General features: G+C 33.4%; 50 protein-coding genes (1 of these 50 only partly in view). 22 read left to right on the top strand and 28 right to left on the bottom strand.

Annotated elements, in window-relative coordinates; genetic code table 11:
* Window positions 1-325 carry the 3' portion of a cation:proton antiporter gene (locus ASD98_RS21160; RefSeq protein WP_056208481.1) on the top strand. The gene continues 1,946 nt to the left of window position 1, outside the view, so the window shows 325 of its 2,271 coding nt (coding positions 1,947-2,271); its start codon lies beyond the left edge, outside the window; its stop codon occupies window positions 323-325.
* A 254-nt stretch (window positions 326-579) separates the two neighbouring features.
* On the opposite strand, the gene ASD98_RS21155 is transcribed toward ASD98_RS21160, so the two are convergent.
* The 3 genes from ASD98_RS21155 to pyrH all read right to left on the bottom strand — a co-directional run bounded on the left by ASD98_RS21155 (window position 580) and on the right by pyrH (window position 4,618).
* A complete protein-coding gene (locus ASD98_RS21155) occupies window positions 580-3,075 on the bottom strand; it encodes a DUF5686 family protein (RefSeq protein ID WP_056208479.1) in 2,496 nt (831 codons plus the stop codon).
* A 118-nt stretch (window positions 3,076-3,193) separates the two neighbouring features.
* Window positions 3,194-3,757 carry a ribosome recycling factor gene (gene frr, locus ASD98_RS21150; RefSeq protein ID WP_056208476.1) on the bottom strand — a complete coding sequence of 188 codons (564 nt, stop codon included), beginning with the start codon at window positions 3,755-3,757 and terminating at the stop codon, window positions 3,194-3,196.
* 153 nt (window positions 3,758-3,910) lie between these two features.
* Complete coding sequence (gene pyrH / locus ASD98_RS21145; protein WP_053472459.1) at window positions 3,911-4,618, bottom strand: UMP kinase; 708 nt, start codon at window positions 4,616-4,618, stop codon at window positions 3,911-3,913.
* A gap of 190 nt (window positions 4,619-4,808) precedes the next feature.
* Between pyrH and ASD98_RS21140 the strand changes: the two genes are divergently transcribed.
* Entirely contained in the window at window positions 4,809-5,426 is a 618-nt protein-coding gene (locus tag ASD98_RS21140) for a thioredoxin family protein (protein WP_056208474.1), read from the top strand.
* A gap of 367 nt (window positions 5,427-5,793) precedes the next feature.
* Here ASD98_RS21140 and truB read toward each other — a convergent pair whose 3' ends face one another.
* The 6 genes from truB to ASD98_RS21110 form a co-directional block, all read right to left on the bottom strand.
* Entirely contained in the window at window positions 5,794-6,486 is a 693-nt protein-coding gene (truB, locus tag ASD98_RS21135) for a tRNA pseudouridine(55) synthase TruB (RefSeq protein ID WP_056208471.1), read from the bottom strand.
* Window positions 6,486-7,283 (bottom strand): undecaprenyl-diphosphate phosphatase, encoded by a 798-nt coding sequence (locus tag ASD98_RS21130; RefSeq protein WP_056208468.1) that lies wholly within the window; start codon window positions 7,281-7,283, stop codon window positions 6,486-6,488. The genes truB and ASD98_RS21130 overlap by 1 nt, the downstream gene beginning before the upstream one ends.
* Window positions 7,284-7,380: 97 nt before the next feature.
* The gene (locus ASD98_RS21125; RefSeq protein WP_056208464.1) at window positions 7,381-7,638 is read right to left on the bottom strand and encodes a DUF3098 domain-containing protein; all 258 of its coding nucleotides are present in this window, start codon (window positions 7,636-7,638) and stop codon (window positions 7,381-7,383) included.
* A gap of 86 nt (window positions 7,639-7,724) precedes the next feature.
* Window positions 7,725-8,600, bottom strand: a complete 876-nt coding sequence (locus ASD98_RS21120; protein WP_056208462.1) for an ABC transporter permease — start codon at window positions 8,598-8,600, stop codon at window positions 7,725-7,727.
* A 263-nt stretch (window positions 8,601-8,863) separates the two neighbouring features.
* Window positions 8,864-11,425 (bottom strand): TonB-dependent receptor, encoded by a 2,562-nt coding sequence (locus tag ASD98_RS21115; RefSeq protein WP_056208460.1) that lies wholly within the window; start codon window positions 11,423-11,425, stop codon window positions 8,864-8,866.
* Window positions 11,426-11,639: 214 nt separating this feature from the next.
* On the bottom strand, window positions 11,640-11,987 hold the full coding sequence (locus tag ASD98_RS21110) for a winged helix-turn-helix domain-containing protein (RefSeq protein ID WP_056208455.1): 348 nt from the start codon (window positions 11,985-11,987) through the stop codon (window positions 11,640-11,642).
* 328 nt (window positions 11,988-12,315) lie between these two features.
* Here ASD98_RS21110 and ASD98_RS21105 point away from each other — a divergent pair, with 328 nt between their 5' ends.
* Window positions 12,316-15,507, top strand: coding sequence for a leucine--tRNA ligase (locus ASD98_RS21105; protein WP_056208453.1), 3,192 nt, complete (start codon window positions 12,316-12,318; stop codon window positions 15,505-15,507).
* Window positions 15,508-15,894: 387 nt separating this feature from the next.
* Entirely contained in the window at window positions 15,895-16,581 is a 687-nt protein-coding gene (locus tag ASD98_RS21100) for a zinc metallopeptidase (protein WP_056208450.1), read from the top strand.
* Between the two features lie 398 nt (window positions 16,582-16,979).
* Here ASD98_RS21100 and ASD98_RS21095 read toward each other — a convergent pair whose 3' ends face one another.
* The 3 genes from ASD98_RS21095 to ASD98_RS21085 form a co-directional block, all read right to left on the bottom strand.
* Entirely contained in the window at window positions 16,980-17,450 is a 471-nt protein-coding gene (locus tag ASD98_RS21095; protein WP_035681816.1) for an Lrp/AsnC family transcriptional regulator, read from the bottom strand.
* Window positions 17,451-17,698: 248 nt separating this feature from the next.
* Window positions 17,699-18,448, bottom strand: a complete 750-nt coding sequence (locus tag ASD98_RS21090) for a uroporphyrinogen-III synthase (RefSeq protein ID WP_053472472.1) — start codon at window positions 18,446-18,448, stop codon at window positions 17,699-17,701.
* Between the two features lie 14 nt (window positions 18,449-18,462).
* Window positions 18,463-19,131, bottom strand: a complete 669-nt coding sequence (locus ASD98_RS21085) for a DUF4271 domain-containing protein (RefSeq protein WP_056208448.1) — start codon at window positions 19,129-19,131, stop codon at window positions 18,463-18,465.
* Window positions 19,132-19,238: 107 nt separating this feature from the next.
* On the opposite strand from ASD98_RS21085, the gene ASD98_RS21080 reads away from it, so the two are divergent.
* Genes ASD98_RS21080 through ASD98_RS21070 form a run of 3 tightly spaced genes read left to right on the top strand, consistent with a single transcriptional unit; the run spans window position 19,239 to window position 21,809 of the window.
* Window positions 19,239-19,964 (top strand): polyprenol monophosphomannose synthase, encoded by a 726-nt coding sequence (locus tag ASD98_RS21080; protein ID WP_056208445.1) that lies wholly within the window; start codon window positions 19,239-19,241, stop codon window positions 19,962-19,964.
* Window positions 19,965-19,973: 9 nt separating this feature from the next.
* The gene (locus ASD98_RS21075) at window positions 19,974-21,314 is read left to right on the top strand and encodes a dihydroorotase (RefSeq protein ID WP_056208441.1); all 1,341 of its coding nucleotides are present in this window, start codon (window positions 19,974-19,976) and stop codon (window positions 21,312-21,314) included.
* A 9-nt stretch (window positions 21,315-21,323) separates the two neighbouring features.
* Window positions 21,324-21,809 (top strand): DUF4296 domain-containing protein, encoded by a 486-nt coding sequence (locus tag ASD98_RS21070; protein WP_056208438.1) that lies wholly within the window; start codon window positions 21,324-21,326, stop codon window positions 21,807-21,809.
* Window positions 21,810-21,811: 2 nt separating this feature from the next.
* Here ASD98_RS21070 and ASD98_RS21065 read toward each other — a convergent pair whose 3' ends face one another.
* Window positions 21,812-22,813 carry an NAD-dependent epimerase/dehydratase family protein gene (locus ASD98_RS21065; protein ID WP_056208435.1) on the bottom strand — a complete coding sequence of 334 codons (1,002 nt, stop codon included), beginning with the start codon at window positions 22,811-22,813 and terminating at the stop codon, window positions 21,812-21,814.
* Between the two features lie 225 nt (window positions 22,814-23,038).
* Between ASD98_RS21065 and tyrS the strand changes: the two genes are divergently transcribed.
* Together tyrS and ASD98_RS21055 are read left to right on the top strand one after the other, a co-directional pair.
* Window positions 23,039-24,334 (top strand): tyrosine--tRNA ligase, encoded by a 1,296-nt coding sequence (tyrS, locus tag ASD98_RS21060; protein ID WP_056208966.1) that lies wholly within the window; start codon window positions 23,039-23,041, stop codon window positions 24,332-24,334.
* A gap of 160 nt (window positions 24,335-24,494) precedes the next feature.
* Entirely contained in the window at window positions 24,495-24,839 is a 345-nt protein-coding gene (locus tag ASD98_RS21055; protein ID WP_056208433.1) for a hypothetical protein, read from the top strand.
* 49 nt (window positions 24,840-24,888) lie between these two features.
* Here ASD98_RS21055 and ASD98_RS21050 read toward each other — a convergent pair whose 3' ends face one another.
* The 6 genes from ASD98_RS21050 to ASD98_RS21025 all read right to left on the bottom strand — a co-directional run bounded on the left by ASD98_RS21050 (window position 24,889) and on the right by ASD98_RS21025 (window position 33,618).
* Window positions 24,889-25,887, bottom strand: coding sequence for an acyl transferase (locus ASD98_RS21050; RefSeq protein WP_369814798.1), 999 nt, complete (start codon window positions 25,885-25,887; stop codon window positions 24,889-24,891).
* A 134-nt stretch (window positions 25,888-26,021) separates the two neighbouring features.
* A complete protein-coding gene (locus tag ASD98_RS21045) occupies window positions 26,022-27,098 on the bottom strand; it encodes a M57 family metalloprotease (RefSeq protein WP_056208431.1) in 1,077 nt (358 codons plus the stop codon).
* A gap of 181 nt (window positions 27,099-27,279) precedes the next feature.
* Window positions 27,280-27,618 (bottom strand): T9SS type A sorting domain-containing protein, encoded by a 339-nt coding sequence (locus tag ASD98_RS21040; protein WP_056208428.1) that lies wholly within the window; start codon window positions 27,616-27,618, stop codon window positions 27,280-27,282.
* A gap of 110 nt (window positions 27,619-27,728) precedes the next feature.
* The gene (locus ASD98_RS21035; protein ID WP_056208425.1) at window positions 27,729-28,922 is read right to left on the bottom strand and encodes a hypothetical protein; all 1,194 of its coding nucleotides are present in this window, start codon (window positions 28,920-28,922) and stop codon (window positions 27,729-27,731) included.
* A gap of 175 nt (window positions 28,923-29,097) precedes the next feature.
* Window positions 29,098-30,588 (bottom strand): T9SS type A sorting domain-containing protein, encoded by a 1,491-nt coding sequence (locus tag ASD98_RS21030; RefSeq protein WP_157849162.1) that lies wholly within the window; start codon window positions 30,586-30,588, stop codon window positions 29,098-29,100.
* Window positions 30,589-30,804: 216 nt separating this feature from the next.
* A complete protein-coding gene (locus tag ASD98_RS21025; protein ID WP_056208419.1) occupies window positions 30,805-33,618 on the bottom strand; it encodes a TonB-dependent receptor in 2,814 nt (937 codons plus the stop codon).
* 233 nt (window positions 33,619-33,851) lie between these two features.
* Here ASD98_RS21025 and ASD98_RS21020 point away from each other — a divergent pair, with 233 nt between their 5' ends.
* The 3 genes from ASD98_RS21020 to ASD98_RS21010 all read left to right on the top strand — a co-directional run bounded on the left by ASD98_RS21020 (window position 33,852) and on the right by ASD98_RS21010 (window position 37,332).
* Window positions 33,852-34,535 carry a response regulator transcription factor gene (locus tag ASD98_RS21020; protein ID WP_008465097.1) on the top strand — a complete coding sequence of 228 codons (684 nt, stop codon included), beginning with the start codon at window positions 33,852-33,854 and terminating at the stop codon, window positions 34,533-34,535.
* Between the two features lie 252 nt (window positions 34,536-34,787).
* Window positions 34,788-35,873: a cell wall metabolism sensor histidine kinase WalK gene (locus ASD98_RS21015; RefSeq protein ID WP_056208416.1), complete on the top strand. Its 1,086-nt coding sequence runs from the start codon at window positions 34,788-34,790 to the stop codon at window positions 35,871-35,873.
* Between the two features lie 163 nt (window positions 35,874-36,036).
* Window positions 36,037-37,332: a porin gene (locus tag ASD98_RS21010; protein ID WP_056208413.1), complete on the top strand. Its 1,296-nt coding sequence runs from the start codon at window positions 36,037-36,039 to the stop codon at window positions 37,330-37,332.
* Here ASD98_RS21010 and ASD98_RS21005 read toward each other — a convergent pair.
* From ASD98_RS21005 to ASD98_RS20995, 3 genes are all read right to left on the bottom strand, one after another.
* Window positions 37,329-38,405 carry a glycosyltransferase gene (locus ASD98_RS21005; protein ID WP_056208409.1) on the bottom strand — a complete coding sequence of 359 codons (1,077 nt, stop codon included), beginning with the start codon at window positions 38,403-38,405 and terminating at the stop codon, window positions 37,329-37,331. The two genes, ASD98_RS21010 and ASD98_RS21005, sit on opposite strands and share 4 nt — an antisense overlap.
* Window positions 38,406-38,730: 325 nt before the next feature.
* Entirely contained in the window at window positions 38,731-39,321 is a 591-nt protein-coding gene (locus tag ASD98_RS21000) for a hypothetical protein (protein WP_056208406.1), read from the bottom strand.
* Window positions 39,322-39,385: 64 nt separating this feature from the next.
* Window positions 39,386-42,817 carry a hypothetical protein gene (locus ASD98_RS20995; protein ID WP_056208404.1) on the bottom strand — a complete coding sequence of 1,144 codons (3,432 nt, stop codon included), beginning with the start codon at window positions 42,815-42,817 and terminating at the stop codon, window positions 39,386-39,388.
* Window positions 42,818-43,013: 196 nt separating this feature from the next.
* Here ASD98_RS20995 and ASD98_RS20990 point away from each other — a divergent pair, with 196 nt between their 5' ends.
* The 3 genes from ASD98_RS20990 to ASD98_RS20980 all read left to right on the top strand — a co-directional run bounded on the left by ASD98_RS20990 (window position 43,014) and on the right by ASD98_RS20980 (window position 47,642).
* Complete coding sequence (locus ASD98_RS20990; protein WP_056208402.1) at window positions 43,014-44,075, top strand: AraC family transcriptional regulator; 1,062 nt, start codon at window positions 43,014-43,016, stop codon at window positions 44,073-44,075.
* 2 nt (window positions 44,076-44,077) lie between these two features.
* Entirely contained in the window at window positions 44,078-45,127 is a 1,050-nt protein-coding gene (locus ASD98_RS20985) for an AraC family transcriptional regulator (protein ID WP_056208399.1), read from the top strand.
* Between the two features lie 115 nt (window positions 45,128-45,242).
* On the top strand, window positions 45,243-47,642 hold the full coding sequence (locus ASD98_RS20980; protein ID WP_056208397.1) for a TonB-dependent receptor domain-containing protein: 2,400 nt from the start codon (window positions 45,243-45,245) through the stop codon (window positions 47,640-47,642).
* A gap of 250 nt (window positions 47,643-47,892) precedes the next feature.
* Here the strand turns inward: ASD98_RS20980 and ASD98_RS20975 are convergent, their stop codons facing one another.
* A complete protein-coding gene (locus ASD98_RS20975; RefSeq protein ID WP_056208961.1) occupies window positions 47,893-49,152 on the bottom strand; it encodes an aspartate kinase in 1,260 nt (419 codons plus the stop codon).
* Window positions 49,153-49,331: 179 nt separating this feature from the next.
* A complete protein-coding gene (locus ASD98_RS20970; protein WP_056208394.1) occupies window positions 49,332-49,826 on the bottom strand; it encodes a GNAT family N-acetyltransferase in 495 nt (164 codons plus the stop codon).
* Window positions 49,827-50,086: 260 nt separating this feature from the next.
* Between ASD98_RS20970 and fbp the strand changes: the two genes are divergently transcribed.
* The gene (gene fbp, locus ASD98_RS20965) at window positions 50,087-51,094 is read left to right on the top strand and encodes a class 1 fructose-bisphosphatase (protein WP_056208391.1); all 1,008 of its coding nucleotides are present in this window, start codon (window positions 50,087-50,089) and stop codon (window positions 51,092-51,094) included.
* 262 nt (window positions 51,095-51,356) lie between these two features.
* Window positions 51,357-51,770 carry a hypothetical protein gene (locus tag ASD98_RS20960; protein WP_128414866.1) on the top strand — a complete coding sequence of 138 codons (414 nt, stop codon included), beginning with the start codon at window positions 51,357-51,359 and terminating at the stop codon, window positions 51,768-51,770.
* A 128-nt stretch (window positions 51,771-51,898) separates the two neighbouring features.
* Here the strand turns inward: ASD98_RS20960 and ASD98_RS20955 are convergent, their stop codons facing one another.
* Window positions 51,899-52,330: a TerB family tellurite resistance protein gene (locus ASD98_RS20955; RefSeq protein WP_056208387.1), complete on the bottom strand. Its 432-nt coding sequence runs from the start codon at window positions 52,328-52,330 to the stop codon at window positions 51,899-51,901.
* A gap of 170 nt (window positions 52,331-52,500) precedes the next feature.
* Here ASD98_RS20955 and ASD98_RS20950 point away from each other — a divergent pair, with 170 nt between their 5' ends.
* The 5 genes from ASD98_RS20950 to ASD98_RS20930 all read left to right on the top strand — a co-directional run bounded on the left by ASD98_RS20950 (window position 52,501) and on the right by ASD98_RS20930 (window position 55,899).
* Complete coding sequence (locus tag ASD98_RS20950; protein WP_056208384.1) at window positions 52,501-53,094, top strand: HupE/UreJ family protein; 594 nt, start codon at window positions 52,501-52,503, stop codon at window positions 53,092-53,094.
* Window positions 53,095-53,099: 5 nt separating this feature from the next.
* Window positions 53,100-53,531 (top strand): dCMP deaminase family protein, encoded by a 432-nt coding sequence (locus ASD98_RS20945; protein ID WP_056208382.1) that lies wholly within the window; start codon window positions 53,100-53,102, stop codon window positions 53,529-53,531.
* Window positions 53,531-55,108, top strand: coding sequence for a S41 family peptidase (locus ASD98_RS20940; protein WP_056208379.1), 1,578 nt, complete (start codon window positions 53,531-53,533; stop codon window positions 55,106-55,108). Before ASD98_RS20945 ends, ASD98_RS20940 begins: the two co-directional genes overlap by 1 nt.
* Before the next feature lie 18 nt (window positions 55,109-55,126).
* Window positions 55,127-55,492: a nuclear transport factor 2 family protein gene (locus tag ASD98_RS20935; RefSeq protein ID WP_056208376.1), complete on the top strand. Its 366-nt coding sequence runs from the start codon at window positions 55,127-55,129 to the stop codon at window positions 55,490-55,492.
* An 89-nt stretch (window positions 55,493-55,581) separates the two neighbouring features.
* Window positions 55,582-55,899 (top strand): hypothetical protein, encoded by a 318-nt coding sequence (locus tag ASD98_RS20930; RefSeq protein ID WP_056208374.1) that lies wholly within the window; start codon window positions 55,582-55,584, stop codon window positions 55,897-55,899.
* Window positions 55,900-56,003: 104 nt separating this feature from the next.
* On the opposite strand, the gene ASD98_RS20925 is transcribed toward ASD98_RS20930, so the two are convergent.
* The 3 genes from ASD98_RS20925 to ASD98_RS20915 all read right to left on the bottom strand — a co-directional run bounded on the left by ASD98_RS20925 (window position 56,004) and on the right by ASD98_RS20915 (window position 57,498).
* Window positions 56,004-56,609, bottom strand: coding sequence for an FAD-dependent oxidoreductase (locus tag ASD98_RS20925; RefSeq protein WP_056208371.1), 606 nt, complete (start codon window positions 56,607-56,609; stop codon window positions 56,004-56,006).
* Window positions 56,610-56,612: 3 nt separating this feature from the next.
* Entirely contained in the window at window positions 56,613-56,813 is a 201-nt protein-coding gene (locus ASD98_RS20920) for a hypothetical protein (protein WP_053472508.1), read from the bottom strand.
* Between the two features lie 106 nt (window positions 56,814-56,919).
* Entirely contained in the window at window positions 56,920-57,498 is a 579-nt protein-coding gene (locus ASD98_RS20915) for a MarC family protein (RefSeq protein WP_056208369.1), read from the bottom strand.
* Window positions 57,499-57,671: the final 173 nt, after the last annotated feature.

Raw genomic sequence — 57,671 nt, 5'->3', positions numbered from 1 at the left:
TCAGGTATTCATGCCGATTTTTAGCCGTGAAGATGCTTTTTTAATTGATTTTGCTAAAAAATTAATCAATAATAACGGTTCTCAGATTACAGTTCTGGATGCGAGCGGTGAAGTGAAAAATACAAGAGATATTCAGGAAACTATTCGTTCGATTGAACAAATTGCACCAAATCATATTATGATTATGCATGACAGGACAATTAAAAAAGATTTTCTGGATGGTCAGGACTTAATGATTATAAGTTTAGACAGTTGGAAAAAATTAATTGAATCTCAAAGTACATGGCTCAATAATACGCCTTCAGTGTTGATTTTGAAGCCTTAAATAGTTTTAAAGTTTCAATATTAAAATTCCAAATTCCAATTTTATGATTGGGGTTTGGGATTTTTTTGTCGTTTCGCATTTTTGTCTATAATTTGAATTTGAGATTTACCTCTTGGAGTGATGATCCTTCGACTTGGCTGAAGAGAAAAATGCCGAGAAGTTCTTTGCGCTCTCATCAAAATTTATTTCGTTTAAAATAAACTTTAGCGACTTTCGCGAAAAAACTTTGCGGACTTTGCGGTTAAATTTAAAACCTAAAGCCCTAAATCTAAAACATAAGAAATCTTAACTGCAATATTATCGTCAAATTCAGATAATTGATTTGGGCCGTAACGATAGAATCCGCCAAGACCAAAGCCTTTGTAGATTTTATTTAATTCGATTCCCGATTCGAAGAAGCCTTTGTCCAGCGTTTTATAAGCCGGACCAACGTGCTGCTCAGGTTTTTCCATATTTCCCCACGCCATTCTTGTAACCAAAACCAATGAAGGACGTACTTTTTTCATGATTTTAATTCTTTCAAAACCATGCTTAATCTGGAAAAATATATATTGGCTTGAGAAAAATTCATTAAAAAACATGGTTTCAAAACTGTTTCTTCCGGCAAAAGTAATACGCTGGATAATAGTTTCTTTGGTAAGGTTATTCGGCATAGTGTTATACAAATGTGTAAGCGGAACATCACCTATTGCATAACCTCCCTGCAAAAGCAGACTTGTTTTCTGACCGTTTAGGTATTTCTTTTCGTACTCCGTTTTAAAATCTATTTTTCCGAAACTAAAATCATTATCTAAAACATTTGGTAACGATTGTGTGTACTGAAAGGTAAATCTAGGAAATCTTTTATCAGACTCAGTTCTTCCCGTTGGAGTCTGCATGAAATCACTAAAAGGCGCCCAAACAATAGAAACCATTGCAGTTGTCATAATAAAACTTGAATACAACTGACCGTTGTAATTAAAAAGATAATCGAACTTAGGTTCAACATACGTTCTGGCTAGTTCAACAACAGCTTCTGTTTTGGGAATAATTTTCGTTTGAACATTTGCTTTCCAGCTAGTGTATTTGTAGAAAGTACTAATGTTGATTGGCCTCGGATCATAGATTTTAAAAACACGTTTATCAACAGCAAAAACGGTACTCGCAATTTCCCGAACATCATCTGTATAAGATCCGTTTAACCAGGTGTTTGTATTTTGATCTAACAATACACCAGCGCCTAAATTGTATTTAAGAACACCATCTTTTGTACCGTACGCTGTATATCCTTCAATTCTAAAATCTTTAGAAAATTTATCATTTGTTATACCCCCAAGGCCTAAACGAAAACCTTCGTAATTATTGTAACTAATGATTTTCTTTAAATCTAAATCTACAGGACCAATTGGAATGTAACCATTAATGATTTTTCGGCCCAATCCTAAACGTTTTTCAATTCTTTTATTGATGGATAAGCTGTCCAGTAATTGATACGTTTTCTGACTTTTTTGGTCTAAAGCTTCTTTGCGGTACTGATTCCAGAATTCTTCCGGTTTTTTGCTTGCATCGTCTTTAATTTCAATATAAAGAGATGGATTTTTTATCGGGGTTTCGGTATTATAATAAATGTCGAAATTATTACTTTCAGAAAGTAAATACGTGAAATCTGAAGCTGCTTTTTTTCTCGGTTCAAAATTATCTTCAACATCTCCGTCAAACTGAATCGTTCCTCCTAAGATTTTAATGTCATCGTCATTTTTACCTTTTACAATTTTAAAAGTGGTATTACTTTGAAACCAGACCTTTTCATTCGGTACATAATCAAATTCATGAATTCCACTGATGTCCAAAACGCCTTTTATCCGCATTACGGCTTTTGCAATAGCGAAATTTTGCGAATCGATATACAAAACCCCTTCTAAACCAGATGTTTTTCTTTTGTGCTTGTTTTTAAAATAAATCATAAAAGTTTCGCGGCCTTTTATGTTTACAGTATCCAGTAATTTATAATTGTATGTTGCCGGAGCTGTATTCGAAATAGGGTTCTCGTATTTAGTTTCAAAAAGCTCATATTTATTATCATAAATAGATATCGACTGTAAATTGAAAGCGATAACCTCGTAAATAGGATTTTTAAAACCGGCTATTTTTGTGCCCAGAACAGTTTCTTTAAGCTTGTTGTTGCCAAACTGATATTGCGAAACTTTTTCGGTTTGAAACAAGTGCTGTTTGGTTATAATTTCTTTGAATTTATAATCAGATGAATCGATGTTGATTTTCTTTTTATTAAAATCCTTGTAAACGGCAGATGAATCTATTCTTCCGTCAATTGAATCAGGATTGGCGGTAACAATAAGTTTATTATAGGTTTTATATTCAAAACTGCTTAATTTTTTCTGCGGATTATTATTGTTTTTATTAGCAATAACTTTTTTGATAATCGTTAAAGCCGGATTTTCATTAGAAACAACAACTTCTTTTAAATCATCTGTTTTTTGAGATAAGGAAACAGAGTAAAACTTTTTGTTTTCTAGTATAGCAATAGTTTTAGTTTGGAAACCAATATAGGAAACAATAAAATTTCCCGATTTTGTAAAAGTTTTAAAAATAAATTTCCCGTCAACATCCGTTATTGTGTTGCTATTGTCTGAAGTTGTAATGGTAGCAAAAGGAAGCGGCTTGTTGTTTGAATCCGTTACAATTCCGCTTATTTGAAATTGCGCCTGAATACTAAGCGTAAAAAATAAAGTCAAAAAACAAAATAGCCTCATAGAGAATTATATAGATTCAAAAACGGAAAGAATTCAATTTTGGTATGCAAAAATAAGAATAAAAAAAATCCGTCTGATAGTTTTATCAGACGGATTTTTTAATTTCAGTATCAAATACTTAAACCTTCATGATTTCAGCTTCTTTTGCAGCCAGTAATTCATCAATTTTTTTGATAAAAGTGTTTGTTAGGTTTTGAACTTCTTCTTCTGCAGATTTACAGATATCTTCTGAAGTTCCTTCTTTTTCTAATTTTTTAATATCAGTATTTGCATCTTTACGAACGTTACGAATACCAATTTTTGCATCCTCAGCCTCGGATTTTGCCTGTTTTGCCAAATCACGACGACGCTCTTCTGTTAAAGGTGGAACGCTGATGATAATAACATCTCCGTTATTCATTGGGTTAAAACCAATATTGGCGATTAAAATTGCTTTTTCTATGGTTTGCAACATGTTTTTTTCGAAAGGCTGCAAAGTAATTGTTCTTGCATCAGGAACACTGATTTTTGACACTTGCGAAAGCGGAGTCGCCGCACCGTAATAATCAACAAAAACACCTCCAAGCATAGCCGGAGAAGCTTTCCCTGCACGAATGTTTAGAAATTCTTTCTCTAAGTGTGCAATAGAACCGTTCATAGATTCTTCAGTACTTTCTAATATAAAATCGATTTCTTCAGTCATTTTTTTTTAGATTTTTAGATTTTTAGAAGGTTAGATTTTTAGACTTAAAAATGTATTCTTCTAATTTGCTAACGATGATGTTTTATTTTTTGAAATTGCTTTTGAAAATTATAAAGATTGTTATTAATCTAATCTTCTAATAATCTAAGCAGTCTAAATATTTACTACAGTTCCGATGTTTTCTCCTTCGCAGATTTTCAAAAGGTTTCCAATTTTATTCATATCAAAAACAACAATTGGTAATTTATTTTCCTGGCTTAAAGTAAAAGCTGTTGTATCCATTACATTAAGTCCTTTTTTAAGAACATCATCAAATGAGATAAAATCAAATTTTACAGCCGAAGCATTTTTTTCAGGATCAGAATCGTAAACACCATCTACACGGGTTCCTTTTAAGATCACATCAGCATTGATTTCGATTCCTCTTAAAACCGCTGCAGTATCAGTTGTAAAATATGGGTTTCCGGTTCCGGCACCAAAAATTACAATTCTTCCTTTTTCTAAGTGACGATCTGCTCTTCTTTTGATATAAGGTTCTGCAATAGATTCCATTTTTAAAGCAGTCTGCAAACGCGTTTTCATTCCCTTGTCTTCAAGTGCGCCCTGCAAAGCCATTCCGTTAATAACAGTAGCAAGCATTCCCATATAATCACCTTGTACTCGGTCCATTCCTGCGCTTGCACCGGCAACGCCTCTAAAAATATTTCCTCCTCCAATAACGATTGCAATTTCTACTCCCTTTGCGTGAATCTGCTTAATTTCATCTGCATATTCGGCTAATCTTTTAGGGTCAATTCCGTATTGTAAATCACCCATTAAGGCCTCACCGCTTAGTTTTAGAAGAATTCTTTTATATTTCATATTTCGTGTTGCGTTAATTTGTGCAAATATAGACATATTCTGATTTTTAAAAATAATGTTTATAAAAAATTAATTGTACTTGAGATTTAATTTTATAACGTCTTTTTTGATTTTTTCTTTCGAATGTGACAAAAGTCATTCGAGGTTCTTTTTAAAATCCGTAATTTTATAGTAAGCAAAATAAACCTCTATGAAAAGTACTGTAGCCAAAGCATTATTCAACAGTCATTCTTATGCTGAATATCGAAAATTAGTTACTGATTTATTATCTGAAGGAAAATCAACAGGAAGTGAACAGTCTGAAAGTTTGACCAATTATTCCAAATTGAATGAAGCCAGAATGAATCGATTAGAAAAAACAATCAAAATATCTGAAGATGCAATTTCAAAACTACAGCATCTTAATAATCATTATATCTGGCTTGTAATTTCGGAAGGCTGGTGCGGTGATGCGGCTCAGATTCTGCCAATTTTAGATAAAATGGCACATGCATCTGATAAAAGGATTGATCTTCGGATTGTACTTCGTGATGAAAACGACGAATTGATGAATCAATATTTAACAAACGGCGGAAGAGCAATTCCAAAAGTTATTGTGATTTGTAAAGAAGCCGGAATTGTTCGTACAGACTGGGGGCCAAGACCAAAAGGCGCTGCCGAATTAATGGCTAATCATAAAAGAGACGTTGGGCCAATTGATGAAAAAATTAAAACAGATTTGCAATTATGGTATCTCGCAGATAAAGGAATTTCTGTGCAGCAGGAGTTAATTGAGATTATGGAAAACATCAAATATAACCGACTTTAATTGTTGACAGTTTTTGTAATAAATGTCTGAAATCCTTTGATGGTAAAGTGTTGATAGTAAATGTTATAATGTTTTTAAAAAATGTAAGAAAATATTTTTTTTATTAGAAAATTTTGTATCTTGCTATAACCAATCCCACTTCTATTATATATTTTTTGATTTACTCTTTTTATTGGTGTCTATTTTCTACTAACGATTAAAAAAGCACTATTATGAAAAAGTTATTCGAAAGGTTTTATGATTATTTTTCAACATTCTTGTTTGGAGGAAAAAATGTTCCTCACTATTGATTTAATAGTCAAGAATGATGTAACATTATTTTAGAAGTAGGCACATTACAATATTTTATATGTAATGTGCTTCTTGTTTATAAAGTAAGACTTTCTTCAAACAACGTAATATCAATTGCGTTTTTTACGTCATAATCGCCAATCTTCGTTCTGCGTAAAACAGTTAAATGCGAACCAGAATTTATTGCTTTTCCAAAATCATAAGCTAGAGAGCGAATATAAGTTCCTTTACTGCAAACTACTCTAAAATCAATTTCAGGCAAAGCAATTCGGGTAATTTCAAATTCGTGAATCGTAGTTTTTCTGCTTTCAATTTCGATTGATTCGCCGGCACGCGCATGCTCGTATAAACGAACCCCATCTTTTTTAATAGCCGAAAAAATAGGTGGTTTTTGATCGATTTCGCCTAAAAATTGTTTCACTGTTTCGTGAATTAAAGCTTCGTCGATATGTTCCGTTGGAAAAGTCTGGTCGATTTCGGTTTCTAAATCATACGATGGAGTAGTAGCCCCAATGTAAAATGTTCCTGTATATTCTTTTGCCTGACCCTGAAGCTCAGAAATTCTTTTGGTAAATTTTCCGGTACAGATTAATAATAAACCTGTTGCCAGCGGATCTAAAGTTCCAGCATGACCAATTTTAAATTTTTTTGGAAGCCCGACTTTATTAATTAAAAGGTATTTTAATTTATTGACCGCTTGAAACGAACTCCATTTTAAAGGTTTGTCTATCAATAAAACCTGTCCGTTTAAATATTCTTCGGGTGTCATTATATTATGGTAAGCGGGTGAATAAAAAAGTGGATTAACAATAAGATGATTCCGGCAAGAATTCGGTAATAACCAAAAACTTTAAAACCGTTTTTCGTCAAAAATCCAATAAAGGTTTTAATTGCCAAAAGTGCCACAATAAAAGCAACTATGTTTCCAATAATTAATATATTGACTTGATCGTGAGATAATTCAAATCCGGCTTTATAATAATCGTAGCATTTTTTTACTGTTGCGCCAAGCATAGTTGGTACTGCAAGAAAAAAGGAAAATTCGGCAGCCGTTGTTCTTGATAATTTTTGAGACATTCCGCCCACAATACTTGCGCCGCTTCGGGAAACTCCCGGAATCATGGCGATACATTGAAATAATCCAATTTTAACCGCTTGTAAATATGTGATTTCTTGTGAAGTTTCGGTAGTATTCGGGTTGTTAAACCACTCGTCAACTTTCAATAAAATTAATCCTCCAATTAAAAGAGAAACCGCAACTGTAATCGGATTTTCTAATAAACCATCAATAAAGTCGCTCAGCAATAATCCTAAAACTACGGCTGGAATAAAAGCAACTAAAAGTTTAAAGTAAAAATCAAGTGTTTGAAAAAAACGTTTAAAGTATAAAACGACAACCGAAAGTATGGCACCAAGCTGAATAACAATCGTGAAAAGTTTAGTGAAATCTTCATGTGCGATTCCAAAAAAAGAAGAGGCAATAATCATGTGCCCGGTTGAAGAAACAGGTAAAAATTCTGTAATCCCTTCAATAATGGCAAGAACGATAGCTTGTAATGTATTCATTTAATTTAGATTGTTAGATTATTAGACTTCTTAGACAACTTAGATTTTTGGAAGAGATAATCTAAAAATCTAAGTTGTCTAAGTTGTCTAAGAAAGTCTATTTAGATTTTTTGAAAATAGAATAAATCGTGATTCCAAAACCAATTAAAACAGTAGTTGGAGCTAAACGAATACGTCTAAAACTGAAAACATCTTCATTAAAAACATTTGGATTATCGCTTCCTCCTCCGGACATTAAAATAAATCCTAAGGCAATGACACCAATACCAACTAATAAAATTTTATAATTGATACCGTCAAAAAGGAATTCTTGTTTTTGAGGATGTTGTTCTTCTTTATTACTAATATTTTTCATTTTGTCATTGCGAGGAACAAAGCAATCTTATCCTCTGTTTTTACGAGTTTATTTTTAATCTAAAATCTAAGGTCTAAAATCTAAAATTAATAAAGATCGTCAGTTCTTAAATTCAGGAAACGTTGTGTTGCAAAGTGTGTGCTTACCCATGTAATTAAAACGCCTAATCCGAAAACGGCCAATAAAACCAATCCAATTAAAGCTTTATCTTCTAAAATTCCTAAGCCAGGAAAATTAGTTTCTACATAGAATAAAAGTCCAATTAAACCGATAATTGCCAATAGAGCACCAAGCATTCCTAATTTTACACTGCGTGTTACAAAAGGCTTACGAATAAACGATTTTGTAGCACCCACCATCTGCATGGTTTTAATGATAAAACGGTTAGAATGAATTGATAAACGCAGCGAACTATTAATTAATAAAACAGCAATTACAGTAAGGAAACCGCTGATAATCAAAATCCACATACTTACTTTTTTAATATTGTCGTTTACAAGATTTACTAATTGTTTGTCGTAAACAATGTCTTCGATCATAGTATTTTGACGTAATTTGCTTTCGATTTTAGAGATACTGTCTCTTTCAACATAATCCGCTTTTAAGTGAATGTCGTATGAATTCAATAACGGGTTTTCGCCCAAAAATGTCAGGAAATCTTCTCCAATAATGTCAGTATGTTCTTTTGCTGCTTTTTCTTTGGTTACATAAACATAAGAAAGTGCAAAAGGAGCTCGTTTTAATTCTGAATCAAATGCTTTGATAATGCTGTCATTCGCTTCGTTTTTAAAGAAAACCGTCATAGCGATTTTTTCTTTAAAATCATCTGCCAGTTTTTTAGAATTGATAATGAATAATCCCAGTACTCCTAAAAGGAATAAAACCAAGAAGACACTTAATACAACCGAAAAATAAGAGGAAATTAACCTGCGTTTTTGAAATTTATCAAAATTAGAACTCATAGATACTTAAATTATGTGGTAAAAATAATAAAGAATTTCTTTATTTAAAGTTAATAACAAACTTTTATACTATAAATGTACGATTTGATATTGAATAGTAAAGGGAATTTAACCGCAAAGTTCGCAAGTTTTACGCAAGGTTCGCAAAGTTAAAAGAGAAATGTGACGGATTAAAGTATTAAAATGATTTTAAAAATTGGTGTAAATCCTTTAATCTGTAGCAAAAAAATGCTCAAAGTTCATAAAGCTTTGCGTTTAAATATTTAAATTTTGTTAGTTTCCCAAACTAATGACAAATAATACAATCCGCCAATTGACGGCCCGCCAAGGATTGAAGTATAAGGTTTGTTTAAAATATTCGTTCCGCCTAATTTTGTAGTGAGGCCTGTTTTTTTGAAATTATAATTGATTTGTGCATCCATTGACCAATAAGCCGGAACAGTTCCGCTGACTAAAAAAGAAACATAATCAAAATTGTTTTGATAACGGGCTGTCGCACTTGCGCTAAGATTTTTCCAGATATTTTGAGCAAGAAAAGTTCCGTTAACATTAAATTCCGGAGTGTTAAAACCATCTTCTAAGCCATCTTTATCATCAGTTCGGTCGAGTTTAGTGTAAGTAAGATTGGTTAAAGCTGTAAAAGTTTCGTCAAATCTATATTTTAAACCCAGACTTCCGCCATAATTATAAATCTTACTTTTAGAATTAGTCCACAATCGGTAACGGTTTTGAGTATTTTTAGAATACAATGCAGTCGGAATTTGATTTGGATCTGTGGTATTTGGAATACTGGCTTCGACCTGAGCGATGAAATTTTTATACGAGTTATAATAAAAATCAGCATCAATGTAAAGGTTTTTGTTTAGTGTAATTCCCCTAAAACCAAATTCAAACGACTTTACAAATTCAGGCTGTAAATATGTATAAGGATTTTTTTGAATGGTATTTTTATTCTTTTCAATCGCCTGCGCCTGAGTTAATCCGTTTGTATTCACATCACTGTTTACCTGAGACTGAAATTTATCTATTGAAGCTTTGGTATATGAATTTTCAAAAATTCCGTCAGACATAATTCGTAAACCGCCAACACGTTTTACACCGCCTGAATTCACGTTAGAAAACCCTTCAAAAATACTCGGAAATCGATATCCATTTTGATATGATGCTCTAAAATTAAGGGCTTCTTTTGGAGAATAAACCGCTGTAAACTGTGGCGTAAATTTAGCATCAAAATAATCAGCTTTGTCAATTCGTATTGTAGCACCTAAACGTAGTTTTGAATGAAATAAATCTTTTGTTAATTGTGTAAAACCTCCTGTTTTTTGATAGGTTAAGTTTTCATCAGCGTGTACAGGATTAATGAAATAATTTCCGTCTGGAACGATAATGTAATTTCTGTAATCGAAACCGCTTAAAAGTTTGGCGTCGATTTTTCCGAAGAATTCATCAAAAGCTTCGTCCCAGTTAAATAAACCTTCAGCATGAACCAAAGTCGATTTTACACGCAAAGCCGCACCAATATCCCAGTTATTAATATCAATTAATTCATTTTTCTTGTTTTCGTAAGCTTCAGTTCCGGGTTCAAATCGACCCTGATCAGATTGCGTTCTGGCAATTTTGTGTGCATCGGCAATTGCTGCGCCATTTGTAACTGCATTTTTATAAGCGGTGCTGTAATCTGCAAACCATTTATCATCAGATTTGTAAGCGCGATCCATGTTCTCGGCTAAAGAACGCATGTTGTATGAGTTTCCGGTGTTTTCGGTTGTAGCATATGCTTTTACCTGAAAAATGGGAGTATGATAATCTACCGCAAACTGATTTAAAGTATAATTGTCAAGCCTAAAACGGTTTGAACGCTGATAAATCGTATTGATTAAAGCTGTTTTATACGTAACAGAAAGTTCATTTCCTTGTTTTGGGCGAAAATAAAAACCAACATCAGCTTTATAGTTTTTAATATCATAATCAGAAATGTCAGTTTCGCGATAACCTGTTCTGGCAACAACATAATTTTTACCATTTAGGTTTAATGTTTTTCGGTTTGCCGATTCATTTCCGTAACCATTTACTTCATCGTAAGCCGGATTATCGGTGCCAAATAAATTGGTTGACGCATTTGCATTTGGAGCCAAATCCGTTCTGTCATCTGCAACCCAGTCAGTTCCACCGGTTGACGAAACATTTATTTTAAAAGCCAATTTAGAATTGAATGCTTTCGCTAATCTTAAATTAAACTGCGAATAAACTTTTGGTGAAAACCGGTCAATATTTCCAACATGATTTATACCTGTTAATTGCTGTACGCTTATTCCTTGATATTCAAAAGGGTTTTTAGTCTGAATATTGGCCAAACCATTAATGGCGTTCATTCCATATAAAGCGGCTGCCGTTCCGGGAATAATTTCGATTTTATCAATATCAAGATCATTTGCACCCAGCGCATTTGCAATTGGAGCACCCAGATGCGGTGCCTGATTGTCAATTCCGTCTACTAATTGTGCAAATCTAACATTGGTCGAATTGGCAAAACCTCTGGTATTTATAACTTTAAAACCTAAACTTGGTGTAATAATCTGAACGCCTTTTACATTTTCCAGCGCTTCATAAATACTTGCCGATCCCATATTTTTAGCTTCTGCCGATTTTAACTGCTCGATGCTTATTGGCGAACGCAATAAATTCTCTGAACGTCGGGATGCTGTAATAACAACTTCGTTCAATTCTTCTTTTTTAATACTGTCTTGTTTTGCTTGAGAATTTTCAGTTTGAGAAAAACTTTTCAAACTTATAATTAGAAAAAAAAGATATAGTTTTTGGTTCATGTTTTTAGCTTTATTTCAGTATGTTTTAAAATGAATACTGATGATTAAAAAAAATGGTTTTGGTTTAAATGCTTTATCTGCTCTGGGTTTTATTATCTCGCAAAGATGCAAAGGCGCAAAGTTTTTTTTCTTTTTTAAGTTTTAATATTATTCTCTTTGCGACTTAGCATCTTTGCGAGATTAAAAATATAAACTCTGCGAATTGATTCTTTAGTTAAAATTTTAGGTTTTGAGTTTCTTTTTGAGCAAAATCTTTAATACGTTTTTCGAGTTCATAAAAAGTAGTTATCGCTCTTTCCCCGGCTTCTGTCAATCGTGCGCCGCCGCCGCCTTTTCCGCCCAGTAATTTTTCAACAAGCGGACTTTCCGCACGCTGGTTCATTTCTTCAACCAATTGCCAGGCTTGGCGATACGCCATTTTCATCTCTTTCGCAGCATTCGTAATCGAACCTGTTTTTCGAATATTTTCTAAAAGCCAAATTTTACCAATACCGAGAAAGGCGCCTTCAGTTTCTTCAATCCAAACCCGAACTTCAACTTTGTATTTTTTGCTGTCAGCCATTTTAATTTTTTTAATGCTATTACAAAAATAGGTATTATGCTGTAATATTATTCTTTGATTATACTGGACTGAAGTCCAGCTCTACAATATCGCTCATTCCTACGGAACTTTATTACTAACAATTCTTTTGGCAAAAATGTTGTTTTTCTAAGTATTAAAACGCAAACATAAGTATTTTTACGTAATTAAAAATAAGTATTCTGTTATTTTATTTGTTTGTCAGCGAAATAGCTTTGGTACAAACGACAATAAATGTAAATTTGTGGCTTAATTCATTAAAGTGATAAAATCTTTGAACCTTGTCACTTTGCAACTTTGAACCTTAGAAATGAAATACAATCCAAACGAAATTGACGCCAAATGGCAAAAATATTGGGCAGAAAATCAAACTTTTGCAGCAAAAAATAACTCTGAAAAACCTAAACATTATGTTCTCGATATGTTTCCTTATCCATCAGGTGCTGGATTACACGTTGGGCATCCTCTGGGCTACATCGCTTCAGATGTTTATTCTCGTTTCAAAAGACACCAGGGCTTCAATGTTTTGCACCCAATGGGTTACGACAGTTTTGGATTGCCGGCAGAACAATATGCAATTCAGACAGGACAGCGTCCGGAAGATACAACACGTGTAAATATTGATGGTGGTGTAGATAAAGAAGGAAAGCAGATTGCTGGATACAGAAAACAATTAGATAAAATAGGATTTTCATTTGACTGGAGCCGTGAAGTACGAACTTCAAATCCTGACTATTACAAACATACACAATGGATTTTTATCCAATTGTTCAACTCTTGGTATTGCAGAAAACAAGGACAGGCATTTGAAATTTCAGAACTTGTAAAAGTTTTTGAAGAAAGCGGAAATGCATTGGTTGAAGCAGTTTGCGATGATAACGTTGCGATTTTTACTGCTGACGAATGGAATGCTTATTCTGAAGATCAAAAAGAAAAAATCCTTTTGCAATACAGAATGACGTATTTGGCAGAAACGGAAGTAAACTGGTGTCCTGGTTTAGGAACTGTTTTGGCAAATGACGAAATTGTCAACGGTGTTTCTGAACGTGGAGGCTTTCCTGTTATAAGAAAAAAAATGACACAATGGAGTATGCGAATTTCTGCTTATGCCGAACGCTTGCTTCAAGGTTTAAATGATATTGACTGGAGTGAATCTATAAAAGAATCTCAAAGAAACTGGATCGGAAAATCGGTTGGTGCTTTGGTGAAGTTCCAAGTCAAAAGTCAAAAGTCGAAAGTCGAAAGTGAAGCTGCACTTTCAGACTTTGGACATTCGGCTTTAGACTTTATCGAAGTTTTTACAACAAGACCTGATACTATTTTCGGAGTTACTTTTATGACTTTGGCGCCAGAACACGATTTGGTTGCTAAAATTACAACTCCGGAACAAAAAGCTGCGGTTGAAGCATATATCGAAAAAACAGCAAAACGTTCTGAACGTGAGCGTATGGCCGATGTAAAAACCATTTCGGGTGTATTTACAGGAGCTTACGCAGAACATCCTTTTACAAAAGAACCAATTCCGGTTTGGATTGGTGATTATGTTTTAGCTGGTTACGGAACTGGTGCTGTAATGGCGGTTCCTTGCGGAGACGAAAGAGATTATGCTTTTGCTAATTTCTTTAAAGGTCAAAACGGAATGCAGGAAATCAAGAATATCTTTGCTAATGTTGATATTTCTGAAGCCGCTTATGGCTCAAAAGATAATGTTGAAATCGCAAATTCTGATTTCTTAAACGGATTAAATTATAAAGATGCAACCGGAAAAGCGATTTATAAACTAGAAGAAATTGGACAAGGAACAGGAAAAACAAATTACCGTTTGCGTGATGCTGTTTTCTCTCGTCAGCGTTATTGGGGTGAACCGTTTCCGGTTTATTATGTAAACGGATTGCCTAAAATGATTGATGCACAACATTTGCCAATTATTTTACCTGAAGTAGAAAAATATTTACCAACCGAAGATGGTCTGCCTCCGTTAGGAAACGCAGCAGTTTGGGCTTGGGATACAAAACAAAATAAAGTTGTCAATACAGATTTAGTTGACAATGTTTCGATTTTTCCTCTTGAATTGAATACAATGCCAGGTTGGGCGGGAAGTTCTTGGTATTGGATGCGTTATATGGATGCACATAACGAAAATGAATTTGCAAGTAAAGAAGCTTTGGCTTACTGGGAAAGTGTTGATTTATACATTGGAGGAAGCGAGCATGCAACCGGACATTTATTGTATTCTCGTTTCTGGAATAAATTCTTAAAAGACAAAGGTTTTGCTCCAACCGAAGAACCATTCAAAAAACTGATCAATCAGGGAATGATTTTGGGAACAAGTGCTTTTGTTTATAGATTAAATGTTACAAGTGTTTCGGGAGGAAGAGATAATTTTGGGAATGATACCGTTGGAGAAGGTATTTATGGAAAATCATTATTTGTCACATCAAAATATTATAAAGAATTCATTAAGCATAGAGATAGATTTTATAACTCAAAGGAATATTTGGATTTTATTAAAAATCCAGAGAATGTTAGTTCGGAATTTAGAATTGATTTGAGTAGAGGAAATAAAGTTATTGTTTTTGATGAAGAAAGCGAAATATTAAAAGAATTGTCAGATTTATTATTTGATAAAGCTTCTATTGAAACTTCTACGATTAGAATTTATGATCAATCATTTGCTAAATTACATGTAGATGTTTCCATTGTAAATTCTTCTGACGAATTAGACGTTGAAAAATTCAAAGCTTGGAGAGAGGATTATGCAGACGCAGAATTCATTTTAGATGATAACGGAAAATACATTGTAGGCCGAGAAGTCGAAAAAATGTCGAAATCAAAATACAATGTTGTAACGCCGGATGATATTTGTGCAGAATACGGTGCTGATACATTACGTTTGTACGAAATGTTTTTAGGTCCGTTAGAGCAGGCAAAACCTTGGAATACCGCTGGAATTTCGGGAGTTTTTGGTTTCTTGAAAAAATTGTGGCGTTTGTATATTGATGAGAATAATGGTTTAATCGTAAACAACGACGAACCAACAAAAGACAACTTGAAGTCATTGCATAAAACCATCAAAAAAGTAGCAGAAGATATCGAGAATTTCTCTTTCAATACTTCGGTTTCTCAATTTATGATTTGTGTAAATGAATTGTCTTCTCAAAATTGTCATTCAAGAGCGATTTTAGAACCATTAGCAATTTTGGTTTCGCCATATGCGCCGCATATAGCAGAAGAATTATGGTCGCAGTTAGGGCATACAACTTCAATTTCAGAAGTTGCTTTCCCAGCTTTTGATGAGAAACATTTAATTGAAACGAATAAAGAATACCCAGTTTCTTTCAACGGAAAAATGCGTTTCACAATCGAATTGCCTTTGGATTTAACCGCAGCGCAAATCGAAGAAATCGTTATGAAAGATGAAAGAACGTTAAAACAATTAGACGGAAGAACTCCAAATAAAGTGATAATTGTTCCTGGAAGAGTTATTAATCTTGTAGATTAATTTTAAAATTCCAATATAAAAATTCCAAATTCCAATTTTACGATTGGAGTTTGGGATTTTTTTTGTGCCTGATTTTTTGTGCCACGTTAAGTCTTTGCGAGGAACGAAGTAATCTCATTTGCCGGATCAAACTTTGTGTTTTATTATAGTGAGGCTGCTTCGTTCCTTGCAATGACAAAAATGTGAAAAAGCTTTGCGGCCTTTCACTTTTGCAAGCAAAATAACCTAGCGTCCTTTGCGAAAAAACCTCCGTGAACTTTGCGTTAAAAAACACACCTGACATAAGACAAAAATGTCTGAAAAAATGCCAAAATGACATTTTGTTAAAATGGTTCATAATTTGCAGTTTGTTTTGTAAATTTAAATTCAATCAAAAAAGATAAAGATATGGGATATGAATATTTAATACTTGCCGGAGCGATAATGCTCTTTAGCTGGATGGTGAGTTCGAAACTTAAAAGTAAATTCGAATTATATTCTAAACTGCAATTACGAAACGGAATGAGCGGCGCAGAAATCGCTGAAAAAATGCTCGCTGATAACGGAATTAGAGATGTTCGTGTTATTTCGACTCCGGGTCAGCTCACAGATCATTATAATCCGTCAGATAAAACAGTAAACTTAAGTGAGGCTGTTTACAATCATCGTAACGCGGCTGCGGCTGCTGTTGCGGCTCACGAATGCGGACATGCAGTTCAGCATGCGATTGGTTACGAATGGTTAACGATGCGCTCTAAATTAGTGCCAATTGTAAACGTAGCTTCAAGCTATATGCAGTGGATTTTATTGGCCGGAATTTTAATGATCAGGACTTTTCCGCAGTTGTTATTAGTTGGGATTGTAATTTTTGCCGTAACAACCTTATTTTCGATCATTACTTTACCGGTAGAATATGATGCGAGTAACAGGGCTTTAGCATGGCTTGAAAATAAACACATGTTAACACAAGAAGAACAGGCCGGAGCAAAAGATGCCTTAAAATGGGCCGCAAGGACGTATGTTGTTGCCGCTCTTGGGTCAATTGCAACGTTGCTGTACTATATCTCAATTTATTCCGGAAGCAGAAGGAATTAATGTGATAATTAGATAATTGGTCAATTAGATAATTTATTATAAACCCGACAGGTTTTAAATCTGTCGGGTTTACTATTTATAGATTACATATTTTAATAAATTATAAAATATAACCCAAGATGCGGTTACTATAAATATGGCATTTAAGTAATTTTTATTTCCAGATTTAAAAAAATTATAAAGAAGGAATATACTATAAATTATACTTGCTGGAATCGATAATAAGAAAAAAAGGTCGCTGATATTAGGAGCATGTGGACTACCCGTTGGCTGAAATGTTCTTATGAGTATAAAAAGTATAAAGTAAACTATAAAAAATATTATTGTTTTAATTTCAGGGCGAATATTGAACATGAAATAAAATTATCTAATTATTAAATTTTCTAATTGATACATTCCTAAAGCTGAATCTGCCTGTCAATCTGCTGATCCAGAGAAATAAAGGTCTCTGTTCTTGAAACACCTTCTATAGCTTGAATTTTAGTATTTAAAAGCTGCATTAAATGTTCGTTATCGCGACAGATAATTTTAATTAAAACCGACCAGTTTCCGGTTGTATAATGACATTCCAGAACTTCGGGTATTTTTTTTAAATCTTTTACGGCTTCAGAATTTCGGGAAGCTTTGTCAAGATAAACTCCTACGAACGCCATAGTATTGTAACCTAAAACTTTTGGATTTACGGTAAATTTCGATCCTGAAATAACACCGGACTGCTCCAGTTTTTTTAATCGCTGATGAATTGCAGCTCCCGAAATGCCGATTTTATTAGCAATTTGTAAAATAGGTTTTCGGGCATCATCCATAAGATATCGGAGGATTTCTTTGTCGATACCGTCAATTTCGATTAAAAGGGAGTTGATTTTCATAACTTATAATTTGAAACTATTTATTGTGATTTGGGTTTAGAATAGAAATCAAATGTAGTTAAAAGGAGGTAAAAAAGAAAATTCCAATTTTTTAAATCCCAAATTCCAAAAACATAGCCCGTGGTTTCAACCACGGGAAACGCACGAAAACGTAAGGAGATAAAGAATTGATTAAAAACAAAAATTCCAAATCCCAATATAAAAATTGGAATTTGGAATTTAAAAAATTTTAATATTTTAAAAAAGGATTACTTTCCTTTGTTTGCTTCTGCAATATATTTCTCTAAAGCCATTGTCATAGAAGGCGTTTCAGGAGTTGGAGCAAGAATATCAATTCTTAAACCGTGATCTAAAGCTTCTTTTTGAGTTGTGCTTCCAAATACAGCGATTCTGGTGTTGTTTTGTTGAAAGTCCGGGAAGTTTTTAAATAAAGATTTAATTCCTGTTGGACTAAAAAACGCTAAAACATCATAATAAACATCAGCAAGATCAGACAAGTCGCTCATTACAGTTCTGTAAAAAATAGCTTGTGCCCAATCTACTTTCAGGCCGTTTAATGTTATAGGAGCATCAGCATTTAACTGGTCAGATGCAGGAAGCAAAAACTTCTCGTCTTTGTACTTTTTGATAAGAGGAGATAAATCTGCAAAATCTTTTGCTCCAACGTAAATTTTACGTTTTCTGTACACAACATACTTTTGAAGATAAAACGCTACTGCTTCAGATTGACAAAAATATTTCAATCCTTCAGGAACTTTGTAACGCATTTCATCAGCCACTCTAAAAAAATGATCTACAGCATTTCGACTTGTTAAAATGATCGCAGTGTAATGATTAAGATCGATTTTTTGTAATCGAATCTCTTTTGCGCTAACCCCTTCCACATGAATAAATGGTCTGAAATCAATTTTTATTTTGTGTTTTTGTTGGAGCTCAAAGTAAGGAGAATTCTCCACTTTAGGTTCAGGCTGTGACACCAAAATTGTTTTCACTTTCATATTATAAACATTTTCTAAGCACTCCCTTTTGTTATCCAATAATAAAGAAAATAATAAGGCGCTATTTCAAGAGCGCAAAGATATAAAATAAAATAAAATAACTTACCGATTATTACGTTTTGATATGTTTTAATTGAAATAAAATAAGAGTATAGACTGATACAGAGCGAAATACCTATCGTTACTAGTGGTACAATCGTTAGAATATTGTCATAATAAAACAAAATAGCATTGATTGGAAGGATTAAAACGCCAATATAAGTTCTGTAAGTAACTTTTTGCAAATTAAAAAGTTCTACAAAGTCGTCGATGTTGAATGCTGCGGCTACAATTTTCTCAATTAAATATTTTGCCAGAATAAAATAAAGCAGAAAAGTTGCGATTTGGATGAACAAAACATAATCGGTTTTTGAAGCTTTATCATACATACTCAATGTAAGCTGAATAAAAAAGGCAAACGAAATAACCTGCACAAAAAACAACCCAACTGTAAAGCTGCTTTTCATGTGGCTGTTATCGCGATAGATTTTTGCATATTTATCTGAGAAAATAAGCTTACTAAATTCTGAAAAACGAGTTTCATAAGCAGATTTTGTCATGGCAACAACGGCAAAGGTCAGGACAAATAAAGCCGTTGCCCAGTCTTTGTTTTCAATAATTCGTGGATGAAGGTGTTCAATCATAGCGTCACAAAATTAGTAATTTTTTGTATCAATAGTTTTATTATGTATTTATTATGAACCAAATGCTATAAAAAGTTTACTTTTGCGGTGAAATTACCGAGAAAAAAATGAATGATAGTATTGTCATAATTCCTACTTATAACGAAATTGAAAACATAGAAAGTATAGTGAGAGCTGTGCTTTCGCAGCATAAATCTTTTCATCTCCTAATAATCGATGATAATTCGCCGGATCATACTGCCGATAAAGTTGTTGCATTACAGGAAGAATATCCGGGAAGATTATTTCTTGAAAAAAGAGTTAAAAAATCCGGTTTAGGAACCGCTTATGTTCATGGTTTTAAATGGTCATTAGAACGTAAATATGATTTTATTTTTGAAATGGATGCCGACTTTTCGCACAATCCAAATGATCTTGAAAAGCTATATGATGCCTGCCATTTTGGAGGTGCAGATTTAGCGATTGGTTCCCGTTATGTTACGGGTGTAAATGTGGTCAACTGGCCTTTGAGCCGAGTTTTAATGTCTTATTTTGCTTCAGTTTATGTAAAATTTATTACCGGAATGAAAATTCATGATGCTACAGCCGGTTTTGTTTGTTATAAAAGAGAAGTTTTAGAGAAAATTAATCTGAACAAAATAAAGTTTGTTGGATATGCGTTTCAAATCGAAATGAAATACAGAACTTATTGTGCTAAATTTGAAATAAAAGAAGTGCCGATTATTTTTACAGACAGAACAAAAGGAGTTTCAAAAATGAGTAATGCGATTATTAAAGAAGCAATTCTGGGTGTAATTTCTCTTCGATTAAAAAAATTAGTCAATACATTATAAAGATAGAACATGAATAGGATTTTAATAAAAAATGCCAAAATTGTAAACGAAGGATCTATTTTTGATGGAGATGTTTTAATCGAAAATGACTTAATTGTTGAGGTTGCAGACAGCATCAGCCTTAAAACATCTGATTGTATTGTTATTGATGCCGAAGGAAATTATTTAATTCCGGGTGCAATTGATGATCAGGTGCATTTTAGAGAACCGGGATTAACGCATAAAGGTGATATCGAATCTGAATCGAGAGCTGCAATTGCGGGAGGAATTACTTCTTTCATCGAACAGCCAAATACGGTTCCGAATGCGGTTACTCAGGAAATATTAGAAGATAAATACCAAATTGCTGCCGAGAAATCATTTGCGAATTATTCGTTTATGATGGGTGCAACAAATGATAATCTGGAAGAAGTTTTAAAAACAAATCCAAAAAATGTTGCGGGAATCAAGATTTTCCTGGGTTCTTCAACAGGAAATATGCTGGTTGATAATGAAGCTACTTTAGAAAGAATCTTTTCAAGTACTCCAATGTTAATTGCGGTGCATTGCGAAGATGAAACTACAATTCAGAATAATTTAGCAGAATTCAAAGAAAAATATGGTGAAGATGTTCCGGTAACGGCGCATCATTTAATTAGAAGTGCAGAGGCTTGTTATCTTTCGTCTTCAAAAGCGGTGGCTTTGGCAAAGAAAACTGGAGCACGTTTGCATATTTTTCACCTTTCTACAGCAAAAGAAATGGAATTGTTTACCAATAAAATTCCGTTAGAAGATAAAAAAATCACCGCTGAGGTTTGTGTACATCATCTTTGGTTTACTGATGAAGATTACAAAACAAAAGGAAATTTCATCAAATGGAACCCTGCTGTAAAAACAGAACACGACAGAGCTGAACTTTGGAAAGCTTTAAATGACGGCCGAATTGATGTTATTGCAACAGATCATGCGCCGCATACTAAGGAAGAAAAATTACAATCGTACTTAAAAGCACCTTCGGGAGGGCCGCTTGTGCAGCATGCAGTTGTGGCAATGTTTGAAGCGCATCACCAAGGGAAAATCACCGTGGAGAAAATCGTGGAGAAAATGTGCCATAATCCGGCGAAGATTTTCAAAATTGAAAAAAGAGGTTTTATTAAAGAAGGTTATTTTGCCGACTTAGTAATTGTAAACCCAAGTTTGCCATGGAGTGTAAATTCAGATAATATTTTATACAAATGCGGCTGGTCTCCATTTGAGAATATGGCTTTTAAATCTAGAATTACGCATACTTTTGTAAACGGAGAATTGGTTTACAATAACTTTAAGGTAAAAGATGTCCGCGCCGGAAAACGATTATTGTTTGATAGATAAAAAGCTGAAATGAAGAATTGTTTAGTAATACTATTGGTTTTGTTTCTTTCTGTAAGTTGTAAAAAAGAGGTTGTAAAACAGCCGGCTAAACTTATTGAGAAAGATAAAATGATTGATATTATGTATGATTTGTCTCTTCTCGAAGCAATGAAATACCAGCATCAGGAATTGTTAGATTCTACAGAAACCAGCCCAACAAAATTCATTTTAAAAAAATATAAAGTTGACAGTCTTCAGTTTGCTCAAAATAACATGTATTATGCCGCAGACTATGAGAACTACAAAGATATGTTTGATGAAGTAGGCAAACGGTTAAAAGTGGCCGAGCGAGCTGCAGATTCTCTTGTTACTATTGAAAATAAAAAAGCGGAGAAAGAAGCCAAAAAGAAACTTAAAGAAGCTCCGAAAACTTCAAAAGATTCAATCAAAAAAACTTCAAAACAACAAATAAATCTCGATTCGATAAGACAGCAAATGAGAAAACCAAGAAGATAGGTTTATAATTTCGAAACGTCTTTTATGTATTGATGTACATCTAAAAAAACCGTTCCCAGAGCGGTTTTTATTTTTTCATTAGAATACAAACTTTTAGAATAAGATGCTTTTGCAGTCGCTTTTGTAATAGTTCTTTTTTGAAAAAACAAAGTCGAAAATATTCCATCAGCAATCCAAAGGAGATTCATTAAAAAAGGCTTTGCATGAAGATGTGGTTTTTTGACTTTCAAGACATCGGCAATGGTGTTCAGAATATCTTTAAAAACAATATTGTCTGTAATTAAAGTAAAACGTTCGTTTTTGATGTCACTTTTCATTAACTGGTACATTGTCTTTACAACATCATCAATAGAAATAAAACCAGTGCTTCCGAGTGTGTAAAAAGGAAGTCCGTTTGCAACTTTTACATACAATTCTGCACTTCCCTGCTGTTTATTTTTTGTTTTCGGAATTGGACCCAAAATAACTCCCGGATTTACAATAATTACATCTAAACCTTCCTGATGCGCGCGCCAGACTTCCATTTCGGCACCATATTTTGAAATGGCATAATCGCTGTGCGGTTTTTCCGGATTCCAATCTGTTTCTTCAGTAATATAAGTTTCGTGAGGAGCTAAATCGCCAAGAGCAGCAATAGAACTCACAAAGCAAAATTTCTTTATTCCTCTGGCAAGAGAAAAATTAACCATATTGGCTGTTCCTTCAATATTGGTTTTTCGAAGTATTTCTTCATCTGTTGGATCAAAAGAAATAAATGCAGCACAATGATAAACGTAATCGATAGTATTAAAAGCAATTTCCAGAGAAGGAACGTCTAAAATATCGGCTTCAAGCCATTCTATTTTTTCGAATAAATCAGCTTTTTTATACAATTCAAAAACCGATTTTGTTTTTTGAATATTGCTTTCGTTTCGGTAAATAGCCCGAACATTTTCTCCATTTTCAATTAAATGAAGCAATAAATGTGAGCCCACTAAACCTGTTCCGCCAGTTACTAATACCATTTTGTAAAGATAAGTTTTTGCTTGGAAGGTGCAAAGGGACAAAGGCTCAAAGTTGCAAAGGTTTTTTTTGGAGGTTCAAAGTTTCAGAGGTTCAAAGGGACAAAGTTTTCATATAGTTTTTTGATATTGATATTGTAATTGTTTTTTGATTTTTCTTTTTGTAATTGTCATTGCTTTTTGATATTGCCATTGCCATTGATTATATTTGCGCAAAATATTTTAAAAATGAAGAATCTAGTTGAAGAATTAAAGTGGCGCGGTTTATACCATGATAGCATGCCAGGAACGGAAGAACAATTGCTAAAAGAGGTAACGGCGGCATATATTGGTTTTGATCCAACGGCAGATTCGCTGCATATTGGCAGTATGGTTCAGATTATTTTATTGGTTCATTTAAAGAATTTTGGTCATCAGCCAATTGCTCTTGTGGGCGGCGCGACCGGAATGATTGGTGATCCTTCTGGAAAATCTGACGAAAGAAATTTGTTGAACGAAGAAACTTTGGCTAAAAACGTTGCCGGGATCAAAAGTGTTCTGTCTCGTTTCTTAGACTTTAATTCAAAAGAAGCAAACGCTCCAATTATGGTGAATAACTATGACTGGATGAAAGAATTCTCGTTTATTGATTTTGCCCGTGAAGTTGGAAAACGTATTACGGTAAACTATATGATGGCGAAGGATTCTGTTAAAAAGAGAATTAACGGAGAAGGGGAAGGAATGTCTTTTACGGAGTTTACTTATCAATTAATTCAGGGATACGATTTTTATCATTTATATAAAAACAATAACTGCCTTTTGCAAATGGGAGGTTCTGACCAGTGGGGGAATATTACCACAGGTACAGAATTAGTACGCAGAATGGGTGGAGAAAGTGCGAAAGCTTTTGCATTAACTACGCCTTTAATCACAAAAGCAGACGGGTCTAAATTCGGTAAATCTGAAGGTGGAAATGTCTGGCTGGATGCTGATAAAACTTCAGTTTATAAATTTTACCAATTTTGGGTAAATGCTACAGATGTTGATGCAGAGAAATATATTAAAATCTTTACTTTCTTAGATAAGGAAACTATTGATGGTTTAATTGCGGAACACCAAGCGGCACCGCATTTAAGAATTTTGCAGAAGAAACTGGCTGAAGAAATTACGATTTTTGTTCATAGTAAAGAAGAATTGGAAAAAGCAATTCAGGCTTCGAATATTTTATTTGGAAATTCTACTGCAGAAGATTTGAAACAGTTAGATGAGGCTACTTTCTTAGAAGTTTTTGATGGTGTTCCTCAGGCTGAAATCGCAAAAGCTGATTTAGAAAACGGATTGGAGATTGTTACTGTTTTAAATGAAAAAACAGGTTTCTTTAAATCAAATGGAGAGGCGAGAAGAGCTTTAACAGCAAATTCAATTTCTGTGAACAGAGAAAAAATTAAAGAAGATTTTGTTTTGACAACAAATGATTTGATTAACAATCAGTTTGTGTTGTTACAAAGTGGAAAGAAAAATTATTTTGTAATTAGAGTAGTTTAAAAGTTTTAACTGTTTAATCGGTTAATTGTTTAATCGATTTTTTGAAAGTTAGAACATATTATATAGATCCCAATAGTTTGAAAGAACTGTTGGGATTTTTTATTTTAATATTATAATCAACTGATATTTTTAGTATGTTTATCACTTAAAAAATAAACTTATGATAGGAATTGTATTTATTTATTGGATTTGGAAATCGTTTAGCGACCTAGCTAATGAATATAATAAAAACAAATGGACTTATGCTCTTATTGGGTTAGCGTCTTATTACGGAACTACTCTTGTCGCAGGTGTTATATATGGAGCTTGTGTTGTCTTTATTAATGGTGTGGATGGGGTAAATGACGAAAACTATAATAGTATTGGATGGAATTTGCTTTTCGTTCTTTTGGGAGGACTAGTGTGTTATGGGGTTTACAGTTTATTGAAAAGTAAAGGCGAAAAAGAAAGAGAATTGTCTAGAAAAGAAGGAATAGATAGTATTGGCGTAACGGAAGAAAATTAGATTTTTTGTTTAACTGTTTAATCGATTTCAACAAATAAACGATTAAACATTAAAGAACCATTAAGTTACAGCCGCGAATATCAGAATTATCAAAACGTCCCAAAACTTCAAAAGAGTTGTTGGGATTTTTTTTGCCTAAATCCTGAGTTGCGATAAAAGAACATGAATTGATGTTGGCTAAGTCAATTACGTTTATTCCACCCGTTTTTCCATCATTCACGTAAGTGAGGGCATCTTCAGGATCACGAACTAAAATATGCATCCATGACGGGCATTCAAAAACGCCTTCGCCTAAAGAATAGGCCTGAGCTAAAAGTTCCGTCATTCCGTATTCAGAATGAATAGAAGAAACGCCAAAGCCTTTGCAAAGTATTTCGTGAAGTTCTTCACGAATCATTTCTTTACGTTTTCCTTTCATTCCTCCTGTTTCCATTATAATGGTGTTTTGAAGGTTGAACTGATGTTTTTCAATCAAATCTAATAAGGCGTATGTAACACCAATTAAAATCACATTTTGGCCGGCTTCGTCTAATTCAGTTAACTTTTTAATTAAGTCGTCGTGATTGTGTAAATAAAAGCCGCTTTCGGGCTGATTGGATAGTTTTATTAAGTCTTCGACCATATAAATAAGCGAAGATCCCTCACGCTCTAAATAAGACGGCAAAAGGGCTAAAACAACATAATCTTCGATATTGCCGTAAAATTGAGAAAAACCTTTGCGGTAACTTTCCTCATATAAGGAAACATCGGTCACTAAATGTCTGCTGGTGATCATTCCGGTTGTACCGCTGCTGGTAAAAGTTACCTGAGCAGGATTTTCATTAGAAACCACATCGTGGCTTTTGAAAAACTGAATGGGTAAAAAAGGAATTTGCTGCAATGATTTTACCTGCTGAACATCTGTCTTTAAAAAATCACAGAAGTCACGATATACCGCATTATTAGCGTATTGAAAGCGAAAGACTTTTAATGCTGTTTTTTCAAATTGTTTATGGCTTGAAATCGTAAATATATCGCTGGCTGTAATCAAAACTTCTTTTTTGTGCAAAGATATTGTTTTTCTGTTGATGGTCTTCAATATTTCCGAATAGGTAGAGATAATTGGAATTTTGATTAAAATTAAAAGCCCCAACAATTTTGGGGCTTAGAATCTTTTCAGTTTACATTTAGTTGTATCGCGATTTAATCGGAATAGTTTTCATTGATACAGTTGTTTAATGAAACAGTAAATGTTGTAGAACAGCCTACGCTGGTTGTTCTAGTTACAATTCCCGTAGCAGGCCAGGTTGTATTATTAGCTTTAACTCTTATTTCACATGACTCATTAAGCGGGCTAACCATTTCTAGAGAGCTACTTGTTAAAGTCCAAGTTGCTGTTCCGCTCTCAACATTTGTTTGTTTTCTTCCAATTACATAAACATTGTAATTTATACGATCGTTATATCTGTCAAAAGCACATGTGCCTGCATCAGGACCATTTAGAAGGGTGTTACAAGCTAAGGTTGGGTACAAAAATTGAACAGCCTGTATGTCATATTGAGAAAAACCTGCCCAGCCACCATTAGAAGTAGAATTCATGATCGAATTTGGATCTGAAGCGGGAGAATTTGGGACATAATTTGTACCTGCTTCATCTGTATGTAATATCCCTACTGTATGTCCTAATTCATGTGCTACTATTCTAATTTTTGTTCCATAGTTAACGGGAATGTCTAAGTTAAGACTTACCATTGCTCCTGGCCTTCCTTCTGCACTTGGCATTAGAGCATAACCGCCAGTTGTAGTGCCTAGTATGCCTTCATCACTTCCAATTAAAATATCTGCTGTTTCTTCATGTGTCTCAACGAAGAGAATCGATGTATTACTTATATCTTTCCAGCTTGCAATTGCATATCTTATTGCATCTCTCCAGTTTCCGGAAGTTGGTATAGAGGAGTGGATTTTTACTTTAATAATTCGATTTTGTGCTGATACTAATGATGATGTGTAATTATGACGTGCTGTAAGATTTGATTTTGCATAGTCATGAATGTTTTTAGAGAAAAGCATATCGCCCTGAACAATAAAATAATCTTTACTTTCTACAATATCTTCTTTCTTAAAACCTTTTTTTAGAATTTCATTAATTACTAAAGAATTGTCATTGGTAATTTTAAGACTTGAATTTGAGTTTTCAGTGCTAACGTTGGAATCATTATTTTCACAAGAGAATAATGTACTTATTACTAATAAGGTAACAATGGCTTTTTTAATTTTCATTTGAATAATTTTGATTTATAATAATTTTCTCATATAAAAATAGAGAAACCAAAATTTCTAAATGAATGATTAAGTTAATTAAATGTTAAGCTTAATCTTGTTAAAATAATTATAAAAATAGATGTTGGAAAATAAAAAAAGCTCTAAACTTAGTTTAGAGCTTTATAAATATTTTATAATCTTATCGGATAATTAATTTTCGGGTTGAGGAGGCATTTTGTTCGCTTATTTTTATGATATAAACGCCTGGAACTAAATCTGCAACGCTAAGTTCTCTGGAAGCTAAATGCGTCTGTAGTACTTTTTTACCTAGTATATCAAAAACGATTATTTCTTTCTCCAGATCATTTTTAGAAGAAATATATACTCTTCCGCTGGTAACTGGGTTAGGGTACAAGCTTAGTCCCTCAATGCCCGCAGCGTCTTGAGTTTTTGGTAATTGCTTACTGTCTTGTGCCGAGACACTTACAGTAAAGAAAAAAGCCAATAAGAATGTAATATAAAAGTAGTTTTTTGCCATCGCATTTATTTATGTAAGTAAATATACAAAAAAAAAAAATACAAAAACTACGCCAAAAAAAAACATCCTAAATTATTAGGATGTTTTTAACATTTTATTTTTTCTAACTATTATTTAGTCAAATCAACTCCGTCAACTGTTGCCCAAGCACCAGCAGTTAAAGAAGCACCAGTAGCTGTATTACTAGGTACAAAATTTCCAGTTGGGAAAGCAACTACAATAGCGTCAGTAGCTCCAATTGGGTTGATGTTTGTAGTGTTTGTAATTTTAACATTCAAAAGTTTAATTTTTCCTGTTTTTACTTGGTGATCGTTTGTTACACCATCTAAGATGCTAACAGCGCTACCTTTGTAAGTAGTTTTACCATCTGTAGTTGTATAGTTACCGTAACCATCAATGATAATGTTGCTGTATTCTCCGTTACCTTCTCTTTTGAATTGGAAAGCATCAACTTGGTTATCATTAGCTTCAGGAACGTTACCAGCTGCTCTTTTTAAAGTAATGTTAGAAATTTTTGGACCGAAAGCATTGTCATTTAAAGAGGCTTCGATTTCCATTCCGTAGTTACCTTTACCAGTTTGGTAAGCATACCAATTAGTATTAGTAGAACCTTGCCATCCATCTTGCCAGTCAAATGAATCATCATAGTTTCCATAAGAAATAGCGTTTGTCATACTTACAGTTCCACCGAAGAATTCGAATCCATCATCAGCACCTTTATAAGATACTAAGTGATCTAAAGTTGTTCCTGAACCTACTGAATAGAAAGTAAAACCATTGTTTTCTTTTTCTCCATCAGCTAATTTAGATCCAGCATATTCTACTCTTGTGTATACTAATGAACCACTGTTATCAGCTGCATTAGTTCCACCGTAAGAAATTTTGTTACCATCTTCAGATGTACCAGTTGTTCCACCACCAGCTACTTTTGCTGGAGCGTCACCGTATACAATGATACCTCCCCAAGAACCTGGAAGTTTAGATTTTTCTGTAAATACTACTGGTTTGTCAGCAGTACCTTGAGTGATTAATTTCCCGCCTTTTAAAACAACTAATGCGTTGTCTCCTGTAGCTTTATCGATAGTAATTGTAGATCCTGCTTCAAATGTTACAGTTACACCTGAATTAATTTTTACAATACCTTTTAAAGTATAGTTACCGTAAGCGTAGGTTTTGTTTGCAGTGAATGTACCTGTAATTTCGCCAGTTGCAGGTGGAGTAACAGGAGTTGGATCATCACTACTTGAGCAAGAATTTAAAAATAATCCTGTAGCAAGAGCTAAAGCAAAAAGTTTAGTTTTCATAGTTGTGTTATTATGTGTTTTTATTTGTGTCAAAATTAGAACGATAATCTTTTTTGGGTGTTATCTGAACATTACATTACAGTTACCAAAATTGAATTAAAATGTGAAGGGAATGTTAAGAAATAAAACCCAGATATACTGTGTTTTATTTTTATTACATAATAATTTCTAGTTTTTATTGATATACAATTTTTCCAGATTTAACCTCCTTGTTAGATATAATTTTGTAGTAGTATATTCCTTTTGAATAATTTGATGGGATATCCCATTTTACAATTTTATTTGGAGTAGCTGTACCTTTAAAAACTGATTGTGTGTTCCCTAATCCTTCAGAATAAATAATTATTTCTATTTCTTCATTGTTGGAAATATTTGTTCTGAAATTAACAGAGTCTGACGTAGGGTTTGGATAAACAGCAGATATGAATGTGTCTTCATTGTTTGAAGCTTTAAGACTTGATCCAGAATTATGTGGCAACAGGATACCATTACTAGCTGAACCTTCACTTCCTGAATACACTACCCTTCTTAGTATAAAATCATTAGGCGAATTGAAATATCGATCAAAGACATCTGGAGTTAGTATTAAATTTTGTGTTGTATCAGTTAAGGTGCTGGTGTCTCCATCCTGATCAAGTATATACCAGGAATATTGATAAGAATTTGCACCTAGACCTCCTGTAGGCACACTGCCGTCTACAGTTAGTCCATTCAAGGTAATGATGTTATTTTGTATAAGGGAATTATGTGGTAATAAAAGATCATTACTAACAGAACCTTGACTTCCTGAATACACTACTCTTCTTAGTATAAAATCATTAGGCGAATTGAAATATCTATTGAAGGTAGCTGGAGTTAGTGTTAAATTTTGTGATGTATCAGGTAAGGTACTGGTGTCTCCATCTTTATCAAGTATATACCATGAGTATTGATAAGAACCAATACCTCCTGTAGGCACAGTACCATAAACTGTTAATCCATCTCTGGTAATTGTATTGTTTGCTATAAGAGGAGTTGGGATAATTGTAATTACTGTTTCATTACTTGTACCTGTATATGTTGCTGATGAAACAATCCTTCTATACGATGCGGCTGTAACAGGAATACCCGGGGAATAATTAATACCATTCGCACCTGAAATAGCAGCCCATGAACCATTTCCAATCTTTTTTTGCCATGAATAAGTAAAAGTTCCATTTCCACCTGACGGAGTGGATCCAACTATTATACTTGCAGATTGTCCTTCATAAACTGTTTGGTTTCCTGAGATATAATTATTGGTTATCGCAGTAGCTGGTGCTGCTTTATAGTTAACAGTAATTTTAATCATTTTAGATTCGGTCTGAAAACAACTGCCATCTGTAGAAAACTTATAAATAATTTGAGTATCTGTAGTGACTGTTTTCTTGAACTTGTATCTTATAGTTGTATTTTGACCTGGCGTCAATATACTTCCATTTGTATAGCTTGATGAAAGTATACCATCATTGTTAGCACATGATTGTAAAGCATTAAGAAACACAGCTTCACCGCTGCTACCATAGCAATTGACTAAAACATCAACCGTTCCTTCTACTCCCGAGTTAAGATCAATAGTTTTTGTTTGAGGACTGTAGGTAACATAATTTTGAGAAAATCCAATCTCTGCAATAAAAAACAGAGTCATCAATAATAGTAATTTTACATTTTTCATAAATAGTTCTTTAAAATTTTAAATAAAACTAGTAGGATAATTTTTATAACACGTTATATAGGTATTACATTATAGTTATCTAAAGAATATTAAATTGTCAGAAAAATGCTATGAGTTTTTTAAAGATGTATAAACAAAAAAAAGCTCCAGAGACCTGGAGCTTCGTTTTTATATTTATTTGAATGGAGACTAGAAGGTATATCCTAGTTTTACAGAAAAACCAACTCCTTTTTTGTAGCTGTTTGCTAGTAAAGATGGTTCAGCAACTTTTATAGTTCCTTCGTTTCCGAATTCTAATTTTCTTTCTGGATTTAATAAATTGTCTGCTGTAAATTTCACATCAAAATGTTCTGAAATTTTACTTGCCCAAACAAGATCTAATTGTGAAACAGGCAATTCATAAGTATGATCCTGACCATTTGTTCCTACTGCATAAATTCTTTTTCCGAACACACCATAAACAAGAGACATTGTATTGGTCCAGTCTTTTCCTAAGTTAAATTCATATTTCAAATCTGAGTTTACTAACCAGTTTGATGCACCTTGTAAATCTCTCGAACCTTTATGTGTTTCAATTGATGTGTTAGTAGTCGGGATTCCATCTTCATCTACAGATTCATATGTAGGGCTTACATTCACTTTCGTAGCCATTAAGGTTGCATTTAAACCAAATGAGAATGCTGAAAGATCTTCACTAATTCTGTTTAATCCAAAAAGGAATTCAGCTTCAGCTCCATATAAAGTTGCATTGTCAGAATTTAAGAATGTTGTAACAGTTCCTGTAGTAGCGTTCGAAACAAAAGTTCTTTCAATTGGATTATCCAGGTATTTTGCAAATGCACCTATAGTAAACATTTCTTTTGCAGTTGGGAATAATTCATATTTTAAATCAACATTGTAGTTGTCGCTATTTTTTAATATTGGATTTCCTTGTACTGAAGTTCCGTCAGCATTTTGGTATGTAATTGGAAACGATTCCATAATTACAGGTTTTGTATATGTCTTACTTGCTGCAAAACGTAAGTTTGATTTTTCATTCATTAAATATTTAATATTCAATGAAGGTAAAATATATAGGTTGTCATATTTACGGATACTAAATGGAGCATCAAAATTTCCTAACCCTCTATATTTAGTTTCTTTAGTTGTGCTTTCAACTCTCACACCTGCATTAACTTCGTATTTATCTCCGAATTTCAAAAGTAAATTGGTATAACCTGCATTTGAAGTTTCGGAAAGTTTTACTTTCCAGGTAGAGTTAGAGTTTTCTTCAAAAGAAGTACCATTATCAGCTTGAAGGTCACTTACAATATGATCATTAATATTGTTTATATTTGATGTGAATGCATTACCTCGGCTTGAAACAAATCGGTAAGAAGATTCCATTTGTGAAGCATTCCCATTGTAGCCCACTGTTAATTTGTTTTGTTTTCCGTCTTTTCCAAACTTAAGGTTGTATTCAGCCATTGCTGATACATATGAATTTCCGTCTATAGTTAAGTATTGGCGTAAAAAGTTATTAGCTCCATACGTAGTGTTTATCTCATCATCTGTTTTTTGTCCTGTAAAAAACTTTCTGTCAGGTTGCTCAAATTTAGTATCTGCGTAAGAAACACCTGCTTTCAAAGTTTGATTTTTATCTTCAGTCAAATTATATTCACCTAATAATTGAAAGTTCAAATAATCACTTTTGTCTAATTGATTCGTACGAATAAATGTGTTTTGTATCGCAGTACCGCCAGCTTGACCAAATTGATCTTTGATCTCGTTCAAAGTAGTTTTAATATAAAGCGTGTTAAATGCTAATTTAAATCTGTTTGCACTGTAATTTAATCCTAATAATGCTGATGTAGTAGTTTTAAAACGGTAATCTGTTATAACAAAATTGTTAGTATATTTTGAGCCCGTTGTCTGTAAATCTAAAGTTCTGTCAACACCTTCTCTAACTGCGTAACTATTATCGTAGTTAATAGATAATAAGTATGCAAAAGAACGCTCATTGCTTAAATCAAATTTTTCTGAGTGCAATAAATTAAAACTTGAGTTTAAAGGACTTTTACTTTTGCTTACGTTAAAACCTTTATCACCACTTACAGAATTTAAAGCCTGGTCTTTTGTAAAAGATGCTTTTGAAGCAGTTGGACCTAAAAAGCTTGGTATTTCTCTATCTTTTCCGTTAAATCCAAAAAATCCTGCAGCAGTATCTGCATCGCTTGAAAGTAAGAAATCTTTAAGGCTGTTTCCAGTTACATATCCTACGCCAACGTTAATTTTAGTAACACTTTTTGTTGCTTTTGAAGTCTGAATGTTAAATGTTCCTCCTGCAAAATCACCATAAACATTTGGGTTAAATGTTTTGTAAACATCAATAACTCCTACAATGTTTGTTGGGAATAAATCAAGCGGAACGATTTTAGAAAACGGACTGTTTGAAGGAGCAGCAAGATCATTAATCAATAAGTTGTTGTAACGATCTTCAAGACCACGAACAAATAAACCTCTTGATCCAACTTTAGTAATTCCGGTAATTTTAGTTAAGCCCTCTTCAACATCACTAACACCTTTTCTGGACATTTCCTGTGCACCAATACTTTGTTTGATTACAACAGCATTTTTTTGGTCTAATAAAAGAGCAGTTTCTTTTTCTTTGTTTGCTGTAGATTTTACCACTACATCCTTAAGAGTAAAACTTCCAGAAGAAAGTACTTGATTTATAACTACAGTTTCGTTTGCTTTTACAGTAACTGGAGCTTCTTTAGTTTCATATCCTAAAAAACTAAAAATAAGAGTATAGTTTCCGGGATTTACGCTTAACGAATATTTTCCGTCAACGTCAGTGTTTACGTTAATATTTGTACCTTTAATTAAAACATTAGCAAAAGGTAACGATGCATTGTTCGCTTCTTTGTCAGTCAGAACTCCAGAAATCGTACCTTTGTTTTGCGCGATCGAAATCGTACAGATAAATAATGCAATAAATAGAAATCTTAAATTGAATTTCATTTGTGTGTTGTGTTTAATTTATTTTTGTGCAAAGAAAGAACCGCCCTGTAAAGTTCATGTTATGGACTTGTTATGTTTTTGTGTTGTTAAGATTATGAAATTGTTACCAGATTAAATTACGGTTAACACCAATTTTTAACCGTTCATTTGTTAGTATATTTACCCTGTGAAATAAAAAACATCGGATAAATAAATAAGAATATTTGATGTAAAAATCTCAATTTTTGCTATTTATGAAAAAAACACAAACGAAGATTTTATTAGTTGACGACGAACCGGATATTTTAGAAATCGTTGGCTATAACCTCGCTCAGGAAGGCTACCAGATTGTTACAGCTTCTAACGGAAAAGATGCTATAGCAAAGGCGCAGAAAGAATTGCCGGAATTAATTATCATGGACGTGATGATGGCAGAAATGGATGGAATGGAAGCTTGCGAGCATATCAGAAAAATTCCTGAGTTAAATAATGTTATCATAACATTTCTTACGGCAAGAAGCGAAGATTATTCGCAAGTAGCTGGTTTTGATGCAGGTGCTGATGACTACATTACAAAGCCAATCAAACCAAAATTATTAGTGTCTAAAGTAAAGGCTTTGTTAAGAAGGTTAAAAGAACAAGAAGTCGTTACAGATACGCTAAATGTTGGCGGAATCGAGATTAATCGTGAAGAATACAAAATTATAAAAGGCAATGTCGAAATTGCTTTACCAAGAAAAGAATTCGAATTATTTTATTTATTGGCTTCAAAACCAGGAAAAGTTTTCAAGAGAGATGAAATCCTTGATAAAGTTTGGGGAAATGAAGTAGTAGTTGGAGGAAGAACAATCGACGTTCACATCAGAAAACTGCGTGAAAAAATAGGAGAAGACCTTTTTAAAACCATAAAAGGTGTTGGTTATAAATTTGAAGTTTAAATTTGTAAGGAACTAAGGTTCTGAGATTCTAAGGCTCTTAGGAGTTTTAGTAAAAATTTAAACGAACTCAGATTTGTTTAGATATATAAAAAAACTAAACCATATAGGGAATTAAAGATCACAGGAACTTTAATTTCTTATATGGTTTTTGAGTTAACTTTGTTTTGAGTTCAAATGTTAATTAAATAGAAGTACATTAACTCAAACCGAAAACTTAATTTAACTTAATCTCTTAATGGTTAAATGATACCAATGAAAATTAATTTTAAAAAAACATACAAATTTGCTATAAAATCGGCATTGTACATCAGTCTTTTCGCAACAGGATTTGTGCTGATTCTGATGTCTTTATTTTATAAAAATCAATTAAAACATCAAATTGCATTTGGAATCGTTTTCATAATATCAATTTATATATTCTCTTTTTTGGTTTTACAATATCGTGTAGAACGTTTTATTTACAGAAGAGTAAAGAAAATATACGATGAGGTTTCGTTATTAGAATCTACAACGCTAATCAATCAGCCCATAACGACAGACATGGAAACGCTTTCGCGAGAAGTGAAAAAGTTTGCGACTGATAAAAAGCTGGAAATCGAAATGCTCGAAATTCGTGAACAATACCGCAGGGAATTTCTGGGTAATGTATCGCACGAATTAAAAACACCGTTATTTACCGTTCAGGGTTATGTTTCGACTTTACTTGATGGCGCAATGGATGATAAAAACATTCGAAAAAAATATTTAAAACGTGCCGAAAAAGGAGTAGAACGTCTTATATATATAGTCGAAGATCTAGACATGATTACCAAACTGGAGTCTGGTGATTTAGATTTGAATATGACTGACTTTGATATTGTTGAACTGATTCAGAATGTTTTTGATTTATTGGAGATGAAAGCCGACAAAAAGAAAATCAAATTAGCTTTTGAAAGTAAAAATGTACAGTCAGTAATTATTCGCGGAGATCAGGACAGAATTCAACAGGTTTTAGAAAATCTGATTGTGAACTCTATTAAGTATGGAAAAGAAGGCGGTTTAACCGAAGTTGGTGTAGTAAACTTAACCAAGAAAAAAGTCTTAATTCGTATAAGTGATAATGGAGAAGGTGTTGAAAAACAAAACATTCCGAGACTTTTTGAGCGTTTTTACAGAGTTGACAAAAGCGGAACCCGTTCTGAAGGAGGCTCTGGTTTAGGTTTGGCGATTGTAAAGCATATTATTGAAGCTCATAAGGAGAAAGTATACGTAGAAAGTGAGTTCGGAATTGGGTCAGAATTCTCTTTTACGCTCGAAAAAGCATTTAAAATACAAAAAACCGACGTTAAAAAATCGTAAGTACGTTTTTGCTAAAAGCCCTAAAACAAAGGTATTTAACAATAAATCAACATACGCATTTAGTCGATAACATTAAATTTTTATTATAGTAACATCTGGTTAATGATTTCTTAACATAGGTGCTCCATCTTTGCATCCTGAAATTAAGGGAATTAAAGAACTAATGATAAAAAGAAAAATATTAGCCGTTTTAATGCTGATTACTTGTGCTGCAAACGCGCAGGAAATAAATAAACAGGAAGTAAAAAATGAAGTACTTCGTATTTTAGATTCTATCAACAAAGCAAAACTTCCGGAGACTAAATCAGGAGGAGGAGTCGAAGAGCACTGGTACGACAGAATCTCTTTAAGAGGTTACGCCCAAATCAGGTACAACGGGCTTTTTTCTACAAATGACAAAGTTTCCTGCGATCAATGTGATAAATCTTGGGGAACTACTTCAACCGCTCCAGATGCAAAAGCAAATAACGGACTTTTTATTCGCCGTGCACGTTTAGTGTTTTCAGGGCAGGTTCATCCAAATGTATTTTTCTATTTTCAACCCGATTTTGCGAGTTCGCCAAGTACAGGAATTCAGAATTTTGTTCAAATCCGAGATTTGTATTTTGATCTTTCTTTTGATAAGAAAAAAGAATACCGTGTTCGTGTTGGACAGAGTAAAATTCCATATGGATTTGAAAACATGCAGTCAAGTTCGCAGCGTTTAACTTTAGACCGTGCCGATGCTATTAACAGTTCAATAGCAAATGAGCGTGATTTAGGCATATTCTTTTACTGGGCTCCAGCCGAAATAAGAGAACGTTTTGACATGCTGGTTAAAAACGGATACAAAGGTTCAGGAGATTTTGGAGTATTTGCTTTGGGAGTTTATAATGGACAGATCGCCAATAAAATTGACGGAAACAGAGATTTAAATGTGGTGGCCAGAGTAACATATCCATTCGTAATTGGAAATCAGATTATCGAACCCGGAATCCAGGCTTATACAGGAAAATGGGCTTTTACCGGAGAAATTTCTAATGGAGTAACCGTTAATGATCCGCAATATGTAAAAGACCAAAGAGTAGGAGCAACCTTTGTTTTATATCCAAAACCATTCGGAATCCAGACAGAATACAATATTGGAACAGGTCCACGTTACAATACATTGACCAATACAGTAGACGAAACCGACTTAAACGGTGGTTATGTTTTATTGAATTATAAATGGGACATTAAAAAACAGCATATTTATCCTTTCGCCAAATTTCAATATTATGACGGAGGAAAAAAATACGAAAAAGATGCCAGAAGTTACGTCGTAAGAGATTACGAAATAGGTATCGAATGGCAGCCAATTAAAGCTTTTGAACTAACGGCAGAATATGTAATCGCCGACAGAACTTTTGAAGACAGTGCGCTTCCAATAAACAGACAACAAGGAAATGTATTGCGATTGCAAGCGCAGTTTAACTTCTAAAGATGATCTTCAAAAACACTAAATAGTAAATCCCAGTCTATTTCATTTTTAAATTGAGACAACCCTTTAAACGACTTTACCTTTGATAAATCCTCAATCGTAAAGTCGTCTTGCATTGCATACGGTACAAGATTTTCTTCCTGAAGTTTTATAGCCAGATATTCCTGTTCATATTGTCCCGGCGTAGGAATAAAAAAAGCTTTCATGCCTAATTTAGCCAAATCCATAACGGTTGTATAACCAGAACGGCAAAGAACAAATTCACTTTCGTTAAAAGTTTGTTCCAGCTGTTTTGAGTTCATGAAATTATAATACGTAATATTTCCTGCTTCCCATTTTTCCTGACTTTTCTCTACAATTCCCTGTACAAAAACAACTTTGCCATTAAATTTTGCAGCTTCTTTTTGCAGTTTTTCATCCAGAAAAGTACGCTGAGGTTCAGGTCCTGATAAAATGATCATCAAGTCATAAATCTTTGGCGTTTCCTTTTTCTTCATTCTGCTCAAAGGGCCAATATATCGTAGATTCAGTTCATTTGTTTTAAGATGTCCTAAGTCTCCCGTAAGATTTACTCTGTCATTAGAATCAGGAACCCAGCATTCTGTATATTTTTTTATAAAATACTGATGGCATTTACTGGTAAACCAAGTCGTGTTTCCGGTCATCACATTCAATTGATGCGTCATAAAAACAGAAGGTACTTTTTTGCTGAAAACACCCAGTCTGTTGTCAGAAATAATTCCGTCAATACCATGTTTTTTAATCCAGCTGTTTACCATTTTCTTTTCATCTAAAATGGCCGTAATCATTTTCGGAAGATTTTTAATCAGCTTCCATTTAAAATTTTTACCATTCTTAGCATATTCAATATGATAAGAAGGCAGCTCCAGGGTTTGAATGTATGGAAATTCCTTTCGTAATAAAGCCAGCGCAACACCGTCAGAAGCAATAATCGGAATAAAATTATTTTCTTGAAGCGCTTTAATTATCGGGATACATCTAGTGGCATGCCCAAGTCCCCAATTTAATGGAGCAACTAATATAGTTTTGTTAGCAGAATAATCAATGCTCATAGTTTTTAGCGCTTTTTAAAAAACGAAGATAGAGAAATATGTTTTTTATGTTATTTCGTACACATTACTAAATTATTAACTCTACAAGCGTTCTGAGGCTTTATTTTTCGTTAAAAAGAAGAATAAAATACAGCAATTCAAAAAACAAAGTTACTTATATGTTAAGTACAATTTGATGTTTTATTTAAGTTGCTGAGAATCTAAGGGACTAAGGTTCTAAGATTTTTCATTAAACAAAAAAAAGCCGAACGTAAGTTCGGCTTCAAAGTCTTGTATTTTAATATCTCAGCAGTACCTTAGCATCTTAGTACCTTAGCACCTTTCCTTAATCCTGAATATAAGTTTTGTTTCCGTTTTTGTTAATATAGTATTTTCCGCCTTTTGGTCCGGTGTAGACTTTTTTACCATTGTATTCTCCTGTAACTTTATCTGGTGTTTTTGGAGCTTTTTCATTGGTTTCTTTTACAGTTTTTGTGGCTGATTTTTTAGCTGCTGCGGCATCTTTCTTAGCAGATTTTCCTGCAGCGTCAGCGTCGGCTTTTGCTTTTTTTGCGTCAGCTTTTGCACCTTCTGCTTTGTCAGAAGCTTTTTTTGCTTTAGCAGCGTCAGTTTTTGCGCCTGCTGCTTCCTTTTTAGCTTTTGCAGCTTCTTTATCTGCCGCTTTTTTAGTGTCGCTTGCAGCATCTTTTTTCGCTTTTGCTGATGCATCTGTAGCTTTTGCGGCTTCTTTTTTGGCTTTCGCAGCTTCTTTTTTAGCATCAGCCTTTGCTTGGTCAGCATCAGCTTTTGCTTTTTTAGCTTTTGCTTCCGTTTTAGCTTTTGTTTCTTTTGTTGTTGTTTCTTTTGTTGTTGTTTCCTGTGCGTAGAAATTAGTAGATAAAACTACTATAAAGCAAAGTAATAATAATTTTTTCATGTTGGTTTAGAGTTTAAATTTCATTTAAAATTAAGCAATTAATTCTTATGTTTTTCGTAAAGTGTTAAAAATAAGCACGAAGCTGAACATTTCCTGTATGTACCGTATTTCCAGTCTCACTTTTACGCCCCTGATAGTTTAAATTAACATCTAAAAAGGAAGTAATATTTTTCTGCAGAAGTAATTTCCAAACTAAATTCTGTCCCGCCTGAAGTCCTTCCAGCATTTGAAAACCAACAGAAGAAAACTCATTTCCGGAAAATTTATTTTCATAAAAAGAAAACTCGCCATTTACCGTTACTTTCTTTTCACCGGCAAAAGAAAATGAAGTTCCAAGTCGGTTTTGAACTAAAGTTTCCAGATTTCCAATTTTGTTTTCCTTGTTCTGAAACTCATAAAAGAAATCCAGACTTGTGTTTTTTGAAAACAAATAACTGATTTTTGGTGCAAGCTGATATCCTTTTAAATCATAATTCTTTTCGACAAAATCCTCCGAAATTAAATCTGTTTTTATCGTTTTAGTAAAGAAATTAAACAACCAGCTTTTTTGGTATAAATGTGTATACTGCAATTGATGCGAACTGTTTTTGACATTTTGCGAACCTATCGAAAGCAAATTTTTACCATTATTAATAAGGTAAGAATACGTAACAGAATGTTTTTGCTTGCCGCGATTGTAAAACAAACTATTTCTGAAACTTGAATTTAAACCCAGAATATTTTCCTCTGAAGAATGAAACGGATTCAACTCTAAACGATCGCCGTTGCTTCGCACTTTGCGATCCATAATAAACGAAGTCTGATTATAGAAATAAGAAAGCAGTTTCTTTAAACCCTTTTCGTTCTGCCATTGCAGCGGATTCAGAATAACCGATTGCGAAAATTTATTCTGATTGGTTTTAATGTAAATCTGATTTGGAAGAAAGATTCGAATATATTTCGCCTGATCCGGAAAAGCTGCGATTTCAAACTCTTCCAGTTCCTGAATTCCGTTTCCGTTATAATCGTTCCAGGTATAAACGCCTTGTCCCGTTGGAACTTCGACATACGTAAATTCCTGCTGCGCAATAGTTCCTGAACTCGTTTCATAAGCCGTTCCTATCTGCATAAACTGATTAAAAAAACGATCATTATAAAGAATTCTGGAATTTAAAGAAGGTTCATTTTTTCTGCTGGAATCTGTAAAATCCAGATTTCGGTAACTCGCATAAACCGCTAAATCAGTTGTTTTATTCTGAATTAATTTTGATTTTAAAAAGTATGTCTGCGAATTGTTTACATGCTGTAAAAGACCATTTTGCAAACTATCATTTCGGCGCTGCAAATATCCCAATTCAACAAAAACCTTCGTACTGTCGCCGCGTCCAACAAAAACACCATATTCAGAAAACCTTTGGCTTAAAGCCGAAAACTGATTCGTTACTTTGTCTTTTTCCTGATTGTCTTCAATCTGCAAACTTCCGCCAACCCAGTTTTTACCAAAATGATATTTTGCCCGGGTTTGATTTCTGATAAATTTTGAAGTCGAAGCCGTTGCATCAGAATTTAAAAAACTACCCTGATTTTGAATCGTCCATTTCTTCAATTTAAACAAAGCTGTTGTTGTATGTCGTGCTCCCGAATAACTTTCGGTAAAATCTAATTTCTCAAATTGATAGGTAAACAAACCAATATTGGAAGTTTCTTTTTTCGCAAATAAATCAAAATTAACGCCCGTAACCAATAAACTCTGATTACCTAAAAGTGTCGAATTTAAATTCCAGTCGCGGTTAAATTCAATATTATACAAACGCTCAACTGATCTAAAATCCTTCTGCACAAATTGATAATTCGCAAAACCGTCCAAAGTCCAGTCTCGGGTAAAAAGACGTTTTTTAATATTCGTTTTAAAAGCAATTCCTTCATTATCAGAATCATCAATTCCGGAGAATAAATTTTTATCGTTATTACTCATTGCGATTTCAAAATCGACCAGCGTTTTTTCGTCAGGATTGTATTTTCCTAAAAAAGTCGCAACCTGAATTTTCATAGGCGCAACCAGCTGAACAATGGGTTCATAATTTCCCTGTAGAATACCGCCAACAGGCGAAACATATTCATAAATTCTTTCAACCGAATTCGTGTTCTGGATAATATAATTCCCCAGATTATTCCCAACAAGGCTGAATTTTACATTGTACAAAACATCGGCAGAATTGTTTGAATATTCATAAACTTCAACCCCGTTTATAATTGTTTTTTTGTACAATATTTTATTATCAGAATACGTGTCTTCAAATGCCGAAGGTGCTGTCATTAAACTTGGATCATCGCCCGCCTGACCCAAAATCTGAACTTGCTCTGTCGATAAATTTTGCTGTAAGGGCTGATTTTTCAAATCATTTTCAGAATATAAATAACCGCCAAAACTCCAGTTTTTATTTTCAGTTGTTGCTCCGGCGTACGTAACTAATCGGTTGTAATTTCGTTCAGAATATTGATATTCAACATTAATTCTCATCTCAGAAGTAATAGGGAAAAGTGAAGTGAAAACAATTTCTCCTGCATTATAATCAATAACATAATCATTGTTTTCGCCGCGTTTGAGCAAAACACCATTTACATAAACACGTTCAGAACCAGAAATGACCAAAACATACAATTCGCCATTTTGCCCTTTTAATTTATAGGGCCCCTGATTTCCTTCCTGACCTGTAAACGTACTTTTGGCATATTGTCCTTTTACAAACGAAACCGAGGCAAAAACATTGGTTTTACTTTTTTCAGTATCAAAATCAAAACTGGCAGAAAGTCCCTGAACTTTTTTATTGAAGCTCAGAAATTGTGTTTTCCTGTTTTCAAGAAAAACATCTCCCGCGCGAATATTCCAGTCATCGGTAAAAAGTTCCATAAAAATATTATCAAACTGATCGAGTTTTTGCGAATAACCGCCATCCTGAAGCGGAATATTATTATCCTGAAGTGAGGCCCGCAAACTGACTTTATCCGAAATTTTCCCCGTAATCTGCAAATCCAGATTAGAATTTAAAACCGTACTTTGATTATTTCCAATCGTAACGCCGCGAGTAATACTTCCGGAAGTGTTTAAACCATCAAAAGGTGTCACTTTTTTAGCATTGGCATTATCAATTTTGTATAATTTTTCAGTTCCAACATCATTGCTAACAACCTGACTGTCTTTATAAAGCCCGTATTCTTTAGTTAGAAAATCAGGATAATTTAGATAATTGACAATTAAAGTATCTGAAACCGAAGTGAATTTTTCGTTTAAAAGAAGCGTTCCTTTTTCAAAATCAATTTTATAAAAACTCGAATCAACAGGCTGGTTTTTACTGTTTAAGATTTCAAAAAAACTGGAGTTTATACTGAATTTTTCAAGATGAATCGTGTCTTTAACCGCAATTACTTTTTTTGTTTTGTACAATGATTCCGTATCCTGCGCCATAAGCCCGGAATACCAAAACAGTACCGCAAAAAACAGTAATTTTTTCAACATAAACATTTTAACTCTAAAAATTCAAAAGTAGTATATAAAATCAAGAAATTGCGAGGCTTTTATTTATTGGGAAACGAACTGATTTTGAGCTGATTTTCTCATTTTATATATCATATTTAATTATAATTTGAAATATAATTTTCATCATACATCAATCTTTTTTTTAGCTTTGTTCAGGATATAACGAACTTAAAATATGGATACTGGCAAAGAACTTTTATTCTTTTTTAGTGCTTTGGGAGCTTTCAACGGAGTAATTCTCGGGATTTATTTTTTCTTTTTTACCAAGAAAAAGTACCTGACTAATTATTTCCTTGGAGCACTTTTGTTTGCTTTAAGCATCAGGATTGGCAAATCTGTATTTGTTTACTTTCATCCAGAACTGCCCAAAATGTATCTGCAGTTTGGGTTAACAGCCTGTTTTTTTATTGGTCCTTGTTTGTATTATTTCCTGAAATCGGCAGTGGAAGAAATCAATGTAATGCCAAAATCATGGAAATTCATATTCTTGTTTTGGGGAACAATAATTGTGGCTGCCGGAATTTTATATCCGTATGAATACTATCCGGAAATTTGGAGAGGTTATTTTATAAAAATCATTTATTTTCAATGGTTTGTTTATATCGTTTTTTCAGCCTTTGCAATTAGAGGTGTTTTAAAGAAAATCGGGAGCACAAAAGAAAAAACAACTCCTTCAGAAATGTGGTTTGGAATGCTTTTTCTGGGTAACTTTTTATTGTTTCTTTTTTATTTTTTAGCCATTATGGGCGCTCCAGGGGCAACCTATATAAGCGGAGCCGTTGTTTTTTCTTTTATTTTATATCTGATAATTTCCATTCTTTTATACCGAAAAAGAACCGATGATTTGTTTTTATTGAATGCCCAGAAAATTTCGGGTAAAAAAATAGATTCTGCTGAAGCCATTATTATTGCTGAAAAACTGGAAAATATAATGAACGATAAAAGTTTGTATAAAAACCCAAACTTAAATCTGCAGGATTTGTCAAAGGAAATTAATATTTCGAGTCATCAATTATCGCAGTTTTTAAATAACAATTTAGGAAAGAATTTTACCAGTTTCGTAAATGAATTTAGAATAAACGAAGCTTGTAAAATCATAACTTCAAGCGACAAATTGACTTTAGAATCTGTTGGTTATGATGTGGGCTTTAATTCAAAATCTACATTTTTTGCCGCTTTTAAAAAACATACCGGAACAACGCCGCTTAATTATCAGCTTCAGGCATTACAAACTTAGATATGAGTTTAGGTAAAGAAATATTATTCTTTTTTGGTGCTTTGGGCGCCTTTAACGGATTTATTCTAAGTCTGTACTTTTTGTTTTTTACAAAGAAAAAATACCTTCCGAATCTGTTTCTTGGGGCACTTTTATTCGTATTAAGTACTAGAATCGCCATTACCGTTTTTGTATATTTCAATAATAATCTGCACAAAACTTATTTACAAATTGGTCTTTCAGCTGGTTTATTAATCGGACCGCTTCTATATTATACTTTAAAATCAGGAATTCAGAATACAATTCCGCTAAAATGGAAATCGCATTTAGCCATTTGGATTGTTACTGTTTTGATAATTGGTTTTGTGCTTCCATACCAAAATTATCCTGTTTTATGGAATGATTATTTTGTGGCTTTTATTTTCCTTCAATGGTTCTCCTATATTTTTATTTCAGGTTTTGAAATTAGATTATTGCTGGAGAAAATAATACAGAATTATCAAAATACACTTCCATCAGAAAGATGGTTCGGAACAATTTTTTTGGGAATTACTTTAGTATTTATATCCTACTTTTTAGGATTTGTCAGAGTTCCGTTTGTTTCCTGCATTACCGGAGCGCTCGCTTTTACTTTTATTTTATACCTGATAATTTTGGTTCTTTTATACCGAAAAAGAACCGATGATTTATTCCTGCTCAATATTCAGAAGGATAAAAAACTGAATGAGGAAGAAGCTCTGATTTTGTCTCAAAAACTGGAAAAAGTAATGAACGAAAAAGGATTATACAAAAATCCGAATTTGAGTTTAAAAGATTTATCTCAAGAAATAAATATCCCAAGTCATCAATTGTCACAGTTTTTAAACAATAATTTAGGAAAGAATTTTACCAGTTTCGTAAATGAATTCAGAATCAATAATGCCTGCGAAATTATTACTTCAAATGATAAGCTGACTTTAGAATCTGTTGGTTATGATGTAGGTTTTAATTCTAAATCTACATTCTTCGCAGCTTTTAAAAAACATACCGGAACCACACCTTTAAATTACCAAATTCAGGCTTTACAGCCGTAAAACGGAGTATCAATTTATAAATTCGTACTCCTGATTTCGCTTTCGATTACCTCGTTTCACGATTAAGAGTTGACTTTTGTCTCTGCAAAAAGTCAAATCTTAATCCCTAAATTTTATGAGGTTTTTAATTGTTGTTTTCATTTATATCTATTTTTTCTTTTTTAATGCTGCCTTGTCAAATGCGCAGGCTATCCAAAAAATTTCAGGCAAAGCTGTCAATCGAAATAACGAATTGATGATGGGGAATGCGGCTGTTTTGTCTGTTCGGGATTCTGTAATTATAAAACAACAGGATTTTTTAGATGGCGTTTTTCAATTGTCAGATGTTAATCAAAAAGAAGTTATTCTAAAACTGACTTCGGCCGAATTTGCGGATAAATTTTTGCGCTTAAATTATTCAGGCGCTGCAAACATTGATTTGGGTTCTATTCTAGTTTCAGAAAATAACAATCAGTTAAATGAAGTGGTTGTAAAAAGTCAGCCGTCATTATTAAAATATGGAGCAAACGGAACAATCGATGTTAATGTCACAGGAACAGTTCTCGCAACGAGCAGTTCTGTCAATGAATTATTAGGACGTGTTCCCAATGTTGTAGTTGCCGAAGGACAAATCAGTGTTCTGGGAAAAGGAGAGGCCATTATTTACTTAAATGGAATCCTGATTAATTACGAACGTTTTGCCGCAATTCCGGTTTCGCAGATTGCCAAAATAGAAGTGATTTCAAATCCGTCTTCAAAATACGATGCCGAAGGAAAAGCAGTTGTTAATATTATTACCAAACAAAATATTGAAAGTGGCATAATGGGATCAGTGAGTCAGCACGTTACTGTTTCAAAATTTGCAGGAACAAGTACCAATACACTTGTTGATTTTAATTATTCAAAAGGAAAATTCTCCTTTATAACCAATTATGGTTTGCAATTAGGCAAAGGCCGTGAATTATTATATACCACAAGAACGCGCCCAAATCCTGATGAATATATGAGATCAGTTTTAACAACAGATTGGAGAAGAAAGTATAATAACTATTCTAATTTCGGATTTGGACTTCAGTATACTTTTTCGCCAAAAAGTTATGTTTCATTAGCTTATAGCGGTAATATTGAAGATTTAGGCGGTGTGGTAGAAAGTAGAAATTCAATTGATAATAATTCGGGGAATAATTTTTATGCTACAGATATTGCTAAAAATGATGTTCTGCTGAATCAGTTTATTAATTTGAATTATAACCTGATAACAGATCCAAAAGGGTCGTCGTTGTTTATAGGAACGCAATATTCAAATTACAACGGAACGGTAAAAGATTTTATCGAAGAAAATAGTTTAGTGGATGAAAATAACATTCAAAAATATTTGAAAAACAATGTAGGAAGCACCATAAACATTCTTGCCTCGCAAGCTGATTATTCGAAGAAAATAAAAGAAGACACAAAACTCGAAATGGGCGCAAAATACAGTTACGCCACCATAAAATCTGGAACAGATTTTTTAATTACCAATGCTGATGATATGAATTTTGAACAAGATGACGAGCTTTCGAGCGATTTTAAATACAATGAAAAAATTGCGGCGGCGTATTTTACTTTTGGAAGTGTACTGGGTGAAAAAGTTAATTTTTCGGTTGGTGTCAGGGCAGAAAGAACAAATTATGATTTGTATACCAATGCAAACGGAATTCAAAAATTCGGAAAAAGCTATGGTAATTTTTTCCCAAATATGCTTTTAAATTTTGATTTTTCAGAGGATTGGAAAGGGCATTTTTCTTATGTTTCCAGAATAACGCGGCCAAGGTATCAGGCGTTGAATCCGTATGTTATTTATCAGGATCCGTTTACAACAATTGAAGGAAATCCAAATTTGCTTCCTGAAAAAGTTCACGCTTTTGAAGTTGGAACAATGTATAAAAAGTTTGATTTTAAAATGGGTTACGCTTATAAAATAGACCCGATTTCTGCAGCAGCCCTGCGTGGGGATACTCCAAACAGCTATATTTTAAGATCACTAAATTTAGAAAAAGAACATACCTTTTTTACTTCTCTTTCCAGATCTTTCAATGTCAAATGGTGGACTTCTACTAATACCGTAAGTATGAATTTAACGAAAGCTATAGATGATTTTTATGAATATGCTACAGGGCCGGTTAAACCGCAAATCTATTTGTATTCGAATAATACATTTACAATTCCGGATCTTTTTAAAGTGCAATTACTGGCCTGGTATTTAGGAAACAAAAGTTACGGATTGCGAAGTGATAATTTCCGTTCAACAGTAACTTTAGGAATCGAAAGAAATTTTTTTAAAGATGCACTCAGACTAAACTTCACAGCAAACGATATCTTTCACAAGTTCATGGTTTCGGGCGATTATGAAGTGGGGCAGACCCAGATATATTATCACCGAACTTATACTTCAAATTATTTCAAACTGATTGCGACGTATAGTTTCGGGAATTCAAAAAAGACAACTTATAAAAAAACTGAAATTGAGCAGTCAGAGAATAATAGGGCGAGGTAAATGGCACGCAGATGACGCAGATTAAACTGATTTGCACAGATTTTATTTTTATGCTTACTCTATTGTCATCCTGAGCGAAGTCGAAGGACCGCAATAAGCCCGATAATCTAAAGTTAATACTTAGTGTAACTTTGACTTTGGATATTTAAAAGCAATTGCTAAATATTTTTATAAAGACAAAAAGGCTTCACAATTAAGTGAAGCCTTTTCAAAATATAACTGAATTTTAATAATTACCTTTTTTCAAGTATTAATTTAGTTCTTTAGTCACAATCTGCATGGTTTCGCGGCTCACTTGTTTCAATAAAACCTCTTTGTTTTCTTCAACCGTTTGTGCAGCATTTTCTGTAAAGTGACGAATCGTATAAAGTGTAACATTTTCGCTGTAGTCTACTTTGAATTTTTTAGAAAGAATCGCATTCAATTCATTGAAATTTCCAAATTTGTCTTCCACGCAAACAGAGAAACTAATTGCAGAGTTCTGAATCAAATTTACTTTGATTTTGAATTCGTGGAATAAACCAAAAATCTCACTAATGTTTTCTTCCATAATAAAAGAGAAATCAATAGACGAAAGTGAAATTAAAAGCTGTTCTCTTTTTACAATAAAACAAGGATATTGCGGCTCCAAATCAACACCTTTAGAAACACAAGTTCCTTTTAATAACGGGTTGATAAATGATTTTACGTATAATGGAATTTCTTTTTTCTGTAACGGCTGTAATGTTTTTGGGTGAATAACCGTTGCTCCGTAAAAAGCTAATTCAATTGCTTCACGATATGAAATCTGGTTTAGCAAACTTGCATTTTCAAAATAACGCGGATCGGCATTCATAACTCCAGGAACATCTTTCCAGATTGTTACACTTTCGGCATTTAAGCAATAAGCAAAAATTCCAGCAGTATAATCAGAACCTTCACGGCCCAAAGTTGTGGTGAAATTATTTTCATCGGCACCTAAAAATCCTTGCGTAATATTTAGGGTTTTTCTAGGTACATTTTTACTGATAAGCTGTTGCGTTGTTTCCCAATCCACTTCGGCATCTCTGTAATTTGCATTTGTTTTAATGAAATTACGAACGTCAAGCCATTGCGTCTGAATACCTTGAAAATTCATGAAATGGCTTAAGATTGTAGTCGAAATCAATTCTCCAAAACTCACAATTTGGTCATAAACAAAATTGTAATTTGGAGATTTGTTATGTGCTAAAAAATACTCTAATTCTGAAAATTGCTCATTAACCGCAGTGAAAACGGCATGTTTTTCATCATCAAATAAATCTAATAATATTTGATTGTGGTATTTTTTTATTTCTTGTACAGATGAATTCAACTCTGCCGATTTATCAAAGTAATTCTTGATAACAACCTCAAGAGCATTTGTGGTTTTCCCCATTGCCGAAACGACTAAAATCACATCTTCATAACCCACTTTTTGTAAAACGTCGTATACGTTTTTAATTCCTTCAGCATCCTTTACCGATGCACCACCAAATTTAAATACTCTCATTTTTAATTTTAGATTTTTAATTTTAGATTTCAGATTAATGAAATCTGGTATTCTTTTTATTTTTGCCACGAATTACACGAATTTCCACTAATTAATTCGTGCTAATTCGTGTAATTCGTGGCAGCCTGAGACAGATTGTAAAATCATTTTAATCCTATAATCTGTGGCAAACTAAATTTTTATAATTTTTCTAAGAACGAATTAATTCCTGTTTCATCCATTTGAACAACCTGCCAGCCATCAAGAATTCTCGCGCCGGAGTTCTTGTAAAAATTAACGGCCGGAATGTTCCAGTCTAAAACATTCCATTCAACTCTTCTCACATTGTCTCTTTTTCCTTGCTTCATTATTTCGGCATAAAGTGCAGATCCTAAGCCGGTGCCGCGCATTTTTTCCTTCACAATTAAATCCTCAAGGTGTATTGTTTTTCCTTTCCAGGTCGAGTAGCGGTAGTAGAACAACGCAATTCCCACTATTTCTTTCCCCGTTTCAGTTTCGTTTGAATCAATCTCTGCTACAAAAACCTGAAAAAGAGGTTTTTCTCCAAATCCGTCACGTACTAAATCTTCCTCTGTAATTACTACAGCGTCAGGTTCTTTTTCGAATATTGCCAGCTCCTGAATTAACCCTAAAACCGATTTCATGTCTTCAGGGTTTCCTTTTCTAATATTCATAATTATGTAAAATTTATTTATTTGTGCTCCATAAAATTGCTTTGTATTTTAAAACTATTCAAAGCAGGCTTTCTTTAGAAGCAATTCATTTATTCTTATTATTAACTGCATATTAGCCAAAAAAAAATGTATTTACTGCATTCTTTTTGTCTTTAATTAGCAAATATACAATAGTAGCAAACTAACAAAATAATTTTTAAATCATTCTCACAAAATAAGCGATATTTGTGACTTAAAATTAAAACTATAACGATATAGCAATGGAAGAACGCAATAAAACACTGGGAGAGTTTATTATTGAGAACCAAAAAGCATTTCAGTATTCGTCGGGAGAGCTTTCCCGTATTATCAACTCTATTCGATTGGCAGCTAAGGTTGTCAATCATAAAGTAAACCAAGCCGGATTAGTGGATATTATTGGCGCCGCCGGCGAGCAGAATATTCAGGGAGAAGACCAGCAAAAATTAGATGTCTATGCAAACGAAGTATTTATCCAGACGTTAATAAACCGTGAGATTGTCTGTGGTATTGCTTCTGAAGAAAACGACGATTTTATTACAGTTCAGGGGAGCGACAACTGTCATAATAATAAGTACGTGATCTTAATGGATCCGCTTGACGGATCTTCAAACATTGATGTAAATGTTTCTGTAGGAACTATTTTTTCTGTTTTTAGAAGGATTACACCGATAGGAACCCCGGTAACAAGCGAGGATTTTTTACAGCCGGGAATCAATCAGGTTGCAGCAGGTTATGTAATTTACGGAACTTCGACAATGCTGGTTTATACAACTGGTTTTGGTGTAAACGGGTTTACATTAAATCCTGCCATTGGTACATTTTACCTTTCGCATCCTAATATGAAATTTCCAAAAAACGGAAGTATCTATTCAGTAAACGAAGGGAACTATATCCATTTTCCGCAAGGAGTAAAAAACTACATCAAATATTGTCAGCGTGAAGAAGAAGACCGACCTTATACTTCAAGATATATAGGAAGTTTAGTTGCCGATTTTCATCGAAATATGATTAAAGGCGGAATATATCTTTATCCAACAAGTTCAAAAGCACCGAAAGGGAAATTACGTTTATTATATGAATGTAACCCTATGGCGTTTTTGGCAGAACAAGCAGGAGGAAAAGCTACAGACGGTTTTGGAAGAATTATGGAAATCCAGCCGACAGAACTGCACCAAAGAGTTCCGTTTTTCTGCGGAAGCTATAATATGGTAGAAAAAGCCGAGGAGTTTATGGCAGCTGCTGATTAAGTTTTTAGTTTGCAGTAGCATTCTCAGCTTACAGTTTGGACTATAAAATAAAACCCGACAGATTTTAAAAATCTGTCGGGTTTATACTTTAAGATTACTTTTAAAATTTCAGTAAAACTGTAAACTAAAAACTGCGACTGAAAACTAAAAAATACGCAACCATTTTAAATTTTAATCATCTTATAAATAAATTAATTTTTTATGAGAAAATATTGATTAATTTTGAATGAAGCTAAACTAACAAAACTAAAATCAATTTATTATGAAACTAAAATTACTTTTTGGCCTATTGGGCATAATGTTATTGTCGCTTGTTTCTTGTGATAATGATAAAATCAACCCTAATCGAGAAGGAGATTGGGATGATAATATTAAGCTTTCTAGAAAAGAAGTCAATGTTACTTCATCTTCTAACACAGTTACGATCTATACGGAACGTGATGGCTGGTGGCTTAATGGTATTAGGTTAAATAATGATATTGTTAATTTAAACAGATCGACTGTACTTTTAAAAGATTTTGTGATAACTAATCCAGAATTTCAGATTGAAAGAAAAGACGGAAAAACAATCATTATAACGATGAATAAAAACAATACAAATGCAGACAGAGTTCTATATGTTAGTTTGCAGAATGGAGATTATTTTGACGGCATAGCTGTAATTCAATCCAAATAATTTTACAATTTCTGATTTCAATAATAAAAACAAACCCGACAGATTTTTAAAATCCGTCGGGTTTATAATTTGATATAAGCATGAAGTATCATCACAAACTATAATCTGTGACTGAAAACCGCAAACTATTATTTGTTCATATTTTCCATTTCGAAAAGGAAAGTATCTAAATCTACTTTTTTGTCAATTAAAGACAATGCCTTTCTAATAATATAATTTACGTTTCCTGGAGTAAAACCTAAAGCTAATCCCATACGGGTTAACATAATTTCCTGCTGGTCTCCTAAATGATGATCAACATGAATCATCCTTCCCAAATCATACAAGCGCTCTAATCGCTGCGAGTACAAGTACGGCGGATTTATTGGATATTTCAAAGGATTTTTAAGAATCTCAGTATATTCTTCTTCTGAAATCTCTAATCTTGAAGCTAATTTGTCCAAAAAGTCTTTTTCTTCTGGACTTACTTTTCCGTCAGCAAACGCTACACGCACAATTGCAGAGAAATGACCTCTGTTTCTTTGTTTGAATTCGTTATCAAATAATTCTGAAAATGGCATAATTAAAATAAGTTTTTATTGAGCAAAGATAAATCTTATTTTAATTTGACAATTTTAAATTTCTCATAAATTTAACTTATTTTTACTTGTTGTTTTAAGAATTCGCATCGTAAATTCTTCAAAATAAATCGTAAGTTTACAACCCCTAATCATTTAATAGTATTACCCGTATGTCGCAATTTTGGATTTATTTTCAAATAGGATTAAAGCATGTATTAGATATCAACGCTTACGATCATGTTCTTTTTTTAATCGCATTAACTGTTCCTTATTCTTTTAAAGACTGGAAACGTATTTTGCTTTTGGTTTCGGTTTTCACAATCGGTCACACCTTAGCTTTAATACTTTCTGTTTTCGGAATAATTGCCATCAAAGTAAATATCGTTGAATTTTTAATCCCGATTACAATTTTGATCACGGCATTCTATCATCTTTTTACCGCAGGAAAAGCAACTAAAAATGATGGCGTAAATGTGATATTTTTTGTGACTTTGTTCTTTGGAATTATACACGGACTTGGATTCTCAAATTATTTTAAAACAATTTTAGGAGGATCGCCAAGTTCAAAATTATTGCCTTTAGGAGAATTTGCTTTAGGAATCGAAGCCGCACAATTGGTAGTTGTTTTTGTCGTTTTGGTAATCTCATATATTGTGCAGACAGTATTTCGTTTTTCAAAACGCGATTGGGCACTGGTAATGTCAGCTTTTATTATTGGAGTTGTAATTCCGATGATTATTGAAAGTCCAATTTGGAACAGATAAAATAAATGGAAGTAAAAAAATTAAATAAATACGATAAAGCTTATTTGCGAATCGCTAAAGAATGGAGTTTGTTATCCTACTGCAAGCGCAAACAAGTTGGAGCTATTATCGTAAAAGACAGAATGATCATTTCTGACGGTTACAACGGAACTCCATCCGGATTTGAAAATTGCTGCGAAGATGAAGACGGATTAACACGCTGGGATGTTTTGCATGCCGAGGCAAATGCAATCCTAAAAGTAGCCAGATCAACGCAATCCTGCGAAGGCGCAACCTTGTATATTACACTTTCGCCTTGCAAAGAATGCAGTAAATTAATACATCAATCCGGAATAAAAAGAGTGGTGTATCAAGATGGATATCGTGATGATTCCGGAATTCAATTTTTAATAAAAGCAGGTGTTGAAGTTCAACATATTCCTGTTTTAGAAGAATAATGAAATTTAATCCAAAATATCTGCCAATCGTTATCGGGGCGACTCTTGCTCTCGGAATCGTAATCGGAAGTTTAACAAACTCTTCCGCAGATGATCAGCTTTTGGCTAAAAATTACTCCAAAACTAAGCTGAATAAACTGATTGATTTTATCAATACCGAATATGTTGACAGCGTCAACACAGATTCGATTGTAAACCTTACCGTCGATAATATACTCTCAAAATTAGATCCGCATTCTGTTTATATTCCGCCAAGCGAACAAGCTGAAGTTGCAGAAAGTATGAAAGGTGATTTCGTTGGAATCGGAATTAATTTCTATATGTACAAAGATTCTGTTGCAATTATAAAACCGGTCGAAAACGGACCTTCTGCGAAAGCGGGATTAAAATCTGGCGATAGAATTTTATATGCAGGAAAAACGAAATTGTACGGCAGGAGATTACCGTCTGATAGTTTATTCTCAAAATTAAAAGGAATCAAAGGTTCTGAAATTGAATTGACCGTTTTTAGAAAATCAGAACAAAAGAAATTAAAGTTTAAAATTAAAAGAGATATCATTCCGATAAAAAGCGTCGATGCTTCTTTATTAATTGGAAATAATACGGGTTACATCAAAATCAATCGTTTTGCCGAAACTACTTTTAATGAATTCAAAACGGGTTTAACACGTTTAAAACAAAAAGGAATTCAGTCGCTTGTAATTGACCTTCGCGATAATGGCGGTGGATATATGGAAGAAGCGATTGCGATTGCCGATGAATTTTTAAAAGACAAACAGCTGATTGTTTTTACCAAAAATAAGAACGGGACAACTGAAAAGACTTATGCGACAAAAGCCGGAAGTTTTGAAACCGGGAAAGTATATGTTTTAATTAATGAAAACAGTGCTTCTGCAAGTGAAATTCTAGCCGGAGCAATTCAGGACAGCGACCGTGGAACTATTGTTGGACGTCGTTCTTTTGGAAAAGGTTTAGTACAGCGCGAAATGGATTTTAACGACGGTTCTGCGGTTCGTCTAACTGTTGCAAGATATTATACTCCAACCGGAAGATCAATTCAAAAACCTTATAAAAAAGGAAACGAAGAATATTTTAAAGAATCGGAGTCAAGAATAAATTCTGGCGAATTGTATGCAAAAGACAGCATAAAAGTGGCCGACTCTTTAAAATTTAAAACACCAAAAGGTAAAATCGTTTATGGCGGCGGCGGAATCGTTCCGGATGTTTTTGTTCCGATGGAAGCAGAGCATGGAAACGAAAATGTGGCCTATTTGCTTCAAACGGGAATAGTTGGTCATTTTGTTTTTGAAGAATTAGATAAAAACAGAAATGCTTTTGCAGGACTTAATTTCGCTGCCTTTTTGGAGAAAATGAAAAGTTCTGATGCTTATTTCAAAAAGTTTAAAAACTACATTTTGCTAACAGGTTTAGATCTTAAATTAGACAAAACCAAAGCATTGGTAAATAGATATATTACGGCTGAATTTGCACGTCAGCTATATGGTGAAATGTATTATTATGATGTTATTTTAAAAGATGACGCCATGATTAAAACAATTTTGAATCCGAAGAAATAATCTTAAAATTATAATTTGATGAAAAAAGATCTAATTGTAAATGCCGAAATTGAACTTTTAACCGCAATTAAATACGCCGATGTTTCTGTTTTAGAACGAATCCTTCATGACGATTTACTTTTTAATTTGCCAACAGGAGAAACTATCACCAAAGAATTTGATTTGAATTCGTATCGTTCAGGTAAAATGAAAATCGATTCTCTTGAAGCTTCAGATCAAATTATAAATATTATAGATGATTCTGCTGTAGTTGCCGTTTCTATTTCATTAAAAGGAACTTACGATAATAATCCCATTAATGGCGTTTTTAAATACATAAGAGTCTGGAAACAATTTGATGGACATTTAAAAATTATTGCCGGAAGCTGCGTTCAGCTGGCATAAATTTTGAAAAGAAATTTAATAGTAACATAAAACAAAACTTAGCGAACATTGCATAAATCTTAGCGTACTTCGCGGTTAAATCTCAAAACATGAAAAATCTAAAAAGAATAAGTTTCCTTGTCGTTTTAATGACTTTTGTAATCTCTTGTACAACTATGAAAAATAATACTAATAGTGTAGTTTCAGGAAAAGTAGAATCAATAGAATCTGGAAAAGATGGTTACACAGCAAAAATTAATACAGATACAAAAGAAGTATATTTTGCAACAATCAGCATTGTAAACGTTGGCGGACCGCAAAATTACAAACAATTAAAAATTGGAGATGTAGTTTCGCTAAAAGGAGAAATCTGGAAAACCGATGACGAAAACCATATCAAAGTAACACAGATTGTTTCGGTGAAGTAGTCTGAAGCATAAAATATTTTTTAAACCATATAAGTTATATAAGTTCATTTAATCTATGCGCAAAGCATCAAATGAACTTATATAACTTATATGGTTTAATAATTTTATCGAATGCTGTCGTGCGAGTGAGTTTGTGTTCCGTTATTCCATAAAGTTAGAATATCTGTGGCAACAGCAGCACCGCTTCCTGCGGCAATGGCCAATTGACTTCTCCAGCCAGCTAAAGTTCCAATAACATAAATGCCGTCAGCAACTTTATGATCTTCATTTTTAAGCTGAATACGCTGTTTTTCCGGAAGAGCTTTTTTGTGCGGTTCAATATATTGTGTCAAACCTTCAATATCAAAAGTATTAGCAGAACCAATTCCCACAACGATATTTTTTGTTTGATAAGAGTTTTTATTAGTAACAACAGTAAACGAAGGAAAAGAACCTTCTACTTTAATTACTTTTTCATTTGCAATCTGTTCGATATGCGGATAAGTAGCTGCTAAATCCTGCGTACTTTCTTCTAGTAATTCAGAACCTAATTTTCCTGGCGTAACGCCATAAGCATTGTAGAAAATTGCCTCTTGTAAGGAAGAATTTTTCTGATGTGTAAAAATCCCGATTTTTTTGTCGGTAGCAAAAGCTTTGTTTTTGGCAGAACCCAAAACTAAGGCACAAGAAATGCCCGATACACCTCCGCCGATAATTAAAACGTCAAACATATATTATCGACCGTTTGTTTTTTCTTCAATTCTTTTTGAAATTCTAAAAATCAAAAGAATCAACACGGCGCAAAACGAAGCTGCGATTCCAATAAAAGCTACCATACTGTCTCCTTGAAAAGGATTTGTAAAGTCTAACAGCGTAATATTAAAAACAATTAAAGCTAATGCTAAAAGCACTAAGATTGAAGTGAAGATTTTCATATTGGTTGTTTTGTTTGTATAAAAATATCAAAGTAAAACTCTAATAAAAAATGACTTAAAGTTGTATTTTATAAATTTAATGGGGGTAAAAGTATAAAAATAAATCTTAGACAAACAAACCTTTAACATTAGCAGCGAATAATTTAACAGCAATTGCTAAAAGTATCACTCCAAATGTCTTGCGGACCACGCCAAGTCCGTTTTCTCCTAGTAAATTTTCTATTTTTTTTGATGACTTTAAAACAACATAAACCAGTATAATATTAAGTAAAATCGCAATGATTATATTAATAGTATGAAATTGAGATCGAAGAGAAAGTAAAGTAGTCATAGTTCCTGCTCCGGCAATTAACGGAAAAGCCAATGGCACAATAGAAGCAGAGCCCGGTTCTTCGTCACGATAAATCCTGATTCCTAAAATCATTTCTAAGGCCAGAAAAAATAATACAAAAGAACCTGCAACGGCAAATGAATGAACATCAATGCCAATTAAGTTCAATAAACCTTCTCCAACAAAAAGAAAAACAATCATAATGGCTCCGGCAACTATCGAAGCTTTTTCAGATTCGATGTGCCCTACTTTTGCTCTTAAATTCACAATAATTGGAATTGAACCTACAATATCAATTACGGCAAAAAGTACCATGCTTACTGTAATGATTTCTTTAAAGTCGATTTCTAACATATTACTTTGATTTTAAGGGTTTAAGAAACTGCTGCAAAAGTAGATAATAAAGTTAGGTGTTTTTTCGACAGATTGTATTTTTGTTATAAAAACATGGTTTTGTATTTAAAAAAGTGATATTTATAACAATTATTGTTTTTGCCACAGAGTATCGCAAAGTTTCCGCGCAAAGA

This window comes from Flavobacterium sp. Root186, from assembly GCF_001428525.1.
Classification (GTDB): Bacteria; Bacteroidota; Bacteroidia; order Flavobacteriales; family Flavobacteriaceae; genus Flavobacterium.
The sequence above is the reverse complement of the archived record's forward strand: the minus strand, read 5'-3'. Positions and strand labels throughout refer to the sequence as shown.

Excerpts from the sequence above, each read along its gene's own strand:
- ASD98_RS21155 (WP_056208479.1), bottom strand. The coding sequence starts at position 3,075 with ATGAGGCTATTTTGTTTTTTGACTTTATTTTTTACGCTTAGTATTCAG.
- frr (WP_056208476.1), bottom strand. The coding sequence starts at position 3,757 with ATGACTGAAGAAATCGATTTTATATTAGAAAGTACTGAAGAATCTATG.
- pyrH (WP_053472459.1), bottom strand. The coding sequence starts at position 4,618 with ATGAAATATAAAAGAATTCTTCTAAAACTAAGCGGTGAGGCCTTAATG.
- ASD98_RS21140 (WP_056208474.1), top strand. The coding sequence starts at position 4,809 with ATGAAAAGTACTGTAGCCAAAGCATTATTCAACAGTCATTCTTATGCT.
- truB (WP_056208471.1), bottom strand. The coding sequence starts at position 6,486 with ATGACACCCGAAGAATATTTAAACGGACAGGTTTTATTGATAGACAAA.
- ASD98_RS21130 (WP_056208468.1), bottom strand. The coding sequence starts at position 7,283 with ATGAATACATTACAAGCTATCGTTCTTGCCATTATTGAAGGGATTACA.
- ASD98_RS21125 (WP_056208464.1), bottom strand. The coding sequence starts at position 7,638 with ATGAAAAATATTAGTAATAAAGAAGAACAACATCCTCAAAAACAAGAA.
- ASD98_RS21120 (WP_056208462.1), bottom strand. The coding sequence starts at position 8,600 with ATGAGTTCTAATTTTGATAAATTTCAAAAACGCAGGTTAATTTCCTCT.
- ASD98_RS21115 (WP_056208460.1), bottom strand. The coding sequence starts at position 11,425 with ATGAACCAAAAACTATATCTTTTTTTTCTAATTATAAGTTTGAAAAGT.
- ASD98_RS21110 (WP_056208455.1), bottom strand. The coding sequence starts at position 11,987 with ATGGCTGACAGCAAAAAATACAAAGTTGAAGTTCGGGTTTGGATTGAA.
- ASD98_RS21105 (WP_056208453.1), top strand. The coding sequence starts at position 12,316 with ATGAAATACAATCCAAACGAAATTGACGCCAAATGGCAAAAATATTGG.
- ASD98_RS21100 (WP_056208450.1), top strand. The coding sequence starts at position 15,895 with ATGGGATATGAATATTTAATACTTGCCGGAGCGATAATGCTCTTTAGC.
- ASD98_RS21095 (WP_035681816.1), bottom strand. The coding sequence starts at position 17,450 with ATGAAAATCAACTCCCTTTTAATCGAAATTGACGGTATCGACAAAGAA.
- ASD98_RS21090 (WP_053472472.1), bottom strand. The coding sequence starts at position 18,448 with ATGAAAGTGAAAACAATTTTGGTGTCACAGCCTGAACCTAAAGTGGAG.
- ASD98_RS21085 (WP_056208448.1), bottom strand. The coding sequence starts at position 19,131 with ATGATTGAACACCTTCATCCACGAATTATTGAAAACAAAGACTGGGCA.
- ASD98_RS21080 (WP_056208445.1), top strand. The coding sequence starts at position 19,239 with ATGAATGATAGTATTGTCATAATTCCTACTTATAACGAAATTGAAAAC.
- ASD98_RS21075 (WP_056208441.1), top strand. The coding sequence starts at position 19,974 with ATGAATAGGATTTTAATAAAAAATGCCAAAATTGTAAACGAAGGATCT.
- ASD98_RS21070 (WP_056208438.1), top strand. The coding sequence starts at position 21,324 with ATGAAGAATTGTTTAGTAATACTATTGGTTTTGTTTCTTTCTGTAAGT.
- ASD98_RS21065 (WP_056208435.1), bottom strand. The coding sequence starts at position 22,813 with ATGGTATTAGTAACTGGCGGAACAGGTTTAGTGGGCTCACATTTATTG.
- tyrS (WP_056208966.1), top strand. The coding sequence starts at position 23,039 with ATGAAGAATCTAGTTGAAGAATTAAAGTGGCGCGGTTTATACCATGAT.
- ASD98_RS21055 (WP_056208433.1), top strand. The coding sequence starts at position 24,495 with ATGATAGGAATTGTATTTATTTATTGGATTTGGAAATCGTTTAGCGAC.
- ASD98_RS21045 (WP_056208431.1), bottom strand. The coding sequence starts at position 27,098 with ATGAAAATTAAAAAAGCCATTGTTACCTTATTAGTAATAAGTACATTA.
- ASD98_RS21040 (WP_056208428.1), bottom strand. The coding sequence starts at position 27,618 with ATGGCAAAAAACTACTTTTATATTACATTCTTATTGGCTTTTTTCTTT.
- ASD98_RS21035 (WP_056208425.1), bottom strand. The coding sequence starts at position 28,922 with ATGAAAACTAAACTTTTTGCTTTAGCTCTTGCTACAGGATTATTTTTA.
- ASD98_RS21030 (WP_157849162.1), bottom strand. The coding sequence starts at position 30,588 with ATGACTCTGTTTTTTATTGCAGAGATTGGATTTTCTCAAAATTATGTT.
- ASD98_RS21025 (WP_056208419.1), bottom strand. The coding sequence starts at position 33,618 with ATGAAATTCAATTTAAGATTTCTATTTATTGCATTATTTATCTGTACG.
- ASD98_RS21020 (WP_008465097.1), top strand. The coding sequence starts at position 33,852 with ATGAAAAAAACACAAACGAAGATTTTATTAGTTGACGACGAACCGGAT.
- ASD98_RS21015 (WP_056208416.1), top strand. The coding sequence starts at position 34,788 with ATGAAAATTAATTTTAAAAAAACATACAAATTTGCTATAAAATCGGCA.
- ASD98_RS21010 (WP_056208413.1), top strand. The coding sequence starts at position 36,037 with ATGATAAAAAGAAAAATATTAGCCGTTTTAATGCTGATTACTTGTGCT.
- ASD98_RS21005 (WP_056208409.1), bottom strand. The coding sequence starts at position 38,405 with ATGAGCATTGATTATTCTGCTAACAAAACTATATTAGTTGCTCCATTA.
- ASD98_RS21000 (WP_056208406.1), bottom strand. The coding sequence starts at position 39,321 with ATGAAAAAATTATTATTACTTTGCTTTATAGTAGTTTTATCTACTAAT.
- ASD98_RS20995 (WP_056208404.1), bottom strand. The coding sequence starts at position 42,817 with ATGTTGAAAAAATTACTGTTTTTTGCGGTACTGTTTTGGTATTCCGGG.
- ASD98_RS20990 (WP_056208402.1), top strand. The coding sequence starts at position 43,014 with ATGGATACTGGCAAAGAACTTTTATTCTTTTTTAGTGCTTTGGGAGCT.
- ASD98_RS20985 (WP_056208399.1), top strand. The coding sequence starts at position 44,078 with ATGAGTTTAGGTAAAGAAATATTATTCTTTTTTGGTGCTTTGGGCGCC.
- ASD98_RS20980 (WP_056208397.1), top strand. The coding sequence starts at position 45,243 with ATGAGGTTTTTAATTGTTGTTTTCATTTATATCTATTTTTTCTTTTTT.
- ASD98_RS20975 (WP_056208961.1), bottom strand. The coding sequence starts at position 49,152 with ATGAGAGTATTTAAATTTGGTGGTGCATCGGTAAAGGATGCTGAAGGA.
- ASD98_RS20970 (WP_056208394.1), bottom strand. The coding sequence starts at position 49,826 with ATGAATATTAGAAAAGGAAACCCTGAAGACATGAAATCGGTTTTAGGG.
- fbp (WP_056208391.1), top strand. The coding sequence starts at position 50,087 with ATGGAAGAACGCAATAAAACACTGGGAGAGTTTATTATTGAGAACCAA.
- ASD98_RS20960 (WP_128414866.1), top strand. The coding sequence starts at position 51,357 with ATGAAACTAAAATTACTTTTTGGCCTATTGGGCATAATGTTATTGTCG.
- ASD98_RS20955 (WP_056208387.1), bottom strand. The coding sequence starts at position 52,330 with ATGCCATTTTCAGAATTATTTGATAACGAATTCAAACAAAGAAACAGA.
- ASD98_RS20950 (WP_056208384.1), top strand. The coding sequence starts at position 52,501 with ATGTCGCAATTTTGGATTTATTTTCAAATAGGATTAAAGCATGTATTA.
- ASD98_RS20945 (WP_056208382.1), top strand. The coding sequence starts at position 53,100 with ATGGAAGTAAAAAAATTAAATAAATACGATAAAGCTTATTTGCGAATC.
- ASD98_RS20940 (WP_056208379.1), top strand. The coding sequence starts at position 53,531 with ATGAAATTTAATCCAAAATATCTGCCAATCGTTATCGGGGCGACTCTT.
- ASD98_RS20935 (WP_056208376.1), top strand. The coding sequence starts at position 55,127 with ATGAAAAAAGATCTAATTGTAAATGCCGAAATTGAACTTTTAACCGCA.
- ASD98_RS20930 (WP_056208374.1), top strand. The coding sequence starts at position 55,582 with ATGAAAAATCTAAAAAGAATAAGTTTCCTTGTCGTTTTAATGACTTTT.
- ASD98_RS20925 (WP_056208371.1), bottom strand. The coding sequence starts at position 56,609 with ATGTTTGACGTTTTAATTATCGGCGGAGGTGTATCGGGCATTTCTTGT.
- ASD98_RS20920 (WP_053472508.1), bottom strand. The coding sequence starts at position 56,813 with ATGAAAATCTTCACTTCAATCTTAGTGCTTTTAGCATTAGCTTTAATT.
- ASD98_RS20915 (WP_056208369.1), bottom strand. The coding sequence starts at position 57,498 with ATGTTAGAAATCGACTTTAAAGAAATCATTACAGTAAGCATGGTACTT.